Source organism: Nonomuraea sp. NPDC049625, assembly GCF_040675285.1.
In the GTDB taxonomy this organism is placed as follows: Bacteria; Actinomycetota; Actinomycetes; order Streptosporangiales; family Streptosporangiaceae; genus Nonomuraea; species Nonomuraea angiospora_A.
This window is the reverse complement of record NZ_JBFAOQ010000032.1, coordinates 1-57,671: the sequence shown is the minus strand read 5'-3', so window position 1 is coordinate 57,671 and position 57,671 is coordinate 1. Positions and strand designations below refer to the sequence as shown.

Annotated in this window: 46 protein-coding genes and 1 pseudogene (1 of these 47 running past the window's edge); 26 read left to right on the top strand and 21 right to left on the bottom strand. The window is 71.2% G+C overall.

Annotated features, from left to right (window positions below; translation table 11 throughout):
- Positions 1-336 carry the start of a Pls/PosA family non-ribosomal peptide synthetase gene (locus AB0J87_RS61045; RefSeq protein ID WP_363984747.1) on the bottom strand. 3,504 nt of this gene lie to the left of the window's left edge, so only the first 336 of its 3,840 coding nucleotides appear in the window; it begins with the start codon at positions 334-336; its stop codon lies beyond the left edge, outside the window.
- Between the two features lie 373 nt (positions 337-709).
- Here AB0J87_RS61045 and AB0J87_RS61040 point away from each other — a divergent pair, with 373 nt between their 5' ends.
- Complete coding sequence (locus tag AB0J87_RS61040) at positions 710-2,188, top strand: RICIN domain-containing protein (RefSeq protein WP_363984745.1); 1,479 nt, start codon at positions 710-712, stop codon at positions 2,186-2,188.
- A gap of 64 nt (positions 2,189-2,252) precedes the next feature.
- A complete protein-coding gene (locus tag AB0J87_RS61035) occupies positions 2,253-3,695 on the top strand; it encodes a pectinesterase family protein (protein WP_363984743.1) in 1,443 nt (480 codons plus the stop codon).
- On the opposite strand, the gene AB0J87_RS61030 is transcribed toward AB0J87_RS61035, so the two are convergent.
- The 4 genes from AB0J87_RS61030 to AB0J87_RS61015 all read right to left on the bottom strand — a co-directional run bounded on the left by AB0J87_RS61030 (position 3,692) and on the right by AB0J87_RS61015 (position 7,897).
- A complete protein-coding gene (locus AB0J87_RS61030) occupies positions 3,692-4,417 on the bottom strand; it encodes a FadR/GntR family transcriptional regulator (protein ID WP_363984741.1) in 726 nt (241 codons plus the stop codon). The two genes, AB0J87_RS61035 and AB0J87_RS61030, sit on opposite strands and share 4 nt — an antisense overlap.
- Before the next feature lie 48 nt (positions 4,418-4,465).
- A complete protein-coding gene (locus tag AB0J87_RS61025; RefSeq protein ID WP_363984739.1) occupies positions 4,466-5,665 on the bottom strand; it encodes an ROK family transcriptional regulator in 1,200 nt (399 codons plus the stop codon).
- 73 nt (positions 5,666-5,738) lie between these two features.
- The gene (locus tag AB0J87_RS61020; RefSeq protein WP_363984737.1) at positions 5,739-7,070 is read right to left on the bottom strand and encodes a cellulase family glycosylhydrolase; all 1,332 of its coding nucleotides are present in this window, start codon (positions 7,068-7,070) and stop codon (positions 5,739-5,741) included.
- 194 nt (positions 7,071-7,264) lie between these two features.
- A complete protein-coding gene (locus tag AB0J87_RS61015; RefSeq protein ID WP_363984735.1) occupies positions 7,265-7,897 on the bottom strand; it encodes a TetR/AcrR family transcriptional regulator in 633 nt (210 codons plus the stop codon).
- 84 nt (positions 7,898-7,981) lie between these two features.
- On the opposite strand from AB0J87_RS61015, the gene AB0J87_RS61010 reads away from it, so the two are divergent.
- Positions 7,982-9,184 (top strand): family 1 glycosylhydrolase, encoded by a 1,203-nt coding sequence (locus AB0J87_RS61010; protein WP_363984733.1) that lies wholly within the window; start codon positions 7,982-7,984, stop codon positions 9,182-9,184.
- Complete coding sequence (gene uidA / locus AB0J87_RS61005; protein ID WP_363984731.1) at positions 9,184-10,944, top strand: beta-glucuronidase; 1,761 nt, start codon at positions 9,184-9,186, stop codon at positions 10,942-10,944. The genes AB0J87_RS61010 and uidA overlap by 1 nt, the downstream gene beginning before the upstream one ends.
- A gap of 3 nt (positions 10,945-10,947) precedes the next feature.
- Here the strand turns inward: uidA and AB0J87_RS61000 are convergent, their stop codons facing one another.
- From AB0J87_RS61000 to AB0J87_RS60985, 4 genes are read right to left on the bottom strand one after another with little or no spacing between them, the layout of a single operon-like run.
- The gene (locus tag AB0J87_RS61000) at positions 10,948-12,186 is read right to left on the bottom strand and encodes an FAD-dependent oxidoreductase (RefSeq protein WP_363984729.1); all 1,239 of its coding nucleotides are present in this window, start codon (positions 12,184-12,186) and stop codon (positions 10,948-10,950) included.
- Positions 12,183-13,553, bottom strand: coding sequence for an NAD(P)/FAD-dependent oxidoreductase (locus AB0J87_RS60995; RefSeq protein ID WP_363984727.1), 1,371 nt, complete (start codon positions 13,551-13,553; stop codon positions 12,183-12,185). Before AB0J87_RS60995 ends, AB0J87_RS61000 begins: the two co-directional genes overlap by 4 nt.
- The gene (locus tag AB0J87_RS60990; protein ID WP_363984725.1) at positions 13,550-14,980 is read right to left on the bottom strand and encodes an FGGY family carbohydrate kinase; all 1,431 of its coding nucleotides are present in this window, start codon (positions 14,978-14,980) and stop codon (positions 13,550-13,552) included. The genes AB0J87_RS60995 and AB0J87_RS60990 overlap by 4 nt, the downstream gene beginning before the upstream one ends.
- A gap of 2 nt (positions 14,981-14,982) precedes the next feature.
- The gene (locus AB0J87_RS60985) at positions 14,983-16,479 is read right to left on the bottom strand and encodes an amino acid permease (protein ID WP_363984723.1); all 1,497 of its coding nucleotides are present in this window, start codon (positions 16,477-16,479) and stop codon (positions 14,983-14,985) included.
- A 74-nt stretch (positions 16,480-16,553) separates the two neighbouring features.
- On the opposite strand from AB0J87_RS60985, the gene AB0J87_RS60980 reads away from it, so the two are divergent.
- A complete protein-coding gene (locus AB0J87_RS60980; RefSeq protein WP_350727581.1) occupies positions 16,554-17,273 on the top strand; it encodes a GntR family transcriptional regulator in 720 nt (239 codons plus the stop codon).
- A 7-nt stretch (positions 17,274-17,280) separates the two neighbouring features.
- Here the strand turns inward: AB0J87_RS60980 and AB0J87_RS60975 are convergent, their stop codons facing one another.
- Genes AB0J87_RS60975 through AB0J87_RS60965 form a run of 3 tightly spaced genes read right to left on the bottom strand, consistent with a single transcriptional unit; the run spans position 17,281 to position 22,040 of the window.
- Positions 17,281-18,102, bottom strand: a complete 822-nt coding sequence (locus AB0J87_RS60975) for an SDR family oxidoreductase (protein ID WP_363984721.1) — start codon at positions 18,100-18,102, stop codon at positions 17,281-17,283.
- A gap of 12 nt (positions 18,103-18,114) precedes the next feature.
- Positions 18,115-20,760, bottom strand: coding sequence for a family 78 glycoside hydrolase catalytic domain (locus tag AB0J87_RS60970; RefSeq protein WP_363984719.1), 2,646 nt, complete (start codon positions 20,758-20,760; stop codon positions 18,115-18,117).
- Positions 20,757-22,040, bottom strand: a complete 1,284-nt coding sequence (locus tag AB0J87_RS60965; RefSeq protein WP_363984717.1) for an MFS transporter — start codon at positions 22,038-22,040, stop codon at positions 20,757-20,759. Before AB0J87_RS60965 ends, AB0J87_RS60970 begins: the two co-directional genes overlap by 4 nt.
- A gap of 164 nt (positions 22,041-22,204) precedes the next feature.
- On the opposite strand from AB0J87_RS60965, the gene AB0J87_RS60960 reads away from it, so the two are divergent.
- The 10 genes from AB0J87_RS60960 (at position 22,205) to AB0J87_RS60915 (ending at position 33,120) form a co-directional block, all read left to right on the top strand.
- Positions 22,205-23,182 carry a LacI family DNA-binding transcriptional regulator gene (locus AB0J87_RS60960; protein ID WP_363984715.1) on the top strand — a complete coding sequence of 326 codons (978 nt, stop codon included), beginning with the start codon at positions 22,205-22,207 and terminating at the stop codon, positions 23,180-23,182.
- Positions 23,183-23,315: 133 nt separating this feature from the next.
- A complete protein-coding gene (locus AB0J87_RS60955) occupies positions 23,316-24,776 on the top strand; it encodes a serine/threonine-protein kinase (RefSeq protein WP_363984713.1) in 1,461 nt (486 codons plus the stop codon).
- A 206-nt stretch (positions 24,777-24,982) separates the two neighbouring features.
- Positions 24,983-25,528 (top strand): PadR family transcriptional regulator, encoded by a 546-nt coding sequence (locus AB0J87_RS60950; protein ID WP_363984711.1) that lies wholly within the window; start codon positions 24,983-24,985, stop codon positions 25,526-25,528.
- A gap of 30 nt (positions 25,529-25,558) precedes the next feature.
- Complete coding sequence (locus AB0J87_RS60945; protein WP_363984709.1) at positions 25,559-26,881, top strand: NAD(P)/FAD-dependent oxidoreductase; 1,323 nt, start codon at positions 25,559-25,561, stop codon at positions 26,879-26,881.
- A gap of 101 nt (positions 26,882-26,982) precedes the next feature.
- On the top strand, positions 26,983-29,025 hold the full coding sequence (locus AB0J87_RS60940; protein WP_363984707.1) for a GxGYxYP domain-containing protein: 2,043 nt from the start codon (positions 26,983-26,985) through the stop codon (positions 29,023-29,025).
- A gap of 141 nt (positions 29,026-29,166) precedes the next feature.
- Positions 29,167-30,249, top strand: a complete 1,083-nt coding sequence (locus tag AB0J87_RS60935) for a cellulose-binding domain-containing protein (protein ID WP_363984705.1) — start codon at positions 29,167-29,169, stop codon at positions 30,247-30,249.
- Positions 30,250-30,255: 6 nt separating this feature from the next.
- On the top strand, positions 30,256-30,423 hold the full coding sequence (locus AB0J87_RS60930) for a hypothetical protein (RefSeq protein WP_363984703.1): 168 nt from the start codon (positions 30,256-30,258) through the stop codon (positions 30,421-30,423).
- 124 nt (positions 30,424-30,547) lie between these two features.
- Positions 30,548-31,387, top strand: coding sequence for a universal stress protein (locus AB0J87_RS60925; protein ID WP_363984701.1), 840 nt, complete (start codon positions 30,548-30,550; stop codon positions 31,385-31,387).
- Between the two features lie 48 nt (positions 31,388-31,435).
- Complete coding sequence (locus AB0J87_RS60920; protein WP_363984699.1) at positions 31,436-32,533, top strand: YbdK family carboxylate-amine ligase; 1,098 nt, start codon at positions 31,436-31,438, stop codon at positions 32,531-32,533.
- 101 nt (positions 32,534-32,634) lie between these two features.
- Positions 32,635-33,120 carry a CBS domain-containing protein gene (locus AB0J87_RS60915; RefSeq protein WP_363984697.1) on the top strand — a complete coding sequence of 162 codons (486 nt, stop codon included), beginning with the start codon at positions 32,635-32,637 and terminating at the stop codon, positions 33,118-33,120.
- A gap of 26 nt (positions 33,121-33,146) precedes the next feature.
- Here AB0J87_RS60915 and AB0J87_RS60910 read toward each other — a convergent pair whose 3' ends face one another.
- The gene (locus AB0J87_RS60910; RefSeq protein WP_363984695.1) at positions 33,147-33,788 is read right to left on the bottom strand and encodes a response regulator transcription factor; all 642 of its coding nucleotides are present in this window, start codon (positions 33,786-33,788) and stop codon (positions 33,147-33,149) included.
- 93 nt (positions 33,789-33,881) lie between these two features.
- On the opposite strand from AB0J87_RS60910, the gene AB0J87_RS60905 reads away from it, so the two are divergent.
- Positions 33,882-35,552, top strand: a complete 1,671-nt coding sequence (locus tag AB0J87_RS60905; RefSeq protein WP_363984693.1) for a GAF domain-containing protein — start codon at positions 33,882-33,884, stop codon at positions 35,550-35,552.
- A gap of 118 nt (positions 35,553-35,670) precedes the next feature.
- The gene (locus tag AB0J87_RS60900) at positions 35,671-36,312 is read left to right on the top strand and encodes a DUF305 domain-containing protein (protein WP_363984691.1); all 642 of its coding nucleotides are present in this window, start codon (positions 35,671-35,673) and stop codon (positions 36,310-36,312) included.
- 314 nt (positions 36,313-36,626) lie between these two features.
- On the opposite strand, the gene AB0J87_RS60895 is transcribed toward AB0J87_RS60900, so the two are convergent.
- Positions 36,627-37,034 carry a pyridoxamine 5'-phosphate oxidase family protein gene (locus AB0J87_RS60895; RefSeq protein WP_350727597.1) on the bottom strand — a complete coding sequence of 136 codons (408 nt, stop codon included), beginning with the start codon at positions 37,032-37,034 and terminating at the stop codon, positions 36,627-36,629.
- Positions 37,035-37,197: 163 nt separating this feature from the next.
- Here AB0J87_RS60895 and AB0J87_RS60890 point away from each other — a divergent pair, with 163 nt between their 5' ends.
- On the top strand, positions 37,198-38,175 hold the full coding sequence (locus AB0J87_RS60890; RefSeq protein WP_363984689.1) for a nitroreductase family protein: 978 nt from the start codon (positions 37,198-37,200) through the stop codon (positions 38,173-38,175).
- A gap of 3 nt (positions 38,176-38,178) precedes the next feature.
- On the opposite strand, the gene AB0J87_RS60885 is transcribed toward AB0J87_RS60890, so the two are convergent.
- Complete coding sequence (locus tag AB0J87_RS60885) at positions 38,179-39,516, bottom strand: MFS transporter (RefSeq protein WP_363984687.1); 1,338 nt, start codon at positions 39,514-39,516, stop codon at positions 38,179-38,181.
- Between the two features lie 329 nt (positions 39,517-39,845).
- Between AB0J87_RS60885 and AB0J87_RS60880 the strand changes: the two genes are divergently transcribed.
- The 5 genes from AB0J87_RS60880 (at position 39,846) to AB0J87_RS60860 (ending at position 47,058) form a co-directional block, all read left to right on the top strand.
- The gene (locus tag AB0J87_RS60880) at positions 39,846-40,910 is read left to right on the top strand and encodes a LacI family DNA-binding transcriptional regulator (protein WP_363984685.1); all 1,065 of its coding nucleotides are present in this window, start codon (positions 39,846-39,848) and stop codon (positions 40,908-40,910) included.
- 236 nt (positions 40,911-41,146) lie between these two features.
- Positions 41,147-43,204 (top strand): hydantoinase/oxoprolinase family protein, encoded by a 2,058-nt coding sequence (locus tag AB0J87_RS60875; RefSeq protein WP_363984683.1) that lies wholly within the window; start codon positions 41,147-41,149, stop codon positions 43,202-43,204.
- A 14-nt stretch (positions 43,205-43,218) separates the two neighbouring features.
- Positions 43,219-44,868 carry a hydantoinase B/oxoprolinase family protein gene (locus AB0J87_RS60870; protein ID WP_363984681.1) on the top strand — a complete coding sequence of 550 codons (1,650 nt, stop codon included), beginning with the start codon at positions 43,219-43,221 and terminating at the stop codon, positions 44,866-44,868.
- A 7-nt stretch (positions 44,869-44,875) separates the two neighbouring features.
- Complete coding sequence (locus AB0J87_RS60865; RefSeq protein ID WP_363984679.1) at positions 44,876-45,922, top strand: Gfo/Idh/MocA family oxidoreductase; 1,047 nt, start codon at positions 44,876-44,878, stop codon at positions 45,920-45,922.
- A gap of 8 nt (positions 45,923-45,930) precedes the next feature.
- Positions 45,931-47,058: an FAD-binding oxidoreductase gene (locus AB0J87_RS60860; RefSeq protein WP_363984677.1), complete on the top strand. Its 1,128-nt coding sequence runs from the start codon at positions 45,931-45,933 to the stop codon at positions 47,056-47,058.
- Between the two features lie 57 nt (positions 47,059-47,115).
- On the opposite strand, the gene AB0J87_RS60855 is transcribed toward AB0J87_RS60860, so the two are convergent.
- Positions 47,116-48,876, bottom strand: coding sequence for a DUF1996 domain-containing protein (locus AB0J87_RS60855; RefSeq protein ID WP_363984676.1), 1,761 nt, complete (start codon positions 48,874-48,876; stop codon positions 47,116-47,118).
- 259 nt (positions 48,877-49,135) lie between these two features.
- Positions 49,136-50,167, bottom strand: a complete 1,032-nt coding sequence (locus AB0J87_RS60850; RefSeq protein ID WP_363984674.1) for a hypothetical protein — start codon at positions 50,165-50,167, stop codon at positions 49,136-49,138.
- Between the two features lie 198 nt (positions 50,168-50,365).
- On the opposite strand from AB0J87_RS60850, the gene AB0J87_RS60845 reads away from it, so the two are divergent.
- The gene (locus AB0J87_RS60845; RefSeq protein WP_363984672.1) at positions 50,366-51,439 is read left to right on the top strand and encodes a Gfo/Idh/MocA family oxidoreductase; all 1,074 of its coding nucleotides are present in this window, start codon (positions 50,366-50,368) and stop codon (positions 51,437-51,439) included.
- 80 nt (positions 51,440-51,519) lie between these two features.
- Here AB0J87_RS60845 and AB0J87_RS60840 read toward each other — a convergent pair whose 3' ends face one another.
- Genes AB0J87_RS60840 through AB0J87_RS60825 form a run of 4 tightly spaced genes read right to left on the bottom strand, consistent with a single transcriptional unit; the run spans position 51,520 to position 56,074 of the window.
- Positions 51,520-52,419: a carbohydrate ABC transporter permease gene (locus AB0J87_RS60840; RefSeq protein WP_363984670.1), complete on the bottom strand. Its 900-nt coding sequence runs from the start codon at positions 52,417-52,419 to the stop codon at positions 51,520-51,522.
- A gap of 8 nt (positions 52,420-52,427) precedes the next feature.
- Positions 52,428-53,315 (bottom strand): sugar ABC transporter permease, encoded by an 888-nt coding sequence (locus tag AB0J87_RS60835; RefSeq protein ID WP_350727604.1) that lies wholly within the window; start codon positions 53,313-53,315, stop codon positions 52,428-52,430.
- A 2-nt stretch (positions 53,316-53,317) separates the two neighbouring features.
- The gene (locus AB0J87_RS60830) at positions 53,318-54,793 is read right to left on the bottom strand and encodes a sugar ABC transporter substrate-binding protein (protein WP_363984668.1); all 1,476 of its coding nucleotides are present in this window, start codon (positions 54,791-54,793) and stop codon (positions 53,318-53,320) included.
- Between the two features lie 24 nt (positions 54,794-54,817).
- Positions 54,818-56,074 carry an alpha-L-fucosidase gene (locus tag AB0J87_RS60825; protein WP_363984666.1) on the bottom strand — a complete coding sequence of 419 codons (1,257 nt, stop codon included), beginning with the start codon at positions 56,072-56,074 and terminating at the stop codon, positions 54,818-54,820.
- 419 nt (positions 56,075-56,493) lie between these two features.
- Here AB0J87_RS60825 and AB0J87_RS60820 point away from each other — a divergent pair, with 419 nt between their 5' ends.
- Both AB0J87_RS60820 and AB0J87_RS60815 read left to right on the top strand, forming a co-directional pair.
- On the top strand, positions 56,494-57,534 hold the full coding sequence (locus AB0J87_RS60820; protein ID WP_363984664.1) for a LacI family DNA-binding transcriptional regulator: 1,041 nt from the start codon (positions 56,494-56,496) through the stop codon (positions 57,532-57,534).
- Positions 57,531-57,671 (top strand): annotated as a pseudogene (locus tag AB0J87_RS60815) (deoxyribose-phosphate aldolase); the annotation flags it as partial. The gene AB0J87_RS60820 and the pseudogene AB0J87_RS60815, both read left to right, overlap by 4 nt.

The window sequence follows — 57,671 nt, the reverse complement described above, 5'->3', positions numbered from 1 at the left end:
GTCGTCGGCGTCGACGGGCACGTAGGCGGCGCCGGCGGCGAGCACGGCGAGGATGGACACGTACAGCTCGGCGGTCCCCGACGCGAGGCGCACGCCGACGCGGGAGCCGCGGCCGACCCCGGCCTCGGCGAGCCCGGCGACCAGCCGGTCCACCTCCGCGCGCAGCGACAGGTAGTCGAGGACCACGGTGCCGTCGTCGATCGCCGGCGCGTGCGGGTGGCGGCGCGCGGTCTCGTCGAGGACGTCGATGAGGGTACGGGGCGATGGGGCCAGCACGCCCGCGGGGTAGACCGCGGTCGCCGCCCTCAGGCGTAAATCGGCCGGATTGCTGCGCAAGCGTGCTCCCTGGATGGACGACGGGTGACATGCCAGAGTACGCGCACCGGGTTACGGACCGGGCCGCCGGATGGCCGAGGAAAGTTTCAGATGGGCGCGCCGCCGAATCATCGAAATTTTTCGGATGACGGCCCGCCGCCTTTCGCCCCGGGTCATGCAATGACCAGCGAAAAACGCCGCAAGGGTGGGCTGACCGGCCGTCAGGGGCGCTGAAAACGGGGGCTCGACCAGCTTCCTCCTGTTTGTTTCATGGATTGACGTAATCAGAAACGCGGTCGTAACCTCAGCGCACTGACGCGGAGGGCGGCGATTTAGTGAAGCGCGCTGATTCGTCCGATGCGGAGATTCCTCTCGACCTTCGAGGATGCGATCAATGAATCTGCTCACAACCATCAAAGGCCGCACCCGATCGATCGGCGTCCCCATGGCCGCCGTCCTGGTCACCGCCACCGCGCTGGTGACGTCCGCGGGACCGGCGCAGGCGGCGGCCCCGGCCGACGGCGCCGTGTACACGCTGGCGTCGGGGTCGAGCGGCAAGTGCGTCGATGTGACGGGCGCCTCGGCCGACAACGGCGCCCTGCTCGTCCAGACCGCCTGCGTCCCCGCCGTCGCCGATCAGCAGTTCAGGGCGGTGGCGCGGGGGAGTGCGTTCAATCTGGTCAACAGTGGCAGCACCCGGTGTGTCGACGTGCCGGGCGGGTCCACGGTCTCCGGTACGCAGTTGCAGCAGTGGGGTTGCGGCGACGGCAGCAAGAGCAACCAGCAGTGGACCTTCACGCCTTCCTCCGCCGCGTCCGGCAAGTACCTGGTGAAGAGCGTCGCGACCGGGCTGTGCGTGAGCAACAAGGACGGCTCCACGGCGGGCAACAACCCCATCGTCCAGGAGACGTGCTCCGACGTCGCCCGCATGCAGTGGTCCGTCAACTCCACCTCGTCCGGCGACCGGGTCTGGTCCGACAACGCCGACGGGTTCGCCGCCACCAGCGGCAGCGGCCTGCCGACCACCACCGGAGGCGCGGCCGGCCCCACGGTGACCGTCACCACCTATGCCGACCTGGTCAAGTACGCCACCGCCGCCGACCCGTACGTCATCAAGGTCAACGGCGCCATCACCGTCACGCCGTACGGCACGGAGATCAAGGTCGCCTCCAACAAGACCATCGTCGGCGTCGGCACCAGGGGCCACATCGTCAACGGCGGCTTCTTCCTCGGCACCGGCGTCAGCAACGTCATCATCCGGAACCTGACCATCCGCGACACCCGGATGGCCGACGACGACCCCGACGACAAGCTGTACGACTACGACGGCATCCAGATGGACACCGCCCACCACATCTGGATCGACCACAACACGATCACCCGGATGAACGACGGGCTGATCGACAGCCGCAAGGACACCAGCTACCTGACCGTGTCCTGGAACGTCCTGTCGGAGAACAACAAGGCGTTCGGCATCGGCTGGACCGACAACGTCACGGCGCGGATGACGATCCACCACAACTGGATCCACGACAACAACCAGCGCAACCCCAGCACCGACAACGTCGCCTACGCCCACCTGTACAACAACTACCTGCAGAACATCACCGGCTACGGCAACTACTCGCGCGGCGCCACCAAGATGGTGCTGGAGAACAGCTACTACGACAACGTCAAGGACCCCTACTACAGGGACGACGCCGCCGAGCTCCGCCAGAGCGGCAGCATCGTGGTCAACTCGACGGGCCAGCGGGAGACCGGCGGCTCCGCCTTCACGCCGTCCTCCTTCTACTCCTACACGCTGGACCCCGCGGCGCAGGTCCCGGCGCTCCTTCGCACCTACGCGGGCCCGCAGGCCAACATCGGCCTGTGATCGACACCCCGGGCCGGCGCCAGAGCCGGCCCGGGGCACCCCCCACCTCAGGAAAGGACCGACCATGCGCCACGGCATCCAGGCACCGTCACGCGCCGCGAAGATCGCGGTCGTCCTGGCGGTGCCCGTCACCGTCCTGACCCTCTCCACCGGAGTGAGCTCGGCCGCCGCGGCCCCGGCCGACGGCGGCGTCTACGCGCTGGCGTCGGGGTCGAGCGGCAAGTGCGTCGATGTGACGGGCGCCTCGGCCGACAACGGCGCCCTGCTCGTCCAGACCGCCTGCGCCGCCTCCGCGCTCGATCAGCAGTTCAGGGCGGTGGCGCGGGGGAGCGCGTTCAATCTGGTCAACGGCGGCAGCGGCCGGTGCGTCGACGTGCCCGGGGCTTCGACGGTCTCCGGTACGCAGTTGCAGCAGTGGGGTTGCGGCGACGGCAGCAAGACCAACCAGCAGTGGACCCTCACGCCCTCGACGGCCGCCTCCGGCAAGTACCTGGTGAAGAGCGTCGCGACCGGGCTGTGCGTGAGCAACAAGGACGGCTCCACGGCGGGCAACAACCCGATCGTCCAGGAGGCCTGCTCCGACGTCGCCCGCATGCAGTGGACCTTCAACTCCACCTCCGGATCGGCCACTCCGACGGTGGCGTCCGACGGCACCGGCCGCTACCGGACCGTGCAGGCGGCGATCGACGCGGTGCCGGCCGGCAACAGCAGCCAGGTGGTGATCACCATCAAGCCGGGCACCTACCGGGAGATCGTCGTCGTCAACAAGCCGTACGTGACGCTGCAGGGTCTGGGCTCGTCCCCGTCGGACACCCTCATCGTGAACAACCACTCGGCCTACACCCACGGCACCTCCGGCAGCTACACCGCGCTGATCTCGGCACGTGACGCCGCCGCCACCAACCTGACGATCTCCAACGACCTCGACGAGAGCACCGTCCCCAGCGGCGCGCAGGCCGTCGCGCTGCGGCTGGACGGCGACCGCACCACGCTGACGAACGTCCGCATCCTGGGCGACCAGGACACCTTCCTCGTCAACGACTCGGCCCGCGCGTACGTCAAGAACTCCTACGTGGAAGGGACCGTCGACTTCATCTTCGGCGGCGGCACGATCGTCTTCCACAGCTGCGACATCTACGAGAAGCGCAGCACGGGCGGCCCCGTCACCGCGGCCAGCACGGCGGCGGCCAAGACGTACGGCTTCCTGTTCTACAAGTCGCGCATCACCGGCGCCACGAACAACACGACCACCCTCGGACGGCCGTGGCGGCCCGACGCGCAGGTGCTCTACCGGGAGTCGACGCTGAGCGCGACGATCGCGACCGCGCAGCCGTGGACGGACATGTCATCGAACTCCTGGAAGAACGCCCGCTTCCTCGAATATCGGAACAACGGCGCCGGCGCGACCACCAACGCCAACCGCCCGCAGCTCAGCGACGCGCAGGCGGCGAACTACACCCCCCAGAAGTACCTGGCCGGCGGCGACGGCTGGAACCCCGCCGGCTAGTGCTGGTGACCGCCCTGTTCGGCGTGGATCTTCTTGGCGATGTCGACGTCCGCGATCGAGCGCTCGATGAGCGCTCGCATCGCGGTCTCGGCCGCCTTCGGTCGCTGCCGGCGGACGGCCAGCAGGACCTCGGCGTGCTTGTCGGCGGACTCGCTGGTGAGGTTCGCGTGCACGAACTGGTCGCGCAGCCGCAACCCGGCCTCGATCGCGGTCGCCATCCGGGCCATCAGCTCGTTGTGCGCCGCGCGCAACAGGGCGTGGTGGAAGGCCAGGTCGGCCTCGACCTGGTCGCCGGTAGGCCGGCCGGCGGCCTCGCGCATGGCGGTCAGAGCGTCCTCGAGCGCGGCCAGGTCCCGGTCGGTACGCCGTAGCGCGGCCATGCGCGCCACCGCGGGCTCGATCGTCAGGCGCACCTCTCCCAGCTCGTCGAGGAACACCTCGTCGACCTGGGCGGCGAAGCGCCAGCGCAGCACGTCGGCGTCGAGCAGCGACCACTGCTCGCGCGGCGCGACGAACGTGCCGCGCCGGGGCCGCGCGCCCACCAGACCTTTGGCGGCGAGCACGCGCAGCGCCTCCCGCACCGCCGTCCGGCTCACCCCGAACCGCTCCTGCAGCGCCACCACGTCGAGGTCGTCGTCGGGGGCGATGACGCCGTTGACGATGGCCGTGCCGAGACTGACGACCACGCGGTCGTGGGCGCCGGCCCTTCCGATCTCCTCCATGCCGGAATCATGCCATGGCCGGGCCGCCTGCAACAAAAAGTAATCATATTAATGAAGATGAGCCAGCTCCAGGACGGCCAGCTCGCCCTGCAGGACGAGCACGGCCCCGCCGATCGCGGCCGCGTCCGAGCCGCTGACCGAGGAGACCACCCGCACCGGGTGCGCGCGCCGGGCGAAGGTGCGCCGCCGCACCTCCTCCTGGACGACCGACTGGTAGATCGGGCCCGCCGCGGCGAGGCTGGGCCCGGCGAGCACGATCGTGTCGAGGTCGAACAGGCTCGCCATGGTGACGGCGGCGGTGCCCAGGTGGCGGGCGGAGCGCTCGATGAGCGTACGCGCCTCCGGGTCTCCGGCCAGCGCCGCGGTCGCGATGCGGCCGAACCCGGCCATGACGTCGGAGTCGGCGGGGTCGAGCCCCAGCCGCCGGCCGAGGCTGGATGCCTCCAGTGCCTGCCTGATCACCGCGGTGGGGTCGGCGTAGTTGCCGAGGCAGCCGTAGTTACCGCAGCCGCACGGCCCTCCGTCCAGGTCGACCGTGATGTGGCCGATCTCGACGCCGTTGGAGGAGCTGCCCCGGTACAGCTCGCCGTCCACGACGACGCCCCCGCCGATGCCGCTGGCCATGTAGACGCAGCCGAACGCGGGTGTGTCCACCGCCCCCAGCCAGTACTCCCCGATCGCCGCGGCCGCCGCGTCGTTGTCGAGCAGCACCGGCAGGCCCAGGATCTCCGACAGGCGCGGCGCGACCGGGTATCCGAACCATTCGGCGGTCGGCTGGTGGGTCAGCAGCACGCCCGCCCGCCGGTCCTGCGGCCCGTACGTCGCCAGCCCCACCCCGAGCACCTTCCCGCGATCGACCCCGGCGGTGTCGAGCAGGGCGTTCACGCGCGAGGCCACCAGCGAGAGGCCCTGCCCGGGAGGCAGCAGGGCCGTGCCGGGGAACGAGGTCCGCGCGACCGGCCGGCCCGTCAGGTCGGCGAGGACGACGACGCAGGTGTTGCGTTCGAACAGGACGCCCACCGCGTACCGGGCCCGCGGGTTGAGCTGCAGCAGCGTCCGGGGCTTGCCGCCGGTGGACGCCCCGCGCCCGACCTCGACGACCAGCCCGTGGTCCATGAGCTCGCGGACCACCTGGGTGATGGTCGCCGGCGTGACCCCGGACTCGGCGGCGAGCTCGATCCGGCTGATGGTGCGCGCCGCCCGGATGCGGTTGAGCACGATCCCGCGGGTTCTCGGCCTCCCGGCCACTCGGTCTCCCTTACTTCGGGCGCCAAAGAAAGCCGGGCCCGGGCCGGTGCGTCCGGCCCGGGCCGTCGTTCCGTCAGCGGGCGGCGCAGGACGGCGTGGGGACGCTGTTGCTGCCGTTCCACGAGCCCAGGAACCCGAAGGTCGTGCCGGCTCCGGCGCCGAGGCTGCCGTTGTAGCTCATGTTGCGGGCGGTCACGTTGGACCCGCTGCTGCTGACCGTCGCGTTCCAGGCGTTGGTGACGGTCTGGCCGTTGGTGAAGGCCCACGTCACCGTCCAGCCGCTGATCGCCGAGCTGCCCGCGGTGACCCGGACCTCGGCCTGGAAGCCGCCGCCCCACTGGCCGGTCACCTGGTAGGTGGCCGAGCAGGCGCCGGAGGGAGGCGTGGGGGTGGGGGTTGGGGTGGGAGTGGGTGACGGGGTGCCGGACGAGCCGCCGTAGATCGTGGCCTCCTTGGCGGTCGCCTTGATGCCGTTGGCGCCGTTGAAGATCCGCTGGCCCCACGTCGTGAGCTGGCTCGGGTTGAAGCCGGTCGCCATGTCGAGGATCGGGTCGGTGTTGCCGCTCCAGGACCAGCCGAGATAGCCGAGGCCGCGCGACTGCGCCTCGGCCAGGATCGTCTCGTGGTCGACCTCGCTGGAACTGAAGCGCCAGCCGAACTCGCCGATGACCAGCGGCCACCCGTTCGCCTGGAACCGGTTGAGGTAGTCGACGATGGCGGCGGCGGTGTTGAAGACGGCGTACATGTGGATCGACAGCACGGTGTTGTGCTGGGTGTCGGCGTTCAGGATCGTCTGGGCGTTGTCGCGCATGACGTACTGCCAGTCCTGGCCCCAGTTGGGGGCGTCGACCATGAGCAGGTGCTCGAAGCCGTTGCTGCGCATCTTCTTGATCGCGTTCGCGGTGGCGGCGGTCCACTGGGCGGCGTTGGTGTTGCCGATCGGCTCGTTGCCGATGTTGATGACGACGTAGTTCTCCTGGCCGACGAGCGCGCTCTTCTGGCTGATCCAGTAGTCGGCCGCCTCGTCGAGCGAGGCGGCGGCGCCCTCCTCGCCGTACCCGGTGGTGTCGTGCACCTCCAGCACGCAGATCAGCTTGTTCTGCTTGCACAGGGAGATGACGTTGGCGACGTCGGTGGACGGGCCCCACCGCTTGCCGCTGCCGAGCACGACGCGCACGGTGTTGGCGCCGAGCGCCTTGATGTCGGCGAACGAGCCGGTCTGGCTGGTGTACCAGACGTGGGGGTGATTGACGCCCCGCATGATGAATTCCCGGCCGTTGGCCTCGACGATCTTCGTGCCGCTGACGTGCAGGCCCGCGGCCGCGGACGCGGACTGGACGTACACCAAGACCGACGCGACGGCCGCGAGCACGGCGGCGCCGAGGGCGAGAAGCCTTCTTCTCATGACCTACCTCGTGGTCGGGCCCCGGCCATCCGGGGCGGGAAGCGCCCCACACGCTATAGAGCCGCCGAAGGCCGGAGAAGCAGGGGAGATCACGTCCGCCCCGCGCGAAGTGCCGATCCATGCCCCTGCCTGCGACGACCGGTCCGGGGGAGGCGAGGGATCACCTGAAAGTTTCAGCCGTTAAATAAGTCTGCTCACGACAGGGCCGCGCGGGGCAGCCCTGGAATGACCGAGAGGAAGAACTCGCGGATGGCGGATTCGACCTTCACGGAGTCGCGGTCGAAGAGCCACTGCGCCTGCAGGCCGTTGATGAGGGAGATGGTCATGGTGGCCAGCGTCTCGGGGTCGATCGCCGGGCGCAGCCCGTCGCGGTCGGCCAGGGCGGTGAAGGTGCCGGCGTAGAAGCGGCGCAGATTGCGGTAGCGGTCGGCGTAGTAGGCGTGCGCGGGGTGGTCGGGAGAGGTCGCCTCGCCCGACACGACGCAGTGCAGCTCCATGAGCCCCGGCTGGAGCTCGTTGTCGACGATGACGGCGATCATGCCTTTCAGGGTCTCGACGGGGTCGGCGGCCGGGTCCAGCACCTTGGCCGCCTCCAGGAACTCGGTGCCGCGTTCGTCACGCAGCTCCAGCACCCCGAGGAGCAGGTCTTCCTTGCGGGGGAAGTGGTGCAGCAGCCCGGTGTGGCTGATGCCGGCGCGCTTGGCGATGTCCTTCATGGTGGCGCCGTAGAAGCCGGTCTCGCCGAACGCGTCCACGCAGGCCTCGAGGACGCGCCGGCGCACCGCCGCCGTCTTCGCGTACGGGCCGCGGTTGCCGGATGCCATCATGACGCCCCTCCAAATTAGTATCGCGATTCGGTTTTCATGCTAGCGTGTCGCCGACACCCATGGTCTCGAGCAAGGAACTCCACCATGCCCCAGCTCCCCTCCGGTTTCCTCTGGGGTGCGGCGACCGCGCCGCACCAGGTGGAAGGCAACAACGTCAACAGCGACTGGTGGGCCCTCGAGCAGCAGATGCCCGGCATGCAGCGCAGCGGCGACGCGGTCGACAGCTACCACCGCTTCGCCGAGGACATGCGCCTGCTGGCCGAGGCCGGGCTCAACGCCTACCGCTTCGGCATCGAGTGGGCCCGCATCGAGCCGGTCCCCGGGGAGTTCAGCCGAGCCGAGCTCGCCCACTACCGCCGGATGATCGACACCGCCCTCGACCTGGGTCTCACCCCTGTCATCACCCTGCACCACTTCACGAACCCGCGCTGGTTCAGCTGGCTCGCCGAGGACGCCACCCAGCGTTTCCAGACGTACGTGCGGGAGGCCACGAGCATCCTCGACGGCGTCGAGTGGGTGTGCACGATGAACGAGCCCAACATGCTCGCCCTCATGATCGGGATGGCCCGGGACGCGCGGGCCACCCAGCGGTCGACCGAGGAGTGGATGAGCCCCACCGTCGAGGGCGCCGCGCGGCCGGTGCTCCCCGACCCCGACCCGGAGATCGGCGAACGGCTGGCCGAGGCGCACCACGCGGCTCGCGCGATCCTGAAGCAGCACACCGGGGCGGCCGTCGGCTGGACGGTGGCCTGCCAGGCGCTCACCCCGACCCCGGGCAACGAGGAAAAGCTCCGCGAGGTGCGTCACGTCCGTGAGGACCTCTACCTGGAGGCCGCCCGCGGCGACGACTTCATCGGCGTGCAGTCCTACTCCAGCCAGGCCGTCGACGAGAACGGCGTCGTCCCGCACCCGCAACACCCGGACAACACGATGACCGGCAACGCCTACCGGCCCGACGCCATCGGCATCGCCGTCCGGCACGCCTGGGAGGCGACCGGCCACACGCCGATCCTCGTCACCGAGAACGGCATCGCCACCCCGGACGACACGCGGCGGATCGCCTACACCTCCGAGGCCCTCGGCCACCTGTTCGACGCCATGGACAACGGCACGGATGACGGCATCGACGTGCGCGGCTACCTCCACTGGACCGCCCTGGACAACTTCGAGTGGGGCCACTGGGAGCCGACCTTCGGCCTCATCGCCGTCGACCGCACGACGTTCGAGCGCCACCCCAAGCCGAGCCTGGCCTGGCTGGGCGGGGTCGCCCGCCGGGGAGAGATCTGATGCTGAAGCCGCGCTCCACCCCCACCCGCGAGCTGGTCGGTCTCGACGGGCTCTGGCGGTTCGCCCTCGACGGCGGCCCCGGCCCGCTCGACACCACGCTGGAGGCGGCGGTCCCGGCCAGCTACAACGACCTGTTCACCGACAGCGCGATCCGCGACCATGTGGGCTGGGCCTGGTACCAGCGGCAGGTGCGGGTGCCGCGCGGCTGGGCCGGCGAGCGCGTCGTCCTGCGCGTCGACGCCGCCACCCACCAGGGCCGGGTCTACGTCGGCGACGTCCTGGTGGCCGAGCACGTGGGCGGCTACACGCCCTTCGAGGCCGACATCACCGAGCACGTACGTGCCGGCCAGGAGTTCCGCCTCACCATCGGGGTGAACAACGAGCTGACCGACACGACGATCCCGCCCGGCACGATCACCGTCACCGCCGACGGGCGGCGCCGGCAGACGTACCTGCACGACTTCTACAACTACGCGGGCCTGGCCCGCTCGGTGTGGCTCTGCAGCCGTCCCGCCGTCCACGTCGAGGACATCACCGTCGTCACCGCCATGGACGGGACGGTGGAGTACACGGTCCGGACCAGCGCGCCCGCCCGGGTCCGCGTCCGCGTCCTGGACGCCACCGGCGCCCAGGTCGCCACGGCCGACGGCGCGAACGGCGTCCTGCGCATCGAGGACGTGCGGCTGTGGCGGCCCGGCGCGGCCTACCTCTACGACCTGGTCGCCGAGATCCTGGACGGTGAGCAGGTCGTCGACAGCTATCCCGAGCCGTTCGGCGTGCGGACGGTGGAGGTGCGTGGCACCGAGTTCCTCATCAACGGCGAGCCGTTCTACTTCACCGGCTTCGGCAAGCACGAGGACACGCCGGTGCGCGGCAAGGGCCACGACAACGCCTATCTCGTGCACGACTTCCAGCTCATGGACTGGATCGGCGCCAACTCCTTCCGCACCTCGCACTACCCGTACGCGGAGGAGGTGATGGAGTTCGCCGACCGGCACGGCATCGTCGTCATCGACGAGACCGCCGCCGTGGGCCTCAACCTCGCCGTCGCGTCCGGGCTCACCGGCGCCCCGCCCCGGCCCACCTTCTCGCCGGACACGTTCGGCGAGGCCACCCGCGAGGCGCACGCCCAGGCGATCCGCGAGCTGGTCGCCCGCGACAAGAACCATCCCAGCGTCGTCATGTGGTGCATCGCCAACGAGCCGGCCTCCAACGAGGAGGGCGCGCGCGAGTACTTCGAGCCGCTGGTGGAGCTCACCCGCGAGCTCGACCCCACCCGCCCGGTGAGCTACGCGGCCGTGCTCTTCGCCACGCACGACAACGACCGCATCGCCGACCTCTTCGACGTGCTGTGCATCAACCGCTACTACGGCTGGTACGTCGCCACCGGCGACCTCGCCACGGCCGAGACCTACCTGGAGCACGACCTGCGCGGCTGGGCCGGCAGGTTCGGCAAGCCGATCATGATGAGCGAGTACGGCGCCGACACCATGCCCGGCCTGCACTCGGTGTGGGACACGCCGTGGACCGAGGAGTACCAGCAGGCCTACCTCGAGATGAACCACCGCGTGTTCGACCGGATCGAGGCGTTCGTCGGCGAGCACGTGTGGAACTTCGCCGACTTCCAGACCTCCCACGGCATCCACCGCGTGGACGGCAACAAGAAGGGCGTCTTCACCCGCGACCGCAGGCCCAAGGCCGCCGCCCACGCGCTGCGGGCCCGCTGGAGGTCGCTCGCCGGCCGCAAACCACAGGGTTAGCGGTCACTCCAAGGCGAGGCGCACCGGGCCGCCCGTGGGGTCGGCGTCCGCCACGAGGGAGTAGGGGACGCGGAAGACGCGGCCGGGGGCGGCCGGCCACGGGAGCCGGGTACGGCCGAGGACGCGTCCGTCCTGGGTGGCGGTGACCCGCGGAAGCGTCCGGAAGGAGTCCGCCCACAGCAGGAGCCTGCCACGGGAGGGCGGCGGCCCGCCGGGGCGGACGAGCTGCGGCGCGACCCAGCGCAGAGGCGCCTCCGCCACCAGCGGCACCCCGCCGGCGGGGGCGGGGTCCCCGGCCAGGTGCCGCAGGACGGCCGCGGCCACATGGCGGCCGTCGAGCGCGGCGACGTCGGCGGTGTCGACCGGGTGCAGGAGGTTCCCGGCCGCGAACACCCCGGGCAGGCTCGTCGCCAGGCAGGTGTTCACGCGCGGCCCGAGCGTGGCCGCGTCCATCTCCAGGCCGCCCGTCCGGGCCAGCTCGTGGTCGGGGATCCAGTCGCCGGTGGTGATCACCGTGTCGCAGGGGACGCGGCGGCGTCGCCTGGTGCCGAGGTCCTCGATGTCGACCGAGGTCACGCGGCCCTTGCCGTTGACGGCGACGACCCGGGTGCGGGCCCGGACGAGCACGCCGAAGGCCAGCCGTCCCGGGAGGTGGAAGGCCGCGTAGGCTTCGGGCCGGTCGTACTCGCTGGTCATCAGCACCGTGCGGCAGCCCGCCTCGCGCAGGGTCAGGACCGCCGACCAGCTGACCAGCTCGGCGCCGACGACCACGGCGCGCCGCCCGACCTCGCGGTGGTGCAGGTGGACGAGGTTCTGCAGCTGGCCGGTGGTGTAGACGCCGTCGGGACGGTCGCCGGGGATGAGCCGGGCCGGGCGGGGCCGCTCCCGGGCTCCGGTCGCCAGGACCACCGCGTCGGCCTGGACGAGGCGGCGGCCGTTCGGCGAGGTCACCTCCAGGGTCCGCGGTCCGGCCCAGCCGGTGACCATGGCCTCGGTCTCCAGCCGGGCTCCGGCGTCGCGGGCGTGGCGGGTCAGCCGGCGCGCGTACGCGGGGCCGGAGATGAATCTGCGCAGGTCGCGCAGGCCGTAGCCGGGGTGGTCGCTGTGCCGGGGGATACCGCCGGTCTCCGGCTCGCGTTCCAGGACCAGGACGTCGCCGTCCACGGACGGGGCGAGCGTGGCGGCGGCGGTGAGCCCGGCCGGACCTCCGCCGATCACGGCCACCCGCACGCGTTCGTTCATTCCGCTCCCCCTTCGAAGATCTCGCGTACCCGGGCCCCGCAGTAGAAGCCCTGGCAGCGTCCGTTCATGGCTCTGGTACGGCGGCGCAGGCCCTCCACCCCGGCCGGCGGGATCACCGAGGCCAGGGCGTCGCGGATCTCGCCCTTCGTCACCCGCTCGCAGAAGCACACGACCCGGCCGTACTCGGGGTCGGCGGCGATCGCGGCGGCGTCCTGGTAGGGGCGCGGGAAGGCCTCGCCCAGGTTGGGCATGCGGGGCGGCGCCGGCAGGGCGGTGCGCTCGGCCAGGTCGAGATGGCTTTTGAGCAGGTCCGCGACGTGCTCGGCGATCGCCATGCCGGCGGTCAGGCCGGTGGAGCGGATGCCGCCGACCAGGAGATAGCGCTGCCCGGCGTCGAGGTCGATCAGGTAGTCGTCGCACCCGATCGAGGCGCGCAGGCCCGCGTAGGTCGCGGTGACCTCCTCCGCCATCAGCCGCGGCATGAGCTCCGCGCCCTTCTCGCGCAGGAACTCCAGCCCCGCCTCGGAGGTGCCGGTGGCGGCCCGGTCCGTCAGGTCCTCGGCGGTCGGGCCGACCATGACGTTGCCGTAGATGGTGGGGCTGACGAGCACGCCCTTGCCCGCCGACGACGGCACCGGCAGCACGATGCAGGGCGCCAGTGGCCGCGCGAGCTTGTCGAAGACCAGCAGCTCGCCGCGGCGCGGCGTGACGGTGAAGCGGTCGTGGCCGAAGAGGGCGTCGAGGGCGTCGGCGCCGAGCCCGGCGGCGTTGACCACCCAGCGGGCGGAGAGCTCGCCTCCCGTGGTGACCAGCCGGGTGGCGTCCGGCCCGGGGTGGACCGCGGTGACGCGGTGGCCGCGCAGCAGCGTCACGCCGCGGTTGACGGCGTCGGTGGCCAGGGCGAGGTTCGTGGTCCAGGTGCAGATGATGGACTCGCCGGGCACCGTGAGCCCGCCGAGCGCGCCCGCGCCGAGGGCGGGGACCCTGCGGTAGACCTCGGCGGCATCGACGATCTCGCAGGCGGTGTAGCCGTTGCGCTCGGCCTTGGCCCGCAGCTCCGGCAGGGCGTCGAGCTGTTCCGGCGTCCAGGCCACGAGCAGCGCCCCGGTGCGCTCGACCGGGATGCCGGTGGCCTCGGCGTACCGGCCGAGCAGGTCGTAGCCGCGGGCGACCAGGCGGGACTCCAGGGTGCCGGGCTTGGCGTCGAAGCCGGTGTGCAGGATGGCGGTGTTGGCCTTGCTGGTGCCGTCCCCCACGTCGTCGCGCGCCTCCACCAGCGCCACCGACAGCGCGGTGCCGCCCAGCAGGCGCGCGATGGCCGAGCCGACGATGCCGCCGCCGATCACGGCCACGTCGTACGTGTTCACGAATTCTCCTTCGACGACAGAGTGGCCCGGGCGGCGGCCTGCCACCGCTCCAGGTACGCGGCGGCCCGGTCCGCGGGCCAGGCGGGCTCGTAGACGGCCGACGGCCGCCAGCCGCCGACCGCCGCGGCGGCGTCCAGGGCCGGGTCGAGGGCCATCAGCGCGCAGGCGGCGGCGCCGAGCGGGGTCGCGTGCGGCGACGGGTAGACCTCCACGGGGAGCTGGGCGAGGTCGGCCTGCGCCTGCATGAGGACGCGCGAGCGGGTCAGCCCGCCGTCCACGCGCAGCCGGGACAGCGGCGCGCCGAGATCCGCCCCCACCAGCGCGGTCAGCTCGGCGACCTGCGCGGCGATCCCTTCCAGCAGAGCCCGTACGAGGTGCCCGCGGCCGGTGCTGAGCGTCATGCCGGTGAACGAGGCGGTGGCGCCGGCGTCCCACCACGGCGCGGCCAGCCCGGCGAGCGCGGGCACGCACAGCACCCCGTCGCCGGAGGGCGCCGCGACGGCGTCGAGCTGGTCCGCGCCGGAGACGAGGCCGAGGTCGGCGAGCCAGCGCACGGCCGAGGCCGCGGTGTAGACCTGGCCGTCCACGCAGTAGCGCGTCTCGCCGCGCAGCCGCCAGGCGATCGACGTGGCCAGACCCGACGCCGAGCGGGCCGGGGACGTCCCGAGCTGGGCGAGCAGGAAGGCGCCCGTGCCGTACGTGCACTTGGCGGTGCCCGCCTCCAGGCACGCTTCGGCCAGCAGCGCGGCCTGCTGATCGACGATCAGCCCGGTCACCGGGACCTCCGGGCCGAAGGCGGTGGTCGTGCCGACGACGGCGTCGCCGGCGACGATCTCGGGGAGCCGTTCGGAGCCGAGCCCGAACAGCTCCAGCAGCTCGCCGTTCCACCGCGCGTCCTCCAGCCCGAGCAGGAGGGAGCGGCTGGCGGTGGAGGCGTCGGTGACGAACGCGCCGCACAGCCGGTGCACCAGCCAGGTGTCGGTGGTCGTCACGACGCCCTCGGTGGTCAGCTCCTCGCGGATCCAGCGCATCTTCGGCGCCGAGAAGTACGGGTCGAGCACGAGGCCGGTCAGCGCGGCCACCCGGCCGGCATGCCCGGCCCGCGCGGCGCACAGCGGCTCGGCACGGCGGTCCTGCCAGACGATGGCGGGCGTGAGCGGTTCGCCGGTGACGGGATCCCAGGCCAGCACGGTCTCGCCCTGGTTGGCCAGGGCGACCGCGTCCAGCGGCACGCCCGCCGCGGCGGCCGCGCGCCGCCCGGCGGTCAGAACGGAGTCGAGCAGGGCACGCGGGTCCTGCTCGACTCCGCCGCCCTCCAGGTAACGCGGGCGCAGGGCCTCCTCGGCGATCGCCAGGACGGCGCCACCGGCGTCCACGACGATGGCCTTGGTCCCTGACGTGCCCTGGTCGATCGCGAGGACGTGCATCGTCAGATCTGCTCCTTCTGCGCGAAAGCGCCGTCGATCGAGTGCATGTCGGGCATGTCCAGCGCCCGGCGGCCACGGGTCGCCAGCAGCGTCACGAGGTAGGCGGCGCCGATCACGACCATCACCAGAACGTAGAGCCAAGCGTCGCGGAAGGAGGCATCGCGGAAGAGGGACAGCTCGAACACCAGCCACACGACCGACACCGCCAGGACGGGCTTCTCCCAGGCGCCGAGGTCGAACTTGCCGTTGGCCGGCAGGTGCCGCCGCTTGGCGAGGTAGAGCGCGACGGTCGCGGCGTAGATGACGGCGGGCAGCAGCGTGGCCGCGCCGAACAGGGTGAACAGCGCGTCCTCCGAGAAAGCCGAGAACAGGCCCAGGATCACCTCGGCGAGCACCACGTAGCACACCGTCGCCCGCAGCGGGGTGCCGAAGCGCGGCGAGACCCGCTGCCAGTGCCGCCAGCCCGGGAACCGCTCGTCGCGGGACATCGCCCAGGTCAGGCGGGTGCCGGTCATCATGATGACCAGGCCGCAGGCGAAGATCGCCAGCACGACCAGCAGCAGCAGGAGCGTGGCGACGACCGGCCCGAGGGTCTGCTTGATGACGTCGGCGATCGGGGTGCCGGACGCGGCGAGCGCCACCGGGTCGCCGGCCGCGAGCGTGACCGCGACCAGGAACAGGAAGCCCAGGACGCCGGAGGCCAGGACCGCCTGCCACATGGCCCGCGGGACCACCCGCTCGGGGTTGGTGGTCTCCTCGGCGAGGTTGGCCGCCGACTCGAACCCGACGATGGTGAACGCGCCGAGCAGGAAGCCCAGCACCCACGGCCCGGCCGAGGTCAGGTCGCCGAAGCTCCAGTATCCCTCGGCGGGCACGGCGCCCCTGCTCCACAGGTTGCCGAAGTCCATGTCGTTGCGGACCGCGGCCACGACGAGCAGCAGCACGGTCAGCAGCACCATGCCGGCGAGCTCGGCCGACACGGCGGTGTTGTTGACCTTCTCGGACCACCGGGTGGAGCCGCCGACGAGCGCGGCCTGACCGAGCAGGATCACCGCGGTGACCGCCCAGGTGATGCCGCCGCTCGCCGTGTAGTCCAGCAGCACGGGCAGGACCGTCGAGGCCACCGTGTAGTCCACGGCCACGACGACGACGGCCAGGAACATGAACGAGATCCAGCCGATGATCCACCCGAGCACCGGGTTGGCCAGGCGGGAGGTCCACTGGTAGGCGTACCCGGTCACCGGGATCCGGGAGGCCAGCGAGCCGATGACGAACGCCACCGCGAGCTGGCCGACCACCGCGATCGGCCAGGTCCAGATGCCGAGCGGCCCGGAGGAGGCCAGCACCGACCCGTAGGTGGTGAAGATGCCGGTCGCGATCGAGACGAACGCGAAGGCCACGGCGAACGAGGCGAACCTGCCGGTCCGCCGCTCGAAGGACTGTTCGTAGCCGAACCGGGCCAGCTCGTCGCTGTCGGTACGCGCTGTGTGGTCTCTCATCGCAACCTCCCTCTTGGTATATACCATGTGGTGTAGACCGCAAGGTATCGTCCAAGTGGGCTAAGGTGTCAAGCATGGGTTCACCCCGTTACGTGACGATCGCCGCGGAGCTGCGCGACCGGATCACCGGCGAGAAGCTCGGCCCGCACACCCTCATGCCGTCGGAACGGGAGCTCAGCGAGACCTTCGGCGTCAGCCGGATGACCGCCCGGCAGGCCCTGGCGCTGCTGGAGAAGGAGGGATACGTCTACCGGCGGCCGCCGCGGGGCACGTTCGTGGCCGAGCCGCGGGTGCCGTTCCACATCGGCAGCTTCTCCGACGAGATCATCCTGGCCGGGCGGCGGCCGTCGGCGCAGCTCATCTGGGCCGAGGAGCGCCCCCCGACGCCTTCGGCCCGCGAGGCGCTCGACCTGGCCGGTGACGAGACCGTGCACGCCCTGCACCGGCTGCGGTTCGCCGACGACGAGCCGATCGCGCTGGAGACCACCTACTTCCCCAGCGCGATCACGCCCGGCCTGCTGGAGCGGCCCCTCACCGGCTCGCTCTGGCACATCCTGCGGGCCCACTATCGCGTCGTGCCGGCCGACGCCTCCGCCGTCATCGAGTCCATCGTCATCGACGACGCCTCCTGCGCCCGGCTGCAGGTCCGCAGCGCCTCCAGCGGGATCCTCCTGACCCGCCGCACCTACACGGCCGAGGGGCGCTGCATCGAGTTCGCGCGCGACGTGTACCGGGCCGATCGCGCGTCGTTCAAGGTGGAGGCGCGGATCCCGGTACCCGTCGAAGGCGGCTGAACGCGCGTCAGGCGGTGTCGCCGCCGTCGGCCAGCAGCGTGCTGCCCGTCATGAAGGCCGACAGGTCCGACGCGCAGAACAGGACGACGCGCGCGATGTCGTCGGGGACGCCGATCCGGCCGATCGGGCCGTTCAGCATGAGGTCGGTCGGCGGGAGGTCGCCGGCCGGCACGGTGGCCGGCATGGCCGCCGCCGCCATCATGTTGCCCTCCGTGGGGACGTAGCTCGGCGCCACCCCGAGCACGCGGATGCCCAGCGGCGCGAGTTCGAGCGCCAGCTCGCGCGTGAGACCGCGAGCGGCGTGCTTGGACCCGACGTAGGCGGCCAGGCCGGGCGCGCTCCCGCGGAAACCCGCGGTCGAGACGATGTTCACGATGGCGCCGCCGGTGCCCGCCGCCGCCATCCGCCGTGCCGCCTCACGCGCGCCGACGAAGACGCCGCGGGCGTTGACCGCGAACACCTGGTCCCAGGTCTCCTCGCTCATCTCCAGCAGCGGGACACTCGGGAAGATCCCGGCATTGTTCACCCAGATCTCCAGGCCGCCGAGCTCGGCGACCGCGAGGTCGGCCGCCGCGGCCACGGACGCCGCGTCGGTGACGTCCATGGCGGCGCCCACCGCGCGTACCCCGTGGCGCTCGGCGAGCTGCTTGGCGGCGGTCACGGCGAGCTCTTCGTCGATGTCGCCGATCAGCAGGTCCGCGCCGGCCTCGGCCAGGCGCAGCGCGATCGCCCTGCCCAGCCCGCGACCGCCGCCGGTCACGACCGCGCGCCGCCCTCGCAGGGAGACGAGCTCGGCCAGGGACTTGCCCGACACATCGGCAATGGACATGAATGAACTCCTTCAGTTGATGGGACATCGTTGGGAGAAACTCCCCGGCCCGGTGTGGAACGTGCTGCCGTCCGGGAAGCGGATCCGCGCCTCGGAGCCCCCGGGCACGTCGACCGCGATGGTCAGGTGGCCGTCCTCGACGCGCCAGCCGACGGCGATCCGCCCCCGCGGGCCGTCGAAGGTGCCCGTGGCCCAGGTGATCGCCTCGTCGAGCACCGGTGCGACCTCGAAGGACTCCCAGCCGGCCGAGCCCGGCGCCTGCCGAAGTCCGAGGGTGTGGGTGTGCAGGAAGCGGATGACCGCGCCCTTGCTGTAGTGGTTGAGCGACGCCGTGGCCGTGCCGTCCTCGGACACCCCGTCCCAGTCCTCCCAGATGGTCGTCGCGCCCCGGTCGAGCATGCCCAGCCACGAGGGGGACGAGCGCTGGTACAGCACCCGGTAGGCGACACCGGGGTGGCCGGAGTCGGCCAGGACGGGCAGCAGGTCCGCCGTCGAGAGGAAGCCCGTGCCGAGGTGGCCGCCGGCCGCGTCGATCAGGCCGACGAGGTGCCGGGCCGCCCGCTCGCGCAGCTCCTCGGGCACGAGCTCGAAGGCCAGGGCACGCACGTAGCTCGCCTGCGTGCCGGCCTTCGTCCGGCCCTCGGCGTCCAGGAACTCCGTCTGCCAGGCCCGGCGTACCCGCTCCGCCGTCTCGCGGTAGCGGGCCGCGTCGCCGGCGTGCCCCAGCACCTGCGCCACGTCGGCGAGGGTACGGACGGAGCGGAACAGGTACGCGGTGCCCACCTCGCCCTTGTCCGCCAGGTACCACGCCATGGGATCGCTCATCACGGGATCGACGAGGGACCCGTCCGCCGCGCGTTTCTTCGGCTCCAGCCATTCCCCCCAGTGGAAGGAGCCGTCCCAGACGAACTCCTCGTGCGCGAGCGGCTCGGCCGAGCGTTCGACGCGGGAGGGATGCCGGGCGTCGCGCGCGGTCGCCAGCGCCCATTCGACCCACCGGCGCATCGCCGGCCAGTTCTCGGCGAGGGCGGCCGTGTCCCCGTAGGTCGTGTAGAGCACCCACGGGACCAGGACGATCGCGTCGCCCCATCCCGCCGAGCCGGTGATCCCGTTCGTCATGGGCTCGTCGTGGACCTTCAGGCGGTTGGCGTCGGGTGAGGAGTTCACCACGCGGCCGTCGTCGAGCTGGTCGTCGCGGACGGAGCGCAGCCACTTGCGGCTGAAGCCGTCGACGTCGTACAGGCGCGCCGCGGTCGGCGCGAAGATCTGGTAGTCGCCCGTCCAGCCCAGGCGCTCGCGCGTGGGGCAGTCCGTCGGGAGGTCCACGGCGTTGCCGCGGAAGCTCCAGCGCGCCACCTCGTGCAGCCGGTTGAGGTCGTCGTCGCTGCAGGCGAACGTCGCCGTCGGGCGCAGATCGGTGTGCACGACCCGCATGACGATGCTCGCCGGGTCCACGGCGCGGGAGACGCGCGCGTAGCGGAAGCCGTGCACGGTGTGCCGGGGCTCGAAGACCTCGCCGGGCCGTCCCGCGGAGACGACCTCGTCGCGCTGCACGAACGGGATCGCCGCCTCGCCCGGCCGCCGGCTGTCCAGATGCGTCGTCGTCAGGTCCCCGGTCGCGTCCAGGTGCTCGCCGTAGTCGATCACGGTACGGGTGCCGGCCGGGCCCAGGTCGGCGAGGGCGATCCAGCCGGAGGCGTTCTGGCCGAAGTCCACGATCCACGCGCCGTCGCCGTGCCGGGTCACCGAACGCGGAGCGATCCGCTCCACCCGGCGCACCGGCGGGGCCGGTGACCAGCTGATCGGCGGCGCGGTGACCGCGTCCACCAGGACGGGCCGGGCGGCGCCGGGCGGAGACGTGAAGTCGGTCGTCTGGCCGTTCATCAGGTCGGCCGCGAGGACGGCGCCGCGGCGCGAGGTCCAGTCCGCGCCCGTGACGGCGACCGCCTCGGTGCCGTCGGCGTAGCGGACGTGGAGCTGGAGCCGCGCCGCGGTGGTCGTGCCCCAGGAGTCGCGCTTGCGCCAGGTGCCGGCGCTGCCCCGGTACCAGCCGTCCGACAGCAGGATCTCCAGGTCGTTGCCGCCGCCGCGCAGCAGCGCCGTGACGTCCGCGGCCTGGGCGTACAGCGTGTCCCCGTACGAGGTGGAGCCAGGGGACAGCTCCGCCGTCCCCACCCGCGTGCCGTTGACGAACGCCTCGTAGACGCCGAGCGCCGTGGCGTAGAGCCGGGCCTGGGCGATGTCGCCGCGCAGGTCCACGCTGCCGGCCAGGACGTAGGCCGGGCGGGATCCTTCGCCGTCCTCCTGCGGGGAGATCCAGCGCGCCGACCAGTCCCGGTCCAGCAGGCCCGACTCGAACGCGTGCCAGGGCGACCAGCCCGAGGACCGCCCGCCGCGACGCGTTCGGACCCGCCAGGCCACGGACTGCCGGCTGCGCAGCGGCGGCAGCGGCCAGTCGACGAACAGGTGCCGGGCGGAGACGACGTTCTCCACGCTCCGCTCGACGCCGTCGACGCGGAGCTGAAGGTCGTAGCCGTCCTGCCCGCTCCACGTCAGTGGCGGCTTCCAGGACAGCGCCGGCCGCTCCTCGGCGACCGGGAACCGATCACCGCCACTGGCGATCCGCAGGTCGTAAGGCGCGTGCTCGCTCGCCCTCATCGCACCGACCGCACCCGCGTGAACACCAGCGACCCGCCGACGAGCGCCAGCACCGCGCCGGTGAGGTAGAGCAGCGTGTAGTTCTTGTCGCCGCCGCTCGCGCCGATGCCGATGACGAACGGGGCGATGAGCGGCGCGATCGCGCTCGGGAGCTTGTGGGCGAACGACACCACGGCCATGTACCGCCCGGCCTCCTCCCGGCTCGGCAGCACCGCGAGCACGATCGCCTGGTCGACCGCGCTGAAGAACGCGATCGCGAGCTGCATCAGCACGGACCCGATCATCAGCACCGGGAAGGAGTACGCGAAGGCCTCCACCAGCGCGCCCGCCACGAAGAACAGCGCGCCGACGAGGGCGAACAGCTTGCGCCGCCGCAGCTTGTCCGACAGGAAGCCGCCGCCGATCGCGCCGAGGGCCGCCGCGGCGACGCCGAGGACCCCGATGACGGCCGCCGCCCCGGCGACCTCCCGCACCGGCAGGTCCAGGCGCTGGGCGTAGAAGAACGTGGTGAACGTCGTGTTGCAGTACAGCCCCATGAAGAACATCAGGCGCCCCAGCCAGTTCCAGCCGAAGTCCGGGTACTTGCGGGGGTTGAACACGTAGCTGGACGCCAGCGTCCGCACCGACACCGGCGTGGTGTGCACGGTGCCGCGCGTGTCGTCCTCCTTGCCCACGACGAGGAAGACCCCGAGCAGCACCGCGCCGACGACGCCGGGCAGGACGAAGACGAGGAACGTGCTGCCCGTCACGGCGGTGGTGATCCCGATGCCGACGATGGGGGCGATCTGGCCGGTCAGCCCGGTGAGGCCGCCGATCTTGCCGCGCTGGGCCTCGGGGATGCGGTCGGCCTGCACGTTGAGGATCGCCTGCGAGGCGGTCGCCCAGCCCAGCATCGCGAGGATCCAGCCGGCTCCCACGAGCAGCAGGCTCGGCGCGACCGCGATGCCGACCAGCGCCGCCAGGCCCAGGACCAGGCCGGCGAGCAGGAAGGGGCGGCGGCGGCCGAGGCGGCTGCGGGTCCGGTCGCTCCAGACGCCGAGCAGGGGACTGAGCACGAGATAGATGGTCTGGGCGATGCCCGTGACGTACCCGAGCACCTCCTCGTGCCCGGGGGCGAGCTCGTCGATCCGCACCGCCAGCGAGAACGACAGCGGGACCACGAAGGCCATGGAGATGCCGAAGTTGGCGGCCATCATCCAGAAGATGTAGCTCGCACTCGCCCTCGGCAGATCGTCGGGGGTCCGGGTTTCGAGCGGTCCGAGGGAGGGGGGAGTGGCCATGAACACCGTTCCCAAGCAGTAAGGGCCGAAAAGTGCAGCTCATTACTTAAGCGCATCAGTAACCTACCGTTGACCGCCGCACGGCTCGCAAGACGTCTCCCCGTAACAAGTACGCAACGGAGGCGCCCGTCACACAGGTGGCCGGAATCTCCTACGATGCCGACATGAGACGCCCAGCGAAGCGGGTCACCAGCGCCGATGTCGCCCGAGCAGCCGGCGTCTCCGCCGCGACCGTGAGCTACGTGCTCAACGACACCCCAGGGCAGTCGATCCCGGAGGAGACCAGGCGCCGCGTCCTGGACGCGGTCAAGCAGCTCGACTACCGCCCGCGTGGCTCGGCCCGCTCCCTGGCCGCGGGACGCAGCGACGTCGTCCTGCTGTCCATCCCGCACCTGTCGATCGGCCCCGGCATCAACCGCTTCGTCGAGCAGTTCGCCGCCTCTCTGGCCGACTCCGGCCTGACCCTGGTCACCCACCTGGCCGGAGCGCCGGGGCGGCCGCTGCCCGACGTCTGCGCGGCGATCGACGCCTCGGTGGTCGCCAGCCTCGACCCGCTCGACGACGAGACCGCGCAGGCCCTGCGCCGGGCGGGCGCGGACCTCGTCTTCACCACCGAGGTCGAGGCCCACCCCACCATGCGGCTGATGGGCCGCCTCCAGGCCGAGCACCTCATCGACCTGGGCCATCGCCGCCTCGGCTACGCCATGCCCGAGCACCCGCTGCTCCGCAGGATCGCCGACGACCGGCTGGCCGGGGTGGCCGAGGCCTGCGCGCACGCCGGCATCGACCCGCCGACGGCGCTCGACACCAAGCTCGACAGCGCCGCCATGGCCCGCGCCGCCAGGCGCTGGCGGCGAGAGTCCGTGACCGCCGTGTGCGCCTACAACGACGAGGTCGCGATCGCCCTCCTCATGGGCATGCGCCGCGCCGGGCTCACCGCCCCCGGCGATCTGGCGGTCATCGGCACCGACGACATTCCTCTCGCCCAGGCGGCCGACCCGCCGCTCAGCACGATCGCCTTCGACCTGGAGAAGGTGGGTCGCTCCCTGGCCGACGCGGTCGTGGCCAACCTGTCGGGCCGCAAGCCGCGCCTGACGCCGGCCTCGCTGTCCCCGCACGTCATTCACCGCGCCTCCACCTGAAACCTCCGGGAGCGCCGCGCTCGGGCCGATCTTCGCTTACTGTGCATCTCGGGGGAAACGCTGCGGGAGAATGGCCGGGCCGGCGCGCACGGAAGCGCGGCGTACCAGGGGAAAACGGAGGATGACGTCGGGAATGAGCACGCAGACGCACGAGCATCTCGGCCCGTACCGGGTGATCGGGAAGATCGGCGAGGGCGGCATGGGGGTGGCCCACCTCGGTCTGGATGGCGCGGGCCGCGAGGTCGCGATCAAGGTGCTGCACCCGCACGTGGCCGCCGATCTCAAGTCGCGTGACCGGCTGCTCCGCGAGGTGGAGACGATGCGGCGGGTGCGCAGCCGCTACGTGGCCGAGGTGATCGACGCCGAGCTGGCGGGCAACCGGCCCTACGTGGTGACCCGCTTCGCCGCGGGCCGCACGCTGGAGGACACCGTGCTCACCGACGGCCCGCTGGAGGCGCGCGAGGTCGTCAAGCTCGCCCATGGGCTGTGCCAGGCGCTGGTGGACATCCACGCGGCCGACGTGATCCATCGCGACCTCAAGCCGTCCAACGTCATGCTGGTCGACGGCGAGCCGCTGGTCATCGACTTCGGCATCGCGCATCTGGTGGACGCGGCCCGGCTGACGCAGACCGGGATGTTCGTCGGCACGCCGGGCTACCTGGCGCCGGAGATCATCCGTGACTCGCAGATCACCCAGGCGGCCGACGTGCACGCGCTGGCCTCGACGGTGTTCTTCGCGGCCACGGGGCTGCCGCCGTTCGGGACGGGGACGTTCGAGGCGATCTGCTTCAACACCATGGAAGGGCGGGCGCAGATCGACAAGGCGCCGGCGTGGCTGCGGGGCTGGCTGAGCCGGGCGATGCAGGTCGATCCGGCGGCGCGGCCCGGCGCGGGGGAGCTGCTGCGGCTGGCCAGGGCGCTCGATCCGGCGGGCCGCCCGGACAGGACCAAGCGGATCGCGAGCGGCACGCTGACCATGGACATCGTCGCCGACCTGCTCCCGCCGGTCGAATACGCCCCGAGCCGCCAGGAGGAGCGGCCGCCGCCCTACGTGCCCGCCCCGGCTCCGACCGTCCACGACGACCGGCCGCGGGAGCCCCGCCCGGCCCCGCCTCCCGCGGAGCCCTTCGAGCTCAAGCGGTTCCTGGCCGGCAGCGGGTTCGTCGGGGTGCTGGTGCTCGTGACGCTGGTGGCGGCGACCGTCGTCATGCCGGTCGCCGTGGGTCTGGTGGCGGCGGCCCTCTCGCTGGCGTTGCGCGCCGGCGATCACTTCTTCGCCGAGACCCGGCCGCCGTTCGGCAGGGCCGCGCTCGTCGCGGTGGGCCACCTGTTCCTGTCGCTGGCGTTCGGCACCGTCGTCGCGAGCCTCCTGCACCTGTCCGGCCGGTTGGGCACCAGCCACGCGGAGTCCCTGGCCGCCGGCGCGTTCACGCTGGGGCTGTTCGTACTGCCCGGCGCGGGCGTGGTGCGGCAGGTCGCCGCGCGCACCCTCGCCCGCCTGTTGCCCGGCCGCAACGCGACCGTGGTGACGGTGGCCGTGATGGGACCGGTCGCGCTGACCTCGGTGATCGTGGCCCTGGTCCAGGGGCTGTAAGGACAGACCGCCCGGTCGGTGGCGGTCGGTCCAGGGGCTGTAAGGACAGACCGCCCGGTCGGTGGCGGTCGCAGAGGGGCGCGGGCGATCAGGTCGCCCGCCGCCTTCGGGCCCGCGCCCGCCGTCACCCTCGCCTGCGAGTCGGGCCTCCTCGACCGTCGCTGACCGACTTGCGGCGCGATGGCTGCTCGTGTTTGAGTACTCATATGCGAGCAACACGCCTTTTCATTCTCGGCGCCCTGGCCGACGGCGGCCCCATGCACGGGCACAAGATCCGGGCCGCCGCTCAGCTGGACCGGGTGGAGCTGTGGGCGGACGTCAAGCCCGGCTCGTTGTACGGCGCGCTGCGCCGGATGGCGGACGAAGGCGTCGTCGAGGTGGTCCGCACCGAGCAGGAAGGCAACCTGCCCGCCCGCACGGTCTACGGCATCACCGGCAAGGGCCGGACCGAGCTGGTCTCGCTGATCAGGTCCGTCCTCGAGGACACGAAGTTCCGGCCGGACGCGATCCAGCTGGTGCTCCTGCACAGCGGCGAGATCGGCCTCGACGAGCTGCGCACGGCCGTCCAGCGACGGCGCGACGCCTTCGCCGCGCAGCTCGACTTCTGGCGCAACCTGCGCACCGAGGCCGACCCGCACCTGACCAGGCTGGAGGCCGTCGCCTTCGACTACACCCTGATGCAGCTCGAGATGGAGCTGACCTGGCACGACCGCCTGCTCGCGGAGCTGGCGAAGCCCGCCGGGCAGCCCTGACGCGCCCGCTACCAGAAAGGTGAGGAACTCATGCCTCCTCGGCGTTTGCACGTCGCCGTCATCGGCGGCGGGATCGGCGGGCTCTGCCTGGCGCAGGGCCTGAAGCGAGCCGGCGTGGACGTCACCGTGTACGAACGGGACCGCACGGCCGACTCGCGCCTCCAGGGCTTCCGGCTGAACATCGATCCGGCCGGGAGCGTCGCCCTGCACGCCTGCCTGCCGCTCGCCCTGTGGGAGGTGCTGGTGGCCACCGCGGGCGACCCGGGGCCCGGGATCAGCTTCCTCGACGAACGGATGCGCACGCTCGTCCGCCTCGGCCAGGACGGCCGGGACCGCGACCCGCTGGACCCCGCGACCGGCCGGCACGCGGTCAGCCGCATCACCCTGCGCAAGCTGCTGCTGGTCGGCCTGGACGACGTCGTCCGCTTCGGCAAGGAGTTCACCGGCTTCGCCCGGGCGGACGACGGGACGGTCACGGCGAAGTTCGCCGACGGCACCACCGCGACCGCCGACGTGCTCGTCGCGGCCGACGGCGTCAACTCCCGGGTGTGGGCGCAGCTCCATCCCGCGGCCGGCCGCACCACGCTGCCGGCGACGGCCGTCGCCGGCAAGCTCTTCCTCACGGAGGACAACCGGCGATGGCTGCCGGAGCGGCTGCTCGCCGGCATGAACGTCTTCTGGCCACGCCGGGACTTCCTGTTCACCGCGATCTTCCGCAGGCGCGAGGACCCTGCGGCGATCACCGCCAGGCTCGGCGACCGGGTACGCGCGCTCGGGCTGGAGCCGGAGCGGCTGCTGGCGGACGCGCACGACGACGACTACGTGCTGTGGGCGTTCATCGCGCACCGGGACTCCCTCCCGGCGGACTTCACGCCGCAGGCCCAGGCCGATCCGGCCGCGGTGCGGGAGATGCTGGCCCGGCGGACCGCCGGCTGGCATCCCGACCTGCGCCGGCTGCTCGCCGACTCGACCCCGGACACCCTCTACCAGACCGAGTTCAGCGCCGCCGAGCCGCTCCGGCCGTGGGAGACGGGCAACGTCACCGGGCTCGGGGACGCCGTCCACCACATGCCCCCGGTCGGCGGGCTCGGCGGCAACGCGGCTCTGCGCGACGCGCACCGGCTCTGCGCCGCGCTCGCCGCGGCCGACCGCGGCGAGCAGCCGTTGCCGCAGGCGTTGCGCGCCTACGAGGCGGACATGCTGCGCCACGGGTTCGACACCGTCCGCGAGGTCGTCCGCAACACCGACGCCGCGCTCGAGCGCAGCCCGCTGAAGCGGTCGGCGACCCGGTGGTTCTTCCGCGCCTGCGGAGCCGTCCCGCCGCTCGGGCGGGCGGTGTTCGGGGAGCGCTGAGGTGGTTTACACCATGGACAACATCACGTCACGTTGTTACGTTCGAAGGCAATTGACAGCGGTGTCAATCCTTGTCCCCCCACGAGGAGCGGAGATCGTTGATGGTGTCACGACGCAGTTTCCTGCGGGCGAACGGCGTGGTCCTGGCGGCCGGCGGCCTCGGCCTCACCTTCCAGGACCCCGCCGCCGCGCGAACCCTCCCCACCGTCCAGGGCCCCGCCGCGGCGCGAACCCTCCCCACCTTCCTGCCGAACTTCGGCCGTCCCACCCACCTCGACTTCGCCGACCTCACCACCCTCCACGGCGACGACCAGCTGCTCCTGACCACCCTCCAGGGCGTCGTCAACCGCCGCCGGCCGCGCCTCTACTTCAACTATGACGCCGCCGGACACGACCAGCGCTGGCTGTCCAGCACCGGTGCGGCGGTCACCCGTCACGACCGCCCCCTCGACCTGGTCGCCCGCTACCGCGGCGAGGTGCGCGGCGCGATCCTGCACGACCCGGACGTCCCCGACTCCGTCAACGTCGCCACCACCTTGGCCGGTCTGGAGGACGCCGTCGCCGCGACCGCCGAGCAGGCCGCCGCGTACGGCCTGCGTACCGTCGTGGACCTGCGCGGCTGCTTCGACCCCGCCGACGTCCTGGCCACGTACCGCTGGCAGCTCGACCACCTGTTCCCCCGCTGCACCCACACCCTGCTCGCCGGGCTCCCGCCCACCAGGACCGTGCGGGTGGACGGCGTGCGGTGGCGCGAGCTCGCGCGGGAGACCGAGCGCGTCCGCGACTCCTCCAACCGGGCGGTGCGCACGTTCGACCTGAGCCAGGAGCTGCCGACCGCCCAGGACGGCGTCTACCTGCGCTTCCAGGACTCGCTCGGCGACGACGGCTGGGGCGCGTCCGTGGGCTCGGTGAAGGTGACCGCGGACGGGACGCAGATCGCGGCGTTCACCCCCGGCACGGAGGCCGAGGCCCCCTACCTCTTCGACGGCCTCAACTCCGCCATCGGCGGCGACGACAACCGCTTCGCCGACGGCGGCAACTACTTCATCTACCGTTTCACCGCCCCGGTCGGCGCCCGGCAACTGCTGGTCGAGGTGGACCTGTGGAACCAGTACCTGGTCACTGCCGCGACGACCGCGCCCACCCGGGTCGAGCCGTTTCCCTACTTCCGCGACTACGCGGTGGCCACCCGGGCCATGGTCTTCTGGCTGCCGCCCAGCGGCGCCACCGGTGAGCTGCTCGACGAGATCTTCGGCCGGGTGGAGCCCGCCACGCCGTACGCGGGCTGGTTCTCCAACGACGTGGCGGGCGAGTGGGGCGGGGTCGACCGGGCTTCGCAGCACGGCGTCGAGGTGGTCCCCGCCGACTACTACATGAACGCCACCGTCCACGCCGGGGTCTCCGCCAGGATCTCCGACCGGGTACGCCCGCGACCGCCGGCCACGTTACGCGCTCGCGTCTATCTCACGCTCACGGTCGGTGAGGGCGACAACATCCAGTACTGCCAGCGGCGGATGCGCGAGATCTGGGACGACCCCAAGCGCGGCGGCGTGCCGGTCAACTGGACGGTCAGCCCGCTGCTGGCCGACATCGGGCCCGCGCTGCTGGCGTACTACCAGCGCACGGCCACCGCGAACGACCTGCTCGTGGCCGGCCCGTCCGGCGCCGGCTACACCTACCCGGGGTCCTGGCCGGCGGCGGCGCTGGCCGCGTACACGCGGCTCACCGGCCGATTCCTGCGCCGTACCGGCATGGATCTCGTCTACGCCTACAACCACCGCAAGCCCGAGGGCGACGGCTGGGTGGCCTTCGACGAGCGCATCGTCGCCGCCTACCGGCGCGACACCCCGGTGCGCGGCATCATCCAGTCGTGGGAGACCGGCGACCTGCTGATCCACCCGGCGGGCCTGCCCGTGATCGGGAACTTCTCGCCGCAGGGCAAGGCGCAGGAGTACCGGGACACGCTGGTGCGGCGGATCGAGGGATGGGACGGGGGAGCGCCGCTGTTCATCGCCGGCGCGGTCAACGCCTGGAACTGGACGCCTGCCGACATCGCCGAGCTCGCGGGGCTCCTGGGGGATCCGTTCGAGATCGTCCGCGGCGACACGTTCTTCGCGCTGCTGCGCGAGCATCTGTCGGCCTGAAACTTTCAGAGTCCCAAAAGCATTTCCCCACGTCCGTAGCAGCCTCCCGCCGACGCTCATTGACAGGCTCGGCATGGATCATCACCGTGCTCGTTGTTAAGGTTCACATTTTTCGGGCTCCCCCTCACACGGAGAAGGCGGATGCACTTACGAGGATTACGCAGGGGCCTCATCGCCGGGGTCCTGGCCGTCTGCATGGCCGGCGCCGCGGTGGCGAGCACGATCACGGCGCACGCGGCCGCGGCCGGCTGCCAGGTCACCTACACCCTGGGCTCGCAGTGGGCCGGCGGCTTCAGCGCCAACGTCGCGATCAAGAACCTCGGTGATCCACTCACGAGCTGGACCCTGCGCTGGAGCTTCGCCGCCTCGCAGACGGTCAGCCAGGCCTGGAACGCCGTCGTGACGCAGAACGGCAGCGCGGTGACCGCCGCCAACGCCGGCTGGAACGGCTCCCTGCCGACGAACGGCAGCGCCTCGTTCGGGTTCAACGGCACGTGGAACAACTCCACCAATCCGGTGCCGGCCAGTTTCACCCTCAACGGCGTCACCTGCACGGGCACCGTGACCCCCACCCCCACCGTGACTCCCACGGTGACCCCGACCGTGACCCCGACCGTGACCCCGACGTCGGGCCCGCCGCCGTCGCGGACCGTGCGGGTCTACTGGCTCAAGCCTTCGGACGTGGCCTACGACCAGCGCTACCCGGACGGCATCGCGAAGGTCATGCAGGAGGCGCAGCGCTTCTTCAAGCAGCAGCTGGGCAAGACGTTCACGCTGAACAACCCGGTCGTCGAGGTCGTCAACGGCGACCAGCCGCGGACCTGGTACGAGAACACGCCGAACTGCGGCGAGAAGTACTGGTGGACGGTGTGCAACATGCAGGCCGAGCTGCGCCGTAAGCTCGGTCTCGGCGCACCGGACAACCGCTGGGTCAACGTCGGCGAGATCAGCGCCGAAGGCGACGGCGCCGGTGGCGGCGGTGGCAACGGTTGGGTGATCCTCAGCGGACACGACGCCGACGGCGCCGCGGGGATCAACGGCGCGATGAACCGGTGGTACGGCGGAATGGTGCACGAGCTGGGGCACGCGTTCGGCCTGCCCGACGCCACCTCCACCGACGGGACGTGCATGTCGGCGACCTTCTACTCCTACCCGAACTGCATCTTCAACCAGACACAGAAGAACGCCATGCTGAACGGCCCCTACGGCAGCTTCCTCACCTGACCGGCGATGGGCGGCGTGATCGGCGATCACGCCGCCCATCGGCGCGCTCCGATCGCCGGCCTGGTCCGTACGAGGCCGGCGATCGCGGCCGTGGTCGTCGCGCTGCCCGTCCTCGCCGCCGCTCTCGGCGGGCTCTTCGCGCGCGAGCCGGCCGGCAGCGCGCCAGGCCCCTGAAAGGCCCCTTGACGAGCCCTTTCACGGCCGTCGGACGCCGGGTCGTTGGCCCTGTCCATGAGGGACTTATGGCCCTGGGGCGGCGAGGTCGCGTGCGGTGCGATGGGGGGAGAGGGGGGCCGACATGATCATTGCAGGTGTCGACGGATCGCGGGCGTCGTGCGCGGCGGTGGCCTGGGCGGTGGATGACGCGAAGCGCAGGCACGAGCCGCTGCGCGTCGTGCACGCCGTGAACCGCGATTCGTACCGTTTTTCGAGGTTCCACGCCGCTCCCGAGCCGGACGTGCTCGACCGCATGGCGCAGACGATGGTGACCGAGGCGGCCGAGCTGGCGGGGGAGCGCCAGCTGGACGTCGAGGTGTCGACCGAGGTCGTCGAGGGGGCCGCGGCGGTGGCCCTGCGGGAGCAGGCCAAGGACGCGACCGAGATCGTCATCGGCAGCCGGGGGCTGGGCGGGTTCGAGGGGGCCCTGCTCGGCTCCGTGAGCTTGCACGTGGCCGGTCAGGCGCACTGCCCGGTGGTCGTGGTACGGCCCGAGCAGGAGTCCGTACGCGGTGAGGTGGTGGTCGGCGTCGACGACTCGCCGGAGTGCGAACCCGCGCTCGAGTTCGCCTTCCGCCAGGCCGAGCTGCGCGGCAGCCCGTTGCGCGCGCTCCACGCCTGGCAGCCGCCGGTGCAGTTGTACGCCCCACAGGTCAACTACGACCCCGACGACGTCACCGCGGCCGCCAACCAGGTCGTCGCCGCCCGGATCGCCCGATTCCGGGAGGCGTACCCGGGGGTGGAGGTGGTCGAGGACGTGCGGCGCGCCCACCCGGTCGACGCTCTGGTGACCGCTTCTGCCAAGGCCGCGCTGGTGGTGGTCGGCTCGCACGGGCGCGGAGTCATCCGCTCGGCGCTGCTGGGCTCGGTCAGCCACGCGATGCTGCACCACGCCCGCTGCGCCGTCGCCGTGGTGCGGTAGGGAAGGGATCGATCGCCCCGTACGCAGGTTGCTTCCGGGGAGGCTGCGATGAGAGCGGATGGCACCGCCACCCCTGTGGTCCGGATGCTGACGGTGGGCGTGGAGGAGGAGTTCCTGCTGCTGGATCATGCCGAAGGCGGCCCGGCCCTGGCCGCGCCGGCGGTCCTGGCGCTGCTCGGCGGCGATCCGCACGTCAAGGCCGAGGCCATGCGCTACCAGCTCGAAACGGTCACCGGCGTGTGCACGGACCTGGCGCAGGTGGCCGAGGAACTGTCCCGCCACCGGACGCTCGCCGCACGCGCGGCCCGGGAACTGGGCTGCCATCTCGTCGCGTGCGGGATTCCCCCGCGAAACATGCCCGGGTTGTCCGCTCTCACGGCCGACGACCGCTACCGGGCGCTGGCGGCCCGCCATGGAGCCCTGGTCGCGGGCTCGGGCACCTGCGGCTGCCACGTACACGTCGGCATCTCCTCCCGCGAGCTGGGAGTGCAGATCCTGACCCGGCTCCGGCCCTATCTGGCCACGCTGCTGGCGCTCAGCGCCAACTCTCCCATCGCCGGCGGCGGGGACACGGGCTGGGCCAGCCGCCGCTACCGGCAGTGGAGCCGCTGGCCGACGGCGGCGCCTCCCCTGGCGTGGCGGTCGGCGGCCGACTACGACGCCACCGTGTGCCACCTGATCCGCCGCGGCCGGGCCATGGACGAACGGAGCGTGTACTTCCACGCCCGGCTGTCACCGCGCTACCCGACCGTGGAGCTGCGGGTCATGGACACCTGCCTGTCGGTCGAGGACACCGTGCTGCTGGCCGCGATGGCGCGGGCGCTCGTCGCCCTGGCCATCGCCGACATGACAAGAAATGTGCCGATCAAGGCGCTGAGTGACCGGCAGATCGTCGCCGAGCTGGCCGCCGCCGCCCGCCTCGGCCTGGACGCGCCGGCCCTCGATCCGTACACGTCGCGGTCCCTGACCCACCGCGACCTGCTGGAGCTCCTCCTGCCGCGCCTGCCCGAGCCCGAACCGATCGCCCTGCTGCTCCACCGGCTGGCCCGCCGGGGGACGGGTGCGGCCCGGCAGCGGACGATGTGGTCCCAGGCCGGCACTCCCCGTCGATTCGCCCAGCTGCTCGCCGACGCGACACTCGCCTGAATGACGCGAGATGGGGACCAATGTCACCCCCATTCGGGACTTCGTCCCCGGGCGCGGCGGGCCCGCCGTCGTAAAGGTAGAGGTGGGAGAGAGGAGGGGTCATGACCGTCGAAATGCTGGCCGCCGAGGAGGTGATGAGCCGGGTCCTGGTGGCGGTCAAGCCGGACGAGTCGCCGTTGATGGCCTGGGAGCTGATGCGCCGCGCCGACGTTCACCACCTGCCGGTCGTCGAGGGGCGGCACGTGTTCGGCATCCTGACGCGTGAGCAGGTGGCGGCGTCCTGGTCGGGCGGGCCGGAGGAGCAGTCCAGCCGTCAGGTACGGATGTTGCTCGGGTGCGAGCGCAGACCGGTGGTCCGCCCGGACACCCCGCTGACCCGGGTCGCGGCGGCGATGCTGGACGCCGGGTGCGACGCCGTGCCGGTGGTCGACGGCGGCGGGCTGATCGGCCTGGTCACGGCTCATGACGTGCTGCTGGCCGTCGCCGGACGTCTCCGCCCCGCCGAAGGGTCCCATGAGGTGGTCACCGGGATGTTCCACCTCGAACCCGTCCTTCCCCCGGCCTCCACCGTGGGAGACGCGCCCTGAACGCTGTCCTCCCGCCCGCCGGCGGGTTATTCGGGACGGTTGTCCCGCAGGCGCGCCGCCAGCGCGGCGGCCTGCGTGCGGCGCTGCATGTTGAGCTTGGCCAGCAGGTTGGACACGTAGTTCTTGACCGTCTTCTCCGCCAGGAACAACTGCTCGCCGATCTGCCGGTTGGTCAGCCCCTCGCCGATCAGGTCGAGGATGTGCCGCTCCTGCTCCGACAGCGCGGCGAGGGGATCCTTCCTGGCGGCCTGGTCACGCAGGCGCTGCAGCATGGCGGCGGTGGTCTGCGGGTCGAGCAGCGATTGCCCCGCGGCGACCGTGCGGACCGCGCCGACCAGGTCGGAGCCGTGGATCTGCTTGAGCACGTAGCCGGCCGCCCCGGCCATCACCGCCTCGAACAGCGCGTCGTCATCGGCGAACGACGTCAATATCAGGCACGCCAGCCCCGGCACCCTCGAGCGCACCTCGCGGCACACGTCCACGCCGCTGCCGTCCGGCAGCCGCACGTCCAGCACCGCCACGTCGGGCTTCAGCGCGGCGATGCGGGCGATCGCGGACTCGGCCGTGCCGGCCTCCCCGATGACCTCGATGTCGTCCTCGGATTCCAGCAACGCGGCGACGCCCCGCCGGACGACCTCATGATCGTCGACGAGGAACACACGAATCACATATATGACGCTATCCGATGCCGGGAGCACCGCGAGAGGCGCCGCCGACCTGGTGCGACACTTGAAGATGTGGGGAGCGAGCATCTTCCGGTGATGCCGCACGTGCGGCTCGACGAGCTGCTGGCCGAGCTGCAGGTTCGGCTCAATACCGTGCTGGCCACCCGGGATCGGGTGCACGTACTGCTCGAGGCCGTGGTGTCGGTGGGCAGCGAGCTCGATCTGGAGACCGTGCTGCGCCGCATCGTGGAGACCGCGACCAAGCTCGTGGACGCCAGCTACGGCGCGCTGGGCGTGATCGGCCACGAGAACACGCTCATCCAGTTCATCCCGGTGGGGCTGACCGAGGAGGAGATCGCCAGGATCGAGCACTGGCCGCACGGCCTGGGCCTGCTGGGCCTGCTGATCAAGGACGCGCGGCCGCTCAGGCTGGGCCGCATCGCCGACCACCCGGAGTCGTACGGCTTCCCGCAGGGGCATCCGCCGATGGGCACCTTCCTCGGCGTCCCGATCCGGGTGCGCGAGGAAGTTTTCGGAAACCTTTACCTGACCGAGAAGCGCGGCGGCGAAGAGTTCGACGAGGAGGACGAGGCCATCGTCGTGGCGCTGGCCACCGCTGCCGGCGTCGCCGTGGACAACGCCCGCATGTACGAGGAGTCCCGGCGGCGGGAGACCTGGCTGCAGGCGTCGTCCGACGTCACCACGCGCCTGCTGTCCGGCGCCGACCCGCGTCAGGCGCTGAGCCTGGTGGCCGACTCCGCCCTCGCGATGACCGATGCGGACCTGGTCGAGGTGCTCCTGCCGGAGCCGTCGAGGCAGACGCTGATCGTGGAGTTCGCGGAGGGCGAGGGCGCGCAGGAGCTGCTGGGCGCCGTCTTCGTGGTGTCGGAGACGCTCGCGGGGGACGTGTTCGTCCAGGGCGAGGCGATGTCCGACCCGGACATGCAGAGCGGCCCGCGCCCCGGCTCGCCGCTGCGGCGGCTGGGTTACGGGCCGGTGATGATGGTGCCGTTCGGCAGCGCGCCGGACGTGCGCGGGGTGGTGGTGCTGGCCAAGCGGAGCGGGCGGTTGCCGTTCAGCGGGGCGGACGAGCAGGTGCTGCAGTCGTTCGCCGGTCAGGCGGCGATCGCGTTGGAGCTGGCCGAGTCGCGCAGGGACGCCGAGCGGCTCGGACTGCTGGAAGATCGCGATCGCATCGCCAAAGATCTCCATGATGTGGTCATCCAGCGGCTGTTCGCCACCGCGATGACGTTGATGAGCACGATCCGGCTGGTGGAGCGGCCAGAGGCGGCCAAGCGGGTCCAGCACGCGATCGACGAGCTGGACGGGACGATCCGGCAGATCCGCTCGTCCATCTTCGCGCTGCAGGGCTCCGGTGAGCAGCCCGTTCCCAGCCTGCGGGGCCGGATCGTGGAGCTGGTGGAGGGCGCCTCGGGCCACCTGGGCTTCATGCCGGGCCTGCGCATGGAAGGGCAGATCGACGCGCTGGTGCCCGAGCCGGTCGCCGATCATCTGCTGGCCGTGCTGCGCGAGGCCCTGTCCAACGTGGTCCGCCACTCCCGCGCGACGAGCGTCGATGTCCTGGTCGAGGCCGTGGGCGGCGGGCTCGCGCTCGTGGTGACGGACAACGGCGTCGGCCTGGGGGAGCCGGGACGCCGCAGCGGCCTGCGCAACATCGAGGAACGCGCCACCCGGCTGGGCGGCAGCGCGGAGCTCACGACGCCCGAAGCGGGCGGGACGCGGCTGTGCTGGCTGATCCCCCTGTGAGATCGGCTTCCGGTGGAAGGACGTTGGTCCTGATCGTATGGGGCATAAGGCCCTGTCGGGCGCGGTGAACCACCCCGGAGCATAGGAGAGGAAGGGGAATCGAACACGGGGAGCCGAGATGAAACGTTCGGCAGTGGCGGGGATCGCGGCCGGTTCCGCGCTGGCGGCCGTCGCGGTCACCGGCCTTGCCGCAACGGCCACCGGCATCGCCCAGCAGGCCATCGTCGAGCAGCGCAACGCCACACCGTCTGAGCGGAGCCTGACCGGGCCGTACGGGTCGACGCGCAGCATGAACGTCACCGACGAGGCCGGCTATCTGGCCCGTATGGTGGCTCACGATCAAGAAGCCGTGACGGCGGCCCGGCAACTGCGGCGCTCGGACCGGCCGCAGATGCGCGCTCTCGGAGCCTCGATCATCGCCCGGCAGAGCGCCGACATCGCCACGATGAGGGCCTGGCTGGACAAGTGGTATCCAGGGCGTTCGGGGACGGTGACCGGCTACCAGCCGATGATCCGCGATCTGTCCGAGCTGTCGGGCGACGCGCTGGACAATGCGTTCCTGCTCGACATGATTCCGCATCACATGGCCGCGGTGTCGATGTCCCAGCAACTGCTGATGTCCGGGCGGGCAACGCACGCCGAGACCGCCGGCTTCGCCGTCAGGATGCGCGACACCCGGCATGCCGAGATGTTCCGGATGCAGCGGTACCTGGCCCACTGGTTCAAGGGCTGGAGCATGCCGTGCGGGATGCGGAAGTGACGGCCTTCCCGCAGCCCGCGACCTTCCCACAGCTGGCGACCTTCCCGCAGCCCGCGACGCGAACTGCGGGACTTCGGGGTCCTGGCCCCAGGTCCGCCTAGCGGGCTTTGGCCGAACGCGAGTCGCCTCGAAGGACCGCCAGGCCCGCCATCGTCAGCGCGGCAGCGGCGGCCACGGCCACAGTCAGAATGATCACTTTGCGCATTGCTTCACCCCGATTACAGACAGTGATGTTGCTATTACTGTTGCCTGATGGCTTGCTATGAATCCCGCGCTTTTTCCTGGATTCGTCAAACGCGCGAACAGCAGCGCCCTCAGGGGGTGATGCGCCGGCCGGACACCTCCTGGGCGTCGACCACGATGTAGTGGTCCCGGTTCCCCGGCACCCAGGTGGTCAACGGCAGCGCCGCCAGCCGGTGGATCTCGTCCGGGTCCGTCACGGCCCGCGCCTGCCCGACCGCGGTGACGGACCAGCCCGTACGCAGCTCGGAATCGAACTCGTCGGCCTCGAAGGCCACCACGGCGTGCCGCGTGGCGGCCGCCAGTTTCGACCCGATCGAGGTCCGGATCACGATGGAGCGGCCGTCGAGGTGGAAGTTGACCGGCTGCACGGCCGGCAGGGCATGTTCGGTGAACACGATCCGGCCGATAGGGGTCGTGGACAGCAGGCCGAGACACTCCTCGCGGGAGAGCACCTGAAGTCCGGACGAATCGAGCTGCATACCCTTAACTTCCCTGCTGGTGCCACCTCCGCGTTAGAGGCGAAAGTCCCTTCGTCACCGCCGATAGAGGGCCTGACGGCCCTGGCGGCCGGGGACCTTCGGCCCTGATCCGGAAGCGGAGGGTGTGATGGGCTGGACAGAGGGCCCGACGGAGGTGGAAGCCATGGCTGTCCTATCGGCGAAGCACGCGATCGACACCGCGCTGGAGGCCGCGCGCTGGGCGCCGTCCATACACAACACGCAGCCCTGGATCTTCACGACCTCGGGGGAGGAGATCAGCCTGCGGGCGGACCCGGACAGAAAACTGCGCGTCAGCGACACCTCCGGCCGCGAGCTGCTGATCAGCTGCGGCGCGGCGCTCTACACCCTCCGTACGGCCATGCGCTGCGAAGGCTGGGAGCCCGTGGTGCGTACGCTGCCGGACCCGGACCGCCCCTCGTTGCTCGCCAGGCTCCGGCCGGGCACCGAAATGGCCCCCGACGAGTCCCTCAAGACTCTCGGCAAGGAGATCGAGCGGCGCCGCACCCACCGCGCCGGCTTCGCCGACGTGCCGGTGCCCGACAGGCTGATCGAACGGCTGACCCGCGCGGCCATGGAGGAGGGCGCCAGGCTGACCCCCGTCCGTTCCCCGGACGCGGTCAGGGTCATCGCCGCCCTCACCCAGGCCGCGCAGGGCATCCAGGCGCAGGACCGCCGCTTCAGCCTGGAGGTGGTCCGCTGGGCCCGGCCGCCGGGCAGCGCCCGCAAGGACGGGGTGCCCGCCGAGGGCTACCCCCGCCAGGCGGTACGCACGGACCCGGACTTCCCCCAGCGCGACTACTCCTGGGGGCACGACTGGGGCAGCCAGGCCGACCAGCGGACCGAGACGTGTGCCGGAGTCGTGGCGCTGCTCACCACACGGGGCGACGGCCGCCAGGAGTGGATCGACGCCGGGCAGGCGCTGCAGCACGTCCTGCTGGAGGCCGCCGCCTACGGTGTCAGCGCCGCCTTCCACACGCAGGCGCTGGAGATGGATCTGCTGCGCGAGTTCCTGCGCCACGAGCTCTGCTCGGACGAGTACCCGCAGATGATCATGCGGTTGGGCGTCACCTCCGACGACAAGGGGTCGGTTCGCCGCTCGGTGTCGGAGGCGACGATGTAGCAGTCACTTCCGCTCGGCCAGGAGGTTCGTGGGGAGCTCGCGACGGGCGCCGGTCGGCAGCGCGAAGATGGCGATCAGGAAGGACAGCAGGCAGAACGCGGTCATGTACCAGCCGAAGGTCACGTCGCTCTGGGTGATGTCGTGCAGCCAGACGGCGACGAGGCCGGCGGTCGAGCCGATGAGCGAGGTCGCGACGTTGAAGTTCAGGGCCGCCGCGCTGGAGCGGACCTCCGGGGGGAAGCTGAGTATGGCGGCCGCCATCATCGGTGCCGAGATGATGTTGTTGATGATCGTGAAGCCCACGACCGCCAGCACGGCGACGAGGATGGAGCCGCTGCCGATGCCGATGAACGTGGGCACCGTCAGCACGATGAACAGCCCGTAGCCGATGAGCAGGGGCACGCGGGCGCCGTACTTGTCGGCGAGGTGGCCGCCGTAGATGCTCGGCACGGGGCCGACCACGTACGTGATCATCGACGCCAGCAGGGCGAGCGAGGTGGGGAAGCCGGCGCTGATCAGCGCGGTGACGAAGTACGCCTGGATGACGAACGACCCGATCCGCTGGCCCGCGCTCAGCCCGATCGAGCGCAGCATGTCGGGCCAGTAGTAGCGCACCGCCGTCCGCAGCGGGGTCTGGGGCACCTTCTGCTGCTCGGTGAGGCGCTGCACCGCCTCGAACTCGGGGCTCTCGCTCAGCCGCTTGCGGATGTAGACCGCCACCGCGGACAGGGGGATCGCCAGCAGGAACGGGATCCGCCAGCCCCAGCTCGCGAAGGCCTCCGTCGACATGGTCTGGGTCAGGAGGAACGCCACCCCGGCCGCGAGGAACGACCCGATCGACGCGGTGGAGTTCAGGGTGCCCAGCACGTAGTTGCGGCGCCGCCGGTCCTCGTGCTCCAGCAGGAAGTTCGCCGCGGTGGTGAACTCTACGCTGGCCCCGAGGCCCTGCACGACCCGCGCGGTCAGCAGCAGGACCGGCGCCACGACCCCGGCGGCCGCGTACGTGGGCAGCAGCCCGATGCCCGCCGTGCCGACCGTCATCAGCACGATCGTGAGGACGAGGACGGGCCGCCTGCCCTTCAGGTCCGCCAGCGGGCCGAGGACCATCGCGCCGATGGGCCGGATGAAGTAGGAGAGCGCCACCCCCACGTACGCCGCCAGCAGGGCGGCCGTGGTCTCACCCTCCGGGAAGAAGTGCGAGGCGATGACCGCGGCGAGCGTCCCGTACAGCGTGAAGTCGTAGTACTCGACGGCGTTGCCGATCATGGTGGAGGCGAACAGGCGCCGGCGAGCCCGTGGTGTGTGGACGACGTCCGGGTCGTTGGCTACGGGGGTGCTCATGGGGTCTCCTCGTGGAACGGTGGATGCGGCGGCGACGTAAAAGGTGGTCGAGGGGCCCGCCGCCGGCGCGGACGAGCTGGTCGGCGCGGGTAGTCTTCGCTGGTGAAAGCCTGGCGCGGGCGGGCGCGGGTCGTCGTGGCGGGTGCCGCGTCCGGGCGGTGGCGGACCGCGCATGGGTGGCACAGTCGGGAGAACGTTCTCCCATGAAGCTAGAATCAGGCGTGACGATGTGTCAAGCACTCGTCACCTAGTATTCAGGTGCGGGCCGCTACGATGATCGTCGAGGCCGTGGACGGGCCGCCACCATCGGAGCGGGGGAGGCGCTGTACGTGGCCGCTGGGCGACCGACGATCATCGATGTCGCGCGTGACGCCGGAGTGTCGCCCGCCACGGCCGGCCGGGTGCTGGGCGGCTACGGCACCCCGTCGCCGGAGCTGGTGCGGCGGGTGCAGGACTCGGCCCGACGGCTGGGCTACCGGGCCAACGACGTGGCGCGCAGTATCGTGACCGGCTCGACCCGCGTCATCGGCGTGGTCGTGAGCGACATCGAAAACCCCTTCTTCGCCCGCGCGGTCAACGGGATCTCCGACCGCGCGCGGGCCGCCGGCTACGAGATGTTGCTGGTCAGCACCAGGATGGAGCTGGCGCGGGAGCGCTCGGCGGTGGAGGCGCTGATGGCCAAGCGCGTCGACGGCATGATCGTCGCCTCGGCCAGCGTCTCCGAGGGCGGCCACCTGCGCCGGGTCCGCGAGGCGGGCGTTCCGCTGGTGCTGCTCGACCGCCGCAACGACGGCGCCGGGCCCGTCGACTCGGTGCTGCTCGACAACCGGGCCGCCGCGCAACGGGCCGTGGGCCACCTCCTGGGCCTGGGGCATCGCGCGGTCGCGGTGGTGACCTCGGCCACGCCCGGCGACGGCCCCTCCTCCCGGCGGCGCAGGAGCGCGGCGGAGTTCCCCAGCTCGCTGCGGTTCAAGGGCTACCTGGACGCGCTCGACGAGGCGGGCGTCACCTGCGACCCGGGATGGGTCCTGCGCTGCGACGACGCCGATGCGGCGTGCGAGCGGGTGCGCGACCTGCTCGTCACCAGGCCGGACGTGACGGCCGTCTTCGCGACCACCAACGTCATGACCGGGGGAGCCTTCCGCGCCATCATGGACGGTGACCGGCGCTGCCCGGAGGACATCAGCCTGATGGGCTTCGACGACCACGAGTGGAGCACCCTGGTGCGCCCGCAGCTGTCGGTGGTCGCGCAGCCGGCGTACGACCTCGGCGCCGCGGCCGGCACGGTCCTCCTCGGCCGGCTGGCCGGCCCGGGCCCGCGCAGCGCCCCCAGCGAGACGATCCTGCAGTCGTCCCTGATCGTCCGCGGCTCGGTCGCGGCACCCCCCGCCTGACACACCGGCCCGCCCGCTGCCGCGGCCCCAGGGCCCCCGCCGGCCCGCGTCCCGCTCGGCCCGTCCACCGCGAACCCCGTGACCGCGAGCGCCGTGACCGAGCCCCGGGGGTTCGGCGAGACCCGGCGCGGGGCGATCGCCGCCTTGACGGTGCCGCGCATCGGTGGCTACGTTCAGAGAACGTTCTCCCGAAGAACGTCGCAACTGCCGAACTCCGGCGAGAGGAAACGAAGGCGATGGCCCTTCGCATCGGTGTCGACACCGGCGGCACCTTCACCGACATCTGTCTCTACGACACAGAACGCAACGAACTACGCGTCTTCAAGGTCTCCAGCACCCCGGAGGACCCCGGCAAAGCGATCATCGACGGCGTCTCCGAGCTGCTCCGCATCGCCGGCGACGGCGGATTCGCCGACATCTCCTACTTCGCGCACGGCACGACCGTCGGCACCAACGCGCTCCTGACCGAGACCGGCGCGCGGACCGGCCTGCTGACCACCCGCGGCTTCCGCGACCTGCTGGAGCTGGCCCGCGGCCGCCGCCCCAGGCTGTACGACCTCCAGGCCGACAAGCCCGCCCCTCTCGTGCCACGCGACCTGCGCCTGGAGGTCGCCGAACGGGTCAGGCACGACGGCACCGTCCGTACCCCGCTCGACGAGGACGAGGTCCGCGAGCAGATCCGCCGACTGCGCGACCAGGGGGCCGAAGCCGTCGCCGTGTGCCTGTTGTACAGCTATGTCCTCCCCGACCACGAGCGGCACCTCGCGCGGTGGATCGAGGAGGAGTTCCCCGGCGCCTACGTCTCCCTGTCGTCCGAGGTGCTGCCGGAGTTCCGCGAGTACGAGCGGCTGTCGACCGTCGTCGCCAACGCCTACCTCGGCCCGAAGGTCTCCGGCTACCTGGCGCGGCTGCGGGAAAGACTGGCCGAAAAGGGGCTCGCGGTGCGGCCGTACGTCACCCAGAGCAATGGCGGCGTGGTGTCCTTCGCCGAGGCCGAGAAGTACCCCGTCCGCATGGTCCTGTCGGGCCCCAGTACGGGAGTCGTCGGCGCGGCGCGCCTGGCGACCGCCGCCGGACATCCGGACATCATCACCTTCGACATGGGCGGCACGTCCACCGACGTCTCCCTCGTCCAGCGCGGCGCACCCAGGACCAGCTCCGGCCTGGACCTGGACGGACGCGCGATCCGTACGGCCATGCTCGACATCCACACCGTCGGCGCCGGCGGCGGCTCGGTGGCGCGCCTGGACAGCGGCGGCCTGCTCAAGGTGGGCCCGCAGAGCGCCGGAGCCTTCCCCGGCCCCGCCTGCTACGGCCACGGGGACCTGCCCACGGTCACCGACGCGAACGTCGTCCTGCAGGTCCTCAACCCGGAGTACTTCCTCGGCGGGCGCATGAAGATCGACCCGGAGGCGTCGCGCCGGGCGGTGGGCACGCTGGCCGCCGAGCTCGGCATGAGCGTCGAGGACACGGCGCAGGGGATCATCAGGGTGGTCACCGCCAACATGGCCCGGGCGATCCGCGTCATCTCCGTCCAGCGGGGCCACGATCCGCGCGACTACGTCATGGTGCCCTTCGGCGGGGCCGGCCCGTTGCACGCCTCCCGGCTGGCGGCGGAGCTCGGCATGGCGACCATCCTCGTGCCCGAGTCGCCGGGGGCGCTGTCGGCGCTCGGCCTGCTGCTCACCGACGTCAGGAGCGACTTCTCGCGTACCGCGGTCATGCCGATGGCACTCGGCGCGGCGGACCCGTCGGCAGGCGACGTCGCGGCCGTCTTCGCCGAGCTGGACGCGCAGGCGGAGCGGTGGTTCGAGGCGAGCGACATCGAAGAGCGGGCCCGCGGCACGCGCCGCCAGGTGGATCTCCGCTACGCGGGCCAGAACCACGAGCTGACCGTCGCCTTCCCGGCCGGGCCGGTCACCGCGGAGAGCGTGGCGGCCGCGCTCGACGACTTCGCCGCGGCGCACGAGCGGGCCTACGGCTATGCCAATCCCGGCAGCCCCGTCCAGGCAGTCACGTTCCGCGTACAGGCCTGGGGTGAGATCGACGCGCGGCCGTCGTCGAGCCCGGTCGTCGGCGGCCGTCCCGAGGGGGAGCAGCCCCGCAAGCGCGCCGTCTACCTGCCCGAGCTGGGCGGCTTCCACGAGTGCCTGGTCCACGACCGGGCGGCGCTCGCTCCCGGGACGGTCGTCGAGGGCCCCGCGATCGTCGAGCAGATGGACACCACCACCCTCGTCCTGCCCGGCTCCACCGCGGAGGTCGACGCCCATCGCAACCTCGTCATCCACCTGTGAGCACCCGGAGCGTCATGAACACCACCGACACGACCCCGCTGGACCCGATCTCCGTCGAGGTCATCGGAGCGGCCCTCGCCTCCATCGTGGAGGAGATGGTCGAGACCATGGTGCGGGCCGCGTACAGCACGAACATCAAGGAACGCCGCGACTGCACCGCCGGGTTCTTCGACGCCGAGGGCCGGCTGATCGCGCAGGGCGAGCACAACCCGGCGCACCTCGGCGTCCTCATGGGCGTGGTCGGGAAGATCGTGGAGCGCTACGCCGTCGATGAGATCGCCGACGGCGACACGTTCGTCGCCAACGACCCCCACAGCGGCGGCGGAACCCACATCCCCGACATCGTGCTCGCCTGCCCGATCTTCGCCCACGGCCGGCTGGTGGCCTGGGCGGCGAACCTGGCCCACCACGCCGACTTCGGCGACCGCGGGCACGCGCACATCTTCCAGGAGGGCCTGCGCATCCCGCCGGTACGCCTGCTGCGCGCGGGGGAGCTGCAGACGGACCTGTTCGATCTGATCCTGCTGAACTGCCAGGTCCCCGACGAGCGCCGGTCCGACTTCCAGGCCCAGCTGGCGGCCAACCGGGCGGCGGTCATCCGCTACCGGGAGCTGTGCGCGCGGCACTCGATCCCGACGATGGCCGCCGCCGCGCAGGCGCTGCTCGACCACGCCGACCGCCAGACCCGGGCCGCCATCCGCGAGGTCCCGGACGGCGTCTACACGTTCGAGGACCGCTTCGACTGCCCCGAGCTCGACGAGGAGCTCACCCTCCGCGTGGCGATCACCGTGCGCGACGACGAGCTCTTCTTCGACTTCTCCGGCAACCCGCCGCAGGTCAGGGCCAGCGTCAACATGGTGTACGGCGCGCTCGAAAGCACGGTGTACTACGCCGTGAAGACGCTCATCGATCCCGACATCACGCCCAACGCCGGCGTCATCCGGTCGATCCACATCGACGCGCCCCGCGGCAGCATCCTGAACGCCGTCGCCCCCGCCGCGGTCAACGCCCGCACCGAGACCTGCCAGCGGGTCGTGGACCTCATCCACGGCGCCCTCGCCCCCGCGCTGCCCGACCGGGTCACGGCCGCGCACAACGGCTCGAACACCGGCTTCCACTTCGACGGGCTCGACCCGCGGACCGGCAAGTACTTCGTGTACCTGGAGACCATCGGCGGCGGGTCCGGCGCCCGCGCCACCAAGGACGGTCTCGACGGTGTGCAGGTGCACGTCACCAACACCAGCAACCTGCCGGTCGAGAGCCTCGAACAGGAATATCCGCTGACCGTGGAGGCCTACGAGCTGGTCGACGGCTCCGGCGGCGTCGGCGAGTTCCGGGGCGGCATGGCCATCAGGCGCGTGGTGCGGGTCGAGGCCGACGGCATCGGGTTCTGGCTGGACGGCACCCGCTACCGGTCCCGGCCGTGGGGGTTGTTCGGCGGCGGGCCCGGCGCGAGCGGCGGCTGGGCGGTCAGCCAGGGTGCCCGGCCCATCGACCACGGGCACACGGTGCTCAACACCGGCGACGTCGTCACGATCACCACCCCGGGCGCCGGCGGGTACGGCCCGCCGGCGTGCCGGGCGCCCGAGCTGGTCGAGAAGGACCTGCGCGAGGGCGTCATCTCGGCCGAGACCGCCCGCGACGCCTACGGCCTGGAGGGCTGAGGAAGACATGCGCAACGATTCCCCGATTCGCGTCGCCGTCATCGGCTTCGGCACGGCCGGCCGCTTCTTCCACGCGCCGTTCCTCGCCACCGACCCGGCGTACGACCTGCGGCTCATCGTCACGGGCCATCCCGACCGCCAGGCGGCGGCGCGCGCGGCCCACCCGTCCGCCACGGTGGCGGCGACCGCTGACGCCGTCACCGCCCACGCGGCCGACCTGGACCTCGTCGTCGTGGGTACGCCGCCGCAGACGCACGTCGAGCTGGCCGCGAACGCCCTGCGGGCGGGGCTGGACGTCGTGGTCGACAAGCCCTTCACGCCGACCGCCGCCGAAGGACGCAGCCTGATCGCGCTGGCGGCCGAGCTGGGACGGCGCCTCACGGTGTTCCAGAACCGCCGCTGGGACGCCGACTTCCGCACCCTGCGGCGCCTGATCGAAGACGGGCGGCTGGGCACGGTCCACGCCTTCGAGTCCCGCTTCGAGTGGTGGCGCCCGGACGGGCTCGGCGGGTGGAAGGGCGAGACCGGCGTCGCCGACGGCGGCGGCATCCTCTACGACCTGGGCACCCACCTGATCGACCAGGCCCTGCAGCTGTTCGGCCCGGTGACGGAGGTCCTGGCCGACGTCAACCGCCGCGACCCGCGCCCGGGCTGCGACGCCGACGACGACACGGTCGTGATCCTCCGGCACGCCGGCGGCGTGAGCTCGCGCCTGACGATGAGCAGCGTCGCGGCCCTGCCCGGCCCCCGGTTCCGGGTGCTGGGCTCGCGGAACGGGTACGTCAAGCACGGGTTGGACGGCCAGGAGGCCGCGCTGAAGGCCGGGACGAGCCCGGCCGACCCGGCGTTCGGACGGGAGCCCGAGGACAGCTGGGGCCTGCTGGGTCACGGCGGCGAGACGACGCCCGTCGAGCCCGAGCGCGGGAGCTACGCCGAGTTCTACCGCCTGCTCGCGCTCGCCCTGCGCGACGGCGCGGACCTGCCCGTCGATCCCGGCGACGCGGTCGACGTCCTGGACGTCATCGAGCGCGCGCACACCAATGCGAAGAAGTGAGGAGTCACGTGACAGATCCCACCGCGCCCGCGCGCGTCGTCGTCCTCGGGGGCGGCATCCTCGGCGTGTCCACCGCCGCGCACCTCGTGCGGGGTGGCGCCGAGGTCGTCCTGGTCACCGAGGCGGAGCTGGCCAGCGGGGCGTCGGGTCGCTCGTTGTCCTGGCTCAACTCGGCGGGCGCGCGGTCCGGCCCGTACCATCTCCTGCGCCTGCTCGGCATCGACCGTTACCGCACCCGGTTCGCCGCCGACCCGGCCCTGGAGTGGCTGCGGTTCGACGGCGGCCTGTGGTGGACGACCCCCGATGGCGCCGAGCGGACCCGCGCCCGGCACGAGCACGAGATCGACCGCGGCTACGAGTCCCACCTCCTCGACCGGGCGGACGTCGGCGGGCGGGTGGCCGGGGTGCGGCCGGGTCCGCGTGGCGGGCTCGCGATCCACAACCCGGGCGAGGGCTGGGTCTCCCTGCCGCACCTGATCCAGGAGCTCGCGGACGAGCTGGTCCGGCGCGGGGGACGGCTCGTCACCGGCGCGGGCCGCTGCTCGGTGATCGTGGAGGACGGCCGGGCACGCGGCGTACGCACCGCCGACGGCACGTCCTGGAGCGGTGACGCCGTCGTCGTCGCCTGCGGCGCGCAGACCTCTTCCGTGCTCGCGGAGCTCGGCGTGAACCTCCCGGACGCGTCCCCGCTGTCCATGCTCGTCGTCACGGAGCCGGTCGAGACCGAGGCCGTGACGGTGCTGAACACGCCACGTGCCGCGATGCGCCCCCATCCCGGCTCGACGTTCGCGATCGACCACTCCTGGTACGAGGAGCACATCGTCGAGCACGAGGACGGCTCCTGCTCGATCGACGAGGCGTACGTCAAGGAACTTCTCGCCGAGGCGTCCGCTCTGCTCCAGGGGGAGGTCTCCCTCCGGGCGGCGTCGTGGCGGCTCGGCCGCAAACCCATTCCGGGGGACGGCGAGCCGGTGTTCGGCGAGCTGGAGGCGGTGCCGGGGTGCCATGTGGCGTTCACCCACTCGGGGGCGACGCTGGGACTCATCGCCGGCGAGCTCACCGCGTACGAGGTGCTCACCGGCGCCAGGCATCCGCTCCTGAAGGACTTCCGCCCCGAGCGCTTCGCCACCGGATGATCAGAGCCGAACGGCCGGACCGCCCCCGGGAAGGGGGTGGTCCGGCCGGGTGTCAGATCAGCAACGGCGGCCCCGGTTGATGCAGTCGACGACGACGCGCATCAGGTTGTCGGGCATGACGTTGGCGAAGTCGGCATGGTCGGTGATCGGGTTGTGCTTCTGCTCAGGGAAGGCGTCCACGGCGAACGACTGACCCTGCGGCACCGAGTAGGCGAGGGTCATGCGCAGCTGGGGAACCGCCTGGGTGCCCTGAGGGCAGGCGCCGTTCTGGCCGGGGAAGACCACGTGCGTGCGGTGGTTGGCGCTGTCGATGTTCTGGCCGTCCCAGCAGCTCGGGAAGTCCAGGATCCGGACGACCTGGCTGCCGCGCGGGCACAGCGGGTACTTGTCGGTGATCCGGTTCTGGAATCCCGTGCAGGTCCACGCGGCGCGGGCGTTGCCCCCGCCGTTCGTCGCGGCCTTGGCGTCGCCGGTGATCAGCCTGAGGAACCTCGGCATGGCCGTGACCTGGGAGCTCGCGTTGCCGCGGAACTGGAGCTGAACGGAGCGGGCCGTCAGCACCCGGCCGATGTTGCCGTGCTCGTCGTCGGCGTTCTCGTTCGACGTGCGGTCCCTGAGCACGGGCCAGAAGTACGCGGACTTGTCGCCGCGCTGGCAGGTCGTACCGCCTGCGGCCAGGCTCTCGTCGGTGGAGAATCCGTCCGTCGTCAGGTTGCCCACGTAGTCGTGAAGGTGGTGCGCCCCGTCGCTCACACCGGGGGTGACGATGAAGTTGTCCGAGTTGTTGTGGCGGTTCTCGTTCCTTCCGCACTGGGCGACGAACGTGCCGCGGGAGCCGTTCCTGCCGGCTCCGAATTCGGCGAGGTTGGACTGGCCCGGCTGAACCTGCCGGATGTCGACGAAGTCCTGGGCGAACGGCCCGACGCCGTTGGCGGGGTCCTCACCGTTGCCGTCGCCTTGGCCACCGGTCGGGCTGGGGCTGGGCGAGCCGTTGCCGCCGTTCCCCCCATTTCCGCCGTTGCCCCCGTTGCCGCCATTCCCACCGTTGCCGTTGTTACCGCCGTTGCCGAGCGTGCAGTTGGCCAGGTTGCCGAGGCCGGTGGGGCGTTGGCCGGTGCGGCCGATGGCGATGGCGATGCGGTCGAGGGTGGCGGCGCGTTTGCCGGCCAGCGGGCCGAGGATGGCGTTCTGGACGAAGTTGGGGCCTCCTTCTCCGGCTGAGCGGGCGAGTCGGTTGTTGGCTTCCTGGATCTGGGTTTCCAGGAGGGCCAGGTTTCTGTCGACTTCGGCCCTGGCGGCTGCGGGAACTTCGGGGAGCTTGTCCGCGACGCTGGGGCAGACGATGGTCTGCCCGGATCCCGACCCTGTTCCCTGGGTCGGCCTCACCGTGTTCCCGGGGTTCGGCGCCTGGGTCGAGCCGTTGCCGCCGTTCCCCTCGTTACCTCCGTTGCCGCCATTACCTCCGTTCCCGCCGTTACCCCCGTTGCCGCTATTGCCGTTGTTGCCGCCATCGGCAGTGCCGGTGAGTCTGCAGGTGGCCAGGTTGTTGAGGCCGGTGGGGCGTTGGCCGGTACGGCCGATGGAGATGGCGATGCGGTCGAGGGTGGCGGCGCGCTTGTCGGCCAGCGGGCCGAGGATGGCGTTCTGGACGAAGTTGGGGCCTCCTTCTCCGGCTGAGCGGGCGAGTCGGTTGTTGGCCTCCTGGATCTGGGTTTCCAGGAGGGCCAGGTTTCTGTCGACTTCGGCCCTGGCGGCCGCCGGTATTTCAGGGAGCTTGTCCGCCACGCTGGGGCAGACGATGGTCTGCGCCGCCGCCATCGTGCCCGCCTGCGCGGACAGTGAGGAGCCGGTCAGGACAAGTGCGATGCTTCCCCCTAAGGAAGCGACTGCTCGCCATGACCTGAGTCGGCTCCCCCCGAGCGGATTCCGCATGTGTTGCTCCTTCAAGTCTCATGACCCGGGTGGAAGTCCGGTCTCCGGGAGATACGCGAGGCCATACGGGAGCAGTTCGACTATTTACCGAGAATCGTGGTTGACAAATCCGTGACCCGGGACAGTCAGGAGCGGCGCGCGGACGTCAGCGGAAGTCGGAGATGCGGAACACGGCCATCATGTCCTTGGACCTGGACCCGTTGTAGAACGAGGCCTCGGCGCCGACCCAGCCGCGGAAGGCTCCGCTGTCGTCGATGATCTGCAACAGCGGTTTGATGTGCGAGTTGCCCGAATAGCAGAACGTCTTGCTCTCCATGGCCAGGCAGGTGCACCAGTGCCACAGGGTGTCACGGCGATCGTTGTTGGAGATCTTGGTGAGGTAGTACTGGATGGAGCTGACGTTCGCCTTGGTGCCGCCGCCGAAGTTGGGGCAGCCGCCGGCCTTCTGGCAGGCGCCGGGGGAGGAGGGCTGCAGGTAGGTCAGGCACCAGGTCGTGGTGGCGCAGCTGCGGAAGGAGGATTGCTTGAAGACCTGGCCGTCGGACTTCACGATGGTGTTGCGCGACCAGGAGACCAGGTCCTGCTTGAGGGCTCCGGCGAAGGCCCGCACGGAGCTCATCGCGCGGCGGGTGGTGAGCGAGGCGTTGCTTCCGTAGCCGTACCCGTTGGTGGCCAGGCTGCTGTCGGCGAGCTGCAGCTGCGCGAGCTTGCGGTCAGGCGACAGCTGCACCCGCCACTTCTCGGTCCACGTCTGGGCGATCTTCCACCTGATGCTCACCACGTTGCCGGCCACGGTGTACGTCCCCGTGCGGGCCTCGTCCGGGGAGCCGGGGAAGCCGGGAGCGGTCAGCACGTCGCAGGCGCGTACCCGGGTGCTGGAGCCGCCCGCCTTGGTCGAGCAGCTGGAGTCGGGGACGACACCGGTGGCCTGCCTGCCCTCGGGGTTGCGCTGCCACCAGAGGTAGGTGTTCGCGGTGACGGTGCCGTTGGCCTTGAACTGGTACGTCCCCAGACGCACCCAGTTCTGAGTGGATGAGGCACGCAGGAAGCCCTGCGTGACCACGAAGTTGGCCTTTCCTCCGGGCAAGGACGATCGGGATGAAGCGGCTCCGGCCGAACCGGCCCCGGTGGCCAACAGGATGAGCGTCGCGAGCACGGCGGTGAGAACGGCGCGCACAGGGAAAACCTCCTTGATTACGGTCTCCACCGATTCTTGCGTAAGGGGTCCTTCGCTGACAGCCCGTTCAGAAATGTTCACCGTCGGTTGTTCTCGCCGAGCGGTTGCCCGGACGGGGCGAGACAGAGCCTGCCGAGTATGTTGTTCCGGAGTCGATCCGGCACGAGATCGCTCCGGCTCCCGAGGAGGTCCGGTTTCATGACCACGACGTTCGGCGCGATCGGCAGCGGGCGGCGGACCCGGTTCTTCCTGCGGCTGGCGGCCGCGATGCCGGACCGGCTGCGGGTCGGCGGCGTCGTGACCCGCAGCGCGGAGCGGGGCGACGAGGTCACCGCCGAGTGGGGCGTACCGGCCTTCCGCTCGATCGACGAGCTGCTGCGGCACGAGCGGCCCGACTACCTCGCCGCGGCGGTGCCGTGGGCCGCGATGCCGGACGCGATCCGCGAGGTGGCCGGGCACGGGATTCCGGTCCTCGCCGAGACACCGCCCGCGCCGGACCTGGCCGGGCTGCGCTCGTTGTGGCGGGACGTGGGCGCCACCGGCCTGGTCCAGGTGGCCGAGCAGTACCTGCTGATGCCCGGGCACGCGGCGCGGCTGGCGCTCGTCCGGGAGGGCGTGATCGGCGAGCCGACCTCGGTCCAGGTCTCCTCGACCCACCTCTACCACGCGGTGTCGCTGATCCGCGGCCTGCTGGGCGTCGGGTTCGACGCCGCCGAGGTGCGCGCCGGCGCGTTCGAGGCGCCGCTCGCCAACCCGCTGGGGTTCGGCGGGTGGACCGGCGACGACACGCCGCAGCGGCTGACCACGACCATCGCCACCCTCGACTTCGGCGGCACGATGGGCCTGTACGACTTCACCGACAACCAGTGGTGGAACCCCCTGCGGATGCGGCGCATCGTGGTGCGCGGCTCGATCGGCGAGCTGGTCGACGACCGGGTGATCCGGCTGGTCGACCCCACGACGCCGGTGGAGTCCGCGCTGATCCGGCGGGACACCGGCGTCGACCTCAGCCTGGAGCTGCGCGACCTCAAGCACATCAGCTTCGACGGGCGGGTGGTCTACCGCAACCCGTTCGAGGGCGCGTCCCGGTCGGACGACGACATCGCGGTCGCGGACCTCCTCGAACGCACGGGCGCCTGGGCGCGCCAGGAGGGCCCGCCGCCGTACCCGCTGGCCGAGGCCTGCCAGGACCACCTGATCAGCCTCGCCGTCCAGGAGTCGGCGAAGACCGGCGGCCCGGTCACCACCGGCAAGGAGGCGTGGGCGGGCTGACGGATGCCTTCTCAGCGGCGGCGGCGCGGCGCGGGGCCCGCGCCTTTCGCCATGTTTCGAAAGGCGCGGGCGGAGACTTCCTACCTCCCCGCCATGCCGGTGAGCATGATGCCCCTGATGAAGTACTTCTGCGCCGCCAGGAACACCACGATGACCGGGACCAGGGCGAGGATGGACACTGCCATCATGAGGTTGTAGTCGTCGGCGTACTGGCCGCGGAACAGCGAGATGCCGAGCGGGATCGTGTAGTTCTCCGTCGAGCGCAGGTAGATGAGCGGATCGATGTACTCCCCCCAGGCCCCGACGAACGACAGCAGCGTCACGGTCGCGATCGCCGGCTTGGACAGCGGGATCATGATCCGCCAGAGGATCCGCAGTTCCCCCGCGCCGTCGATGCGCGCCGCCTCCACCAGCTCCTGCGGGATCGTGGTGAAGAACTGCCTGAGCAGGAAGATGTACAGCGCGGTGCCGAAGAAGTTGGGCAGGAACAGCGGCCAGAAGGTGTCCACCAGGTCCAGATGGGAGAACAGCAGGAACCTCGGCACGATGACCACCTGCGCGGGGATCATCATCGTGCCCAGCATCAGCGCGAAGGCCATGCCGCGCACCCGCGAGCGCAGCCGCGCGAAGGCGTAGGCCGGCAGGATGCAGGAGATGAGATTGCCCACGATCGACAGCGTGGTCACCACCACGCTGTTGACCAGGAAGGTGCTGAAGGGCAGGCTCGTCCACGCGTCGGGGAAGTTGGACCAGGTGAAGACGTCGGGGAGGAACCTCGGCGGAAACTCCAGCACGGCTCCGGACGGCTTGAGCGCGGTGGTCAGCATCCACAGCAGCGGGAGCAGGCTGGCCGCCGAGGCCAGGACGAGGAGCGCGTAGGCCGTCAGGCGCTGGACCCGGCGGATCCGCTCGGCCTGGGCGGGGGCCACGGGCCGCTTCTCCACCGGGCGGGCCTGTGCGGGCAGGACCTTGATTGCCATCTGGTGACCTACTTGGCCTCGTAGTGGACCCAGCGGCGCGCGAGCGCGAACTGGATCACGGTGAACACGATGACGAGGAAGAACAGCGCCCAGGCGATCGTCGAGGCGTAGCCCATCTCGAAGTACTTGAAGGCGTAGCGGTAGACGTACAGGCCCAGGACCAGGGTGGAGTTGGCCGGCCCGCCGTCGGTCATGAACAGGATGAGCTGGTAGGCCTGCAGGCTGCCGATGAAGCCCACGACCAGGTTGAAGAAGATGACCGGCGACATCATCGGGACCGTCACGTGCCTGAACCTGCTCCACCAGCCGGCCCCGTCGATGTGCGCGGCCTCGTACAGCGAGGCGGGCACGCCCTGCAGCCCGGCCAGGAAGATGATCATCGCGTTCCCGGTGGTCCAGGTCGTCATGATGACCAGGCCGGGGATCGCCCAGCTCGCGTCGGTCAGCCACCCGGGCCCCTGGATGCCCACCAGGCCGATCAGGTAATTGACCAGGCCGTAGTCGGGATGGAGCACGTGGATCCAGAGGAGGGCGGTGGCGATGCCGGAGATCACCGACGGCATGTAGATGATCGTCCGGAAGATCGCCTGCCCGCGCACCTTGATGTTGAGCAGCAGCGCCGCGGCGAGGCTGTAGACGACACCGGCCGCGGCGGAGGCGGCGCCGAAGTACACGGTGTTCTTCGTCGCCATCCAGAAGTCGGGGTCGCGCAGCAGCTGGGCGTAGTTGTCCAGGCCCACCCACTGCGGCGACGACAGCAGCTCGTAGCGGGTGAAGCTGAGCACCAGCGACACGACGATGGGCCCGCCGGTGAAGAAGACGAAGCCGATGCTCCACGGCAGGGCGAACAGGTGGAACCGGCGGGCCTCGCGCCGGACCAGCGGGGAGGCGGCCATGATCAGACGTTCTCCGCGAGCATCGGCGTGACCCGCTCGGTGACCTGCTTGAGCCCCTCGTCCACCGACAACGACCCCGACATGACCCGTTCCCAGATCGGCTTGGTGAGGTCCTCGAGCTTGGGCGTCGCGGGCAGCCTCAGCACGCCGTCGCTGGTGCCGTACTTGTGCAGCGAGTCCTTGGTGGTGTCGATCACCTCCTTGTCGAGCTTGAGGTCCTGGAGGTTCTCCTCGAACGCCGACAGCCGCGACGGCGGGGTGTCGAGGAAGAAGCGGTGGCCGGCGTAGGAGCGCAGGGAGTTGAGCACGATCCACGCCGCCTCGGGGTTGCGCGTCCTGCTGGTGATGCCGAAGGCGCTGCCCAGGACCGGGGTGAAGCGGCCCTCGGGGCCGCTGGGCACGTGCGTCAGGCTCCACTCGAACTGCTGCTCGGCGGGCAGGGTGAGCAGGGTGACGATGTTCCACGCGCCGCCGACGTACAGGGCGCCCCGGCCCAGCGTGAACGGCTCCACCTTCGCCGTCGCCTGCGCCTCGGCCAGGTCGGGCATCGCCTTGTCCTTGATCAGCAGGTCGATCCAGCGCTTGAGCACGTCGCGGCTGGCCGGCTCCTGGATCACGCACTTGGTCTCGTCGGCCGTCAGGTAACGGCCGCCGTGAGCGAGCAGGAACGTCGCGGTGAGGTCGCTGGTGGGTTTGGGCACCGGCGTGAACCCGAAGACCTTCTGCGCGCCCGTGCCCGAGACCAGCCCGCGGGCCGCCTCCATGAGCTTGTCCCAGGTCCAGGAGGCGTCGGGCGCCTTGGCGCCCGCCTTGTCGAGGATCTCCTTGTTGTAGAAGAGCAGCTTGGGCGCCGAGTCGGTGCCCAGCGCGTAGAGCTTGCCGTCACGCTCCCAGTAGCTGAGCGCCGCCTTGGAGAAGTCCGCGCGGTTGAATTCGGGGGTGGCCGCGATGTAGTCGTCCAGCGGCAGGTACAGGTTGTTCTTGATGAAGCTCTGCCCCCACTGGAACTGCGAGTACATGATGTCGGGCAGCACGCCGCTGGCGGCGCCCGTCAGGTACTTGGTGCGGAAGTCGTCGAACGGCGTGACCTCCACCTTGATCTCGATGTTCGGATGCCGCTTCTTGATGAACTTGGCGAACTGCGCGTGCCGCACCTCGTGCCGCTGACCCGGGATGATCGCGACGGTGACGGTGACCTTGGACGTGGGCTCCGGCACGTTGGTCTTGGGCCAGGGCAGCGAGTCGAAGAGCTTCTCCGCCTCGGCGTAGGGGAACAGCGCGCTCTCCGGCCGGTCCGGGTTGATCACCGCGGAGTTGCCGGACGCCGAGGCGGTCGAGGAGGCCGGGCCGGCCTGGCGGGTGCGCTCGCCGCTCCCGCAGGCGGTGAGGGGTACGGCCGCCGCCGCCATCGCGGCGAGGCTGAGAACCTGGCGCCGGTTCAGGCCGGTGGTGTTCAGGCCGCGCAGGGGGTTGTCCATGGGGGGTATCGCCTTTCAGCCTGTTCAGAGGAAGAGCTCGATCACCGGGACGGCCACGTCCGGCGGCTCCACGGGAAGCTCGAGGGTGAGGGTGCCCTCGGGGATCGTGAAGAAGTTGACGTTCCCGTTGTCGACCTTCGGGTCGGGCGCCCACATGCGGATCTCCGACCTGTCGTTGAGCAACTGCGCGTAGCGGACCTTGCCCGCCAGCCCCGGCAGGTGCAGGTGCCGGTACGGCCAGGAGAAGACGTGCACGTAGAGCCGGTCGCCGCGCTGGGTGTAGCGGCAGTGCTCGGGAGCCTGGAACTGGCTCGTCCCCGCGCCGTGGATCGACTGGCTGTGCAGCCGCATCCAGTCGCCGATCTCCCGCAGCGTGTCGAGTGCCCGGGGCTCGAACTCGCCGCGGCCGTTGGGCCCCACGTTGAGCAGCAGGTTGCCGTCCTTGGAGACCGAGTCGATCAGCATCCGGATCAGCAGGCCGGGCGACTTCCACGCGTTGTTGTCCCGGTCGTAGCCCCAGCTTCCGTTCAGCGTCTGGCAGGCCTCCCAGACCGTCGACAGCGGGGCAGGGGGCTGGAACTGCTCCGGCGTGGTGAAGTCGCCCGGCAGCTCCAGACGGTTGTTGATCAGGATGTCCGGCTGGATGCGGCGGATCTTGTCGACCAGCTCCTCCGAGCGCCACTCGGCCTTGCCCTTGCCGCCGTAGACCGGCTTGCCCTGCTTGACCCGGCCGGCGTAGGAGAAGTCGAACCACAGCGTGTCGATGGGGCCGTAGCGGGTGAGCAGCTCCTCGACCTGCCCATGCAGATAATCCGCATATTTCGTGACATCGCGGTCGGGGAACGTGCCGCCCTCGACGTACGACGAGTGCAGCCCGTCGATCGGGAAGTCCGGGTGATGCCAGTCCAGCAGCGAGTAGTAGAACCCGACCCCGAGGCCCCTGCCCCTGAACGCCTGCACGAACGGGCCGATCAAGTCCTTGCCGTACGGCGTGCCGCTCACGCAGTAGTCGGTCAGGGCCGAATCCCACAGGCAGAAGCCGTCGTGGTGCTTGGAGGTCAGCACGGTGTAGCGCATCCCCGCGCGCTGCGCGGCCTCCGCCCACGCGTCGGGGTCGTACAGATCGGGGTCGAAGCGCTCGAAGTACCGCTGATACTGCTCGTCGGACATGTGCTCGCGCTGCTTGACCCACTCGTGGCGGGCCGCCAGCGCGTAGAGCCCCCAATGGATGAACAGGCCGAACCTGCGCTGCCGGAATTCGTCGATACGGGAATCGGACATCCGTGACACCCTCCGTCGTGGTTGGCGCTATGCGAAAAATTTCGCAACTCTCGACTTGCGGGTAACGTAGGCGAAACATCGGATGTGGTCAAGGGTTTCCTGAGTTGCGAATCAGTCGCGCACCCTGGCCCGTATCTGCTGTCCCAGCCCAGGCCCTGGCACTGAGCCGGTAGCGGGCGGGAGTGTCGGGCGGGGACTCCAGGGGATCTGCTGCCGCGCTGATGAGTGCTACTACATCCGATGTTTCCTCCACGCCCGTTCTACTGACAACGGTTTCAGTAAGTCCAGGGGGAGAGCGGCCGGACGAGGCCCTGAGTTGGGCAAATGTCCGTGGAAGTAACGACTTGGAAACATGCCATTGACACTCCGTGGCCGGATCCTGCCATCATCACTGACATCGATTTCAGTTTGGAGCTCACTTGGTCACCATCCATGACGTAGCAGCTCGCGCGGGGGTCTCTCCCGCCACGGTCTCGCGCTTCCTGCGGGGCCAGCGGGTGCGCTCGTACGAGGCGATCCAGGCCGCCATCGACGAGCTGGGCTACTGGCCGAGTGCTGCGGCGCAGTCGCTGAAGTCCGGGCGCACCAACACGATCGGCGTCGTCGTCCCGGACATCACGAACCCGTACTTCGCCGCGGTGGTCAAGGGCATGGAGTCCGTCACGCGTACGGAGCCGTACCGCATCCTGCTCGCCAACAGCGACGAGAGCGGCGAGCAGGAGGACGACGTGCTGGCGGACCTGGTGCGCAGGGTCGACGGCATCATCCTCGCGCCCGCCACCGAGCAGGACCAGACGCCGCTGCACGTGCGCGACGCCGACGTGCCCCTGGTGTTCGTGGACCGCGACCTGGCGGGCGGCGAACGGTTCGACGCCGTGCTGGTCGACAACGACGGCGGCGGCAAGCAGGCGGCCGAGCACCTGCTGGCCCTCGGGCACACCAAGGTGGCCGCGATCAGCGGCACCCTGGACACCACCCCCGGGCGGCTGCGGCGCGAGGGGTTCGTCGGGACGCTCGCCAAGGCGGGCATCGAGGTGCCGCCCGAGTACGACCTGGTCGGCGACTTCAAGGAGCACAGCGGCTACCAGCTCACGCTGTCCCTGCTGTCGCTGCCCGAGCCGCCCACCGCCATCTTCGCCGCCAACAACCTCATGACGCTGGGCGTGCTCAAGGCGCTGCACGACATGCGGATCGACATCCCCGGCCAGATCAGCCTGATCGGCTTCGACGACCTGGACACCGGCCCGCTGCTCAGGCCGCCCCTGACCGTCGTCGACCGGCCGATGGTCGAGCAGGGCGTGCTCGCCATGCGCCTGCTGCTGCGCCGGCTCGACCCCGACGAGGCCGGCGGCAGCGCCAGCCGCATCGTCCTGGACACCAAGCTGATCGAACGCGCCTCCACCGCCCCGCCGGGCGGCTGGCCGGCCCCCTCACGCACGAGAAAGACCCGATCGCGATGAGCGTAGCGACCACCTCGCTCGCGGACGTGGCCTCTTCGGAGGCGGCGTTGCGAGCTTTCCTGCACGGCCTGCCCGGGGTTGACCGGGTCGGCGCGGACCAGCGGGCGGCGATGCTCGGCACCCGTTCGATCAAGACC

Coding starts and splice junctions, on each gene's coding strand:
- AB0J87_RS61040 (WP_363984745.1), top strand. CDS start 710: ATGAATCTGCTCACAACCATCAAAGGCCGCACCCGATCGATCGGCGTC.
- AB0J87_RS61035 (WP_363984743.1), top strand. CDS start 2,253: ATGCGCCACGGCATCCAGGCACCGTCACGCGCCGCGAAGATCGCGGTC.
- AB0J87_RS61030 (WP_363984741.1), bottom strand. CDS start 4,417: ATGGAGGAGATCGGAAGGGCCGGCGCCCACGACCGCGTGGTCGTCAGT.
- AB0J87_RS61020 (WP_363984737.1), bottom strand. CDS start 7,070: ATGAGAAGAAGGCTTCTCGCCCTCGGCGCCGCCGTGCTCGCGGCCGTC.
- AB0J87_RS61015 (WP_363984735.1), bottom strand. CDS start 7,897: ATGATGGCATCCGGCAACCGCGGCCCGTACGCGAAGACGGCGGCGGTG.
- AB0J87_RS61010 (WP_363984733.1), top strand. CDS start 7,982: ATGCCCCAGCTCCCCTCCGGTTTCCTCTGGGGTGCGGCGACCGCGCCG.
- uidA (WP_363984731.1), top strand. CDS start 9,184: ATGCTGAAGCCGCGCTCCACCCCCACCCGCGAGCTGGTCGGTCTCGAC.
- AB0J87_RS61000 (WP_363984729.1), bottom strand. CDS start 12,186: ATGAACGAACGCGTGCGGGTGGCCGTGATCGGCGGAGGTCCGGCCGGG.
- AB0J87_RS60990 (WP_363984725.1), bottom strand. CDS start 14,980: ATGCACGTCCTCGCGATCGACCAGGGCACGTCAGGGACCAAGGCCATC.
- AB0J87_RS60985 (WP_363984723.1), bottom strand. CDS start 16,479: ATGAGAGACCACACAGCGCGTACCGACAGCGACGAGCTGGCCCGGTTC.
- AB0J87_RS60980 (WP_350727581.1), top strand. CDS start 16,554: ATGGGTTCACCCCGTTACGTGACGATCGCCGCGGAGCTGCGCGACCGG.
- AB0J87_RS60975 (WP_363984721.1), bottom strand. CDS start 18,102: ATGTCCATTGCCGATGTGTCGGGCAAGTCCCTGGCCGAGCTCGTCTCC.
- AB0J87_RS60970 (WP_363984719.1), bottom strand. CDS start 20,760: ATGAGGGCGAGCGAGCACGCGCCTTACGACCTGCGGATCGCCAGTGGC.
- AB0J87_RS60965 (WP_363984717.1), bottom strand. CDS start 22,040: ATGGCCACTCCCCCCTCCCTCGGACCGCTCGAAACCCGGACCCCCGAC.
- AB0J87_RS60960 (WP_363984715.1), top strand. CDS start 22,205: ATGAGACGCCCAGCGAAGCGGGTCACCAGCGCCGATGTCGCCCGAGCA.
- AB0J87_RS60955 (WP_363984713.1), top strand. CDS start 23,316: ATGAGCACGCAGACGCACGAGCATCTCGGCCCGTACCGGGTGATCGGG.
- AB0J87_RS60950 (WP_363984711.1), top strand. CDS start 24,983: ATGCGAGCAACACGCCTTTTCATTCTCGGCGCCCTGGCCGACGGCGGC.
- AB0J87_RS60945 (WP_363984709.1), top strand. CDS start 25,559: ATGCCTCCTCGGCGTTTGCACGTCGCCGTCATCGGCGGCGGGATCGGC.
- AB0J87_RS60940 (WP_363984707.1), top strand. CDS start 26,983: ATGGTGTCACGACGCAGTTTCCTGCGGGCGAACGGCGTGGTCCTGGCG.
- AB0J87_RS60935 (WP_363984705.1), top strand. CDS start 29,167: ATGCACTTACGAGGATTACGCAGGGGCCTCATCGCCGGGGTCCTGGCC.
- AB0J87_RS60930 (WP_363984703.1), top strand. CDS start 30,256: ATGGGCGGCGTGATCGGCGATCACGCCGCCCATCGGCGCGCTCCGATC.
- AB0J87_RS60925 (WP_363984701.1), top strand. CDS start 30,548: ATGATCATTGCAGGTGTCGACGGATCGCGGGCGTCGTGCGCGGCGGTG.
- AB0J87_RS60920 (WP_363984699.1), top strand. CDS start 31,436: ATGAGAGCGGATGGCACCGCCACCCCTGTGGTCCGGATGCTGACGGTG.
- AB0J87_RS60915 (WP_363984697.1), top strand. CDS start 32,635: ATGACCGTCGAAATGCTGGCCGCCGAGGAGGTGATGAGCCGGGTCCTG.
- AB0J87_RS60905 (WP_363984693.1), top strand. CDS start 33,882: ATGCCGCACGTGCGGCTCGACGAGCTGCTGGCCGAGCTGCAGGTTCGG.
- AB0J87_RS60900 (WP_363984691.1), top strand. CDS start 35,671: ATGAAACGTTCGGCAGTGGCGGGGATCGCGGCCGGTTCCGCGCTGGCG.
- AB0J87_RS60895 (WP_350727597.1), bottom strand. CDS start 37,034: ATGCAGCTCGATTCGTCCGGACTTCAGGTGCTCTCCCGCGAGGAGTGT.
- AB0J87_RS60890 (WP_363984689.1), top strand. CDS start 37,198: ATGGCTGTCCTATCGGCGAAGCACGCGATCGACACCGCGCTGGAGGCC.
- AB0J87_RS60885 (WP_363984687.1), bottom strand. CDS start 39,516: ATGAGCACCCCCGTAGCCAACGACCCGGACGTCGTCCACACACCACGG.
- AB0J87_RS60875 (WP_363984683.1), top strand. CDS start 41,147: ATGGCCCTTCGCATCGGTGTCGACACCGGCGGCACCTTCACCGACATC.
- AB0J87_RS60870 (WP_363984681.1), top strand. CDS start 43,219: ATGAACACCACCGACACGACCCCGCTGGACCCGATCTCCGTCGAGGTC.
- AB0J87_RS60865 (WP_363984679.1), top strand. CDS start 44,876: ATGCGCAACGATTCCCCGATTCGCGTCGCCGTCATCGGCTTCGGCACG.
- AB0J87_RS60855 (WP_363984676.1), bottom strand. CDS start 48,876: ATGGCGGCGGCGCAGACCATCGTCTGCCCCAGCGTGGCGGACAAGCTC.
- AB0J87_RS60845 (WP_363984672.1), top strand. CDS start 50,366: ATGACCACGACGTTCGGCGCGATCGGCAGCGGGCGGCGGACCCGGTTC.
- AB0J87_RS60840 (WP_363984670.1), bottom strand. CDS start 52,419: ATGGCAATCAAGGTCCTGCCCGCACAGGCCCGCCCGGTGGAGAAGCGG.
- AB0J87_RS60835 (WP_350727604.1), bottom strand. CDS start 53,315: ATGGCCGCCTCCCCGCTGGTCCGGCGCGAGGCCCGCCGGTTCCACCTG.
- AB0J87_RS60830 (WP_363984668.1), bottom strand. CDS start 54,793: ATGGACAACCCCCTGCGCGGCCTGAACACCACCGGCCTGAACCGGCGC.
- AB0J87_RS60825 (WP_363984666.1), bottom strand. CDS start 56,074: ATGTCCGATTCCCGTATCGACGAATTCCGGCAGCGCAGGTTCGGCCTG.